Below are 57,183 nucleotides of genomic sequence, written 5' to 3'. Positions count from 1 at the left end.
AGTCCGCCGCAGCAGGCCGCCATCACGGCGGGCACGCCCGACACCGAGGCGTGGGGGCGATGGGCCGTGCCAAACGCGTCGTTGACGTAGACTTCGCCAAGCCGGGCCAGCTCGGCGGCGAAGGCCGGGTCGCCCTTGGTCTCGCCCTCGTGGAAGCGCAGGTTCTCAAGCAGGAGCACCTCACCGGACTTAAGCGCCTGGGCCATCTTCAGGACCTCGGGGCCGACGCAGTCCGGGGCGAAGGCCACTGGGCGGCCCAGAAGCTCCGAGAGCCTCTTGGCGGCCGGGGCCAGGGAGAACTTGGGATCCGGCGCGCCCTTGGCCTTGCCCAGGTGCGAGCACAGAACCAGCGACGCGCCCTTGGACAGGGCCAGTTCCAGAGTGGGGAGGCTCGCCTTGATGCGCGTGTCGTCGGTGATGGCCCCGTCCTTCATGGGGACGTTATAGTCCACCCTGACGAAGAGGCGCTTGCCATCGATATCCATCTCGTCCAAGAAACGCATGGGCATAGGGGACGCTCCTTAATCCTTGCGGATGATGCCGAAGGGACGTTCGTGTGAATACGGGATCGGGCGCGACGATACACGCCCTTGCCCTCGCGGGCTACAGCGAAGAATCCGCGCGACGACAGAGCCGTCCGGCGCGGGAAGCAAGGCGGGGTTTAGTCCGGCTGGGCCTGGGACACGTCGAGGTCCAGGCGCATGATGATGGCGTCTTCCCGGTTGTCGGGGTAATAGCGCCTGCGCACGCCGACCTCCTCGAAGCCGAAGCTCCTGTAGAGGCTCTGGGCCGGGATGTTGGACCGCCGCACTTCCAAATACCCGCGTTTTATGCCCATTTCGCGGCAAAGATGCAAGACGTGGGAGAGCATGCGCTGGGCGTGGCCCCGGCGGCGGTGGTCGGGATGGGTGGCGATGTTGAGGATTTCCATTTCCCAGGCCGCGGCGTAGAGAGTCAGGTAGCCCACCAGCCCGGCCCCTTCGCGGATGCCGAAAAGATGGAAGGGCTCATTGCCCAGCACGGTCTCGTACTGCTTGGCGGACCAGGGGACGGAAAAGCAGAGCTTCTCCAGGGCCACCAGGGCCGGGATGTCGGCCTTGCCCAGTTCCGCCGGCATGCCCGGAACAAACGCAACCGCCTGTTTCAGCGCGGCCCAGCCTGAAGAACGCGGCATATCCTGCTCCATGTCGTCGCCCCCCTGGGGGGCGTCGGAATTTTCCGGCAGGCTGGTCATAGCAAATATTTATCCATAGTAATTATTTCAGGACATTGGACGTGAACCAGGAAAAAAACACCCCACCGAGCGAATCCGAACCGGTGGAAGTCGTGGACGCCTCGGGCCGCACCCTGGCGGTCATGCCCGCCTCGGAAGCCCACCGCCAATCGCTGCCCCACCGGGCGGCGCTGGTACTTTTTTTCGACCGCCAGGGCAAGCTGCTGCTGGGCAGGCGGTTCAAGACATCCCAGGTCTTCCCCGGGCGCTGGGACCTCACGGCCCGGGGCCACGTCCATCCCCAGGAAGCGGCACTGGACGCGGCGTCCCGCCTGGCCGGCGCCGAATTCCCCGGCCTGGGAGGGCAGCTCACCCGCCACTGCGACATCGCGCCAAGCGAACACACCGGCTTCGAGGCCGTGGCCGTATTCCGCTACCCGGCCCATGGGGAACGCGGCCACTCCGGCCGGGAGATGCTGGCCGTGAGCGAGGAAGAACTCGCGGCCCTGATCCTGGATTTCCGAGAACTGATCTCGCCCACGGTGGTGCACGCCTACGAGACGGGCGTCCTGTTCGGCAAGCCCTGAGCCGGGCTGCCGGTTCGTTCGCGGCTCAACCGGCGGGCGGGCTCAGACGTCCGCCACCACCCGGTCGCGGCCGGCGTTCTTGGCCCTGTAGAGGGCCTCGTCCGCCGCCCGGAACATCTTCTCGAAATCCGGGTTGCGCTCTCCCAGGCTGGAAAGCCCCACGCTCACCGAAAGGCTCACCTCCCCCCCCGGAACGCGAAAGCCCACCTCCCGCACCGTGGCGCACAACCGCCGGGCCGCCTCCGCGCCTTCGTGCCCCCCCGTCTCCACCAGCAGCACGGCGAACTCCTCGCCGCCAAGCCTTGCGCAGACGTCGGCGTTCCTGCACGCCCCCCGCAGCACCTGGGCCACGTGCCGGAGCACCAGATCGCCCGCCCCATGCCCGAAGCGGTCGTTGATGGACTTGAAGTGGTCGATGTCGATCACCAGAAGGCTCAGCTCGTGGGAGAAGCGCCTGGCCCGCTCCACTTCCTGGGCTGCCCGGCCCAGGAAGCTGCGCCGGTTGGCGAGCCCCGTGAGCTCGTCCGTGGTGGCCTGAAATTCCAGCTCCCTCCGGGTGGCGTCGTAGAGGGCCATGGCCCGGTTGAGCTTCCAGACGATGGCGAAGACGCCCAGGGTGACCACGCAGAGTATCCCGAAGCGCATGGGCAGGCTTGCGGCCCAGGGCTTCAGCACGTCCTCCATGCCCGAGGTGACGGCCACCACCACCGGGTAGCCCGCGAGCCTCTGGAAGCTGACCAGGCGTTCCGTCCAGTCCGTCCGCACTCCCTGGCTCACGAACAGGCCGCGCTCGAATCTGCCCATATGCAGGATGTACCCGGGCGTATCAGCCAAGGAGCGCCCCAGGAGTTCCTCCTTGAAGGGCACCCGGCTCAGCACCACCCCGTCCGTGCGCATGAGCAGGATGGAGCCGCCGGGCTTGCGGCGCTGCGCCTCGTGCAGGAACATGAAATGCGCGAGATCGACCGCCCCGAACACAACCGAGACGCCCCCTCCGGCCATTTCCACCGGCATCGATATGGGCAGACCCCATTTGCCGGTAACCCTGCTCTTCACGGGCCCGGCTATGTACAGGCCGCGCGTGCGCGGGTCCTGCTGGGCCAGGAAGTAGTCCCGGTCCGAGGCGCTGGCCTTACGTTCCTGGCTGCCGGGGGGAACGTAGCAAATGTCCCCGGATTTGGTGACCAGCCGGATGTCGATCTCCCCCCGGGACACTCGCCGGAAGCTTTCCACCAGATCGATGAACTCGGGCGAGTTCGCGGGGTCCTCGTCCGGATGGGCGGCCATCCAGTGCCGCGCCGAGACCAGGGCCAGTTCCACCAGCCTGAAGAGTCCGTTCACGTTCTCGGCCACGGCCGCGTCCAGCTGGACGAGCTCGTCCTCTTCGTCGGCCAGAATGGCCGCCCGCTCGGTCACGGTCCAGTACGCCACCACCCCCCAGAGAAAGGCCACCAGGACGATGGGGGTCAGGACTATGGCGATGCGGGTTCTCATGCTCCTCCGTGGGCGCGGATTTCGGCCCTACTGGGGAGGATAACGGAAAAATCGATGCAGGGGCAAGCTTGGCGGAGGAAATCCTTCCGGAATCAACGCATCTCGCCAAGCAGGCCCGCCACGGGTTCGTGCAGCAGGCCGTTGGAGGCGAGGATGGAGCGCGAGCGCAAATGGTAGGGCTCGCGAGGATCGAAGCGGCTCACCCGGCCCCCGGCCTCCTCCACGAGGAGCCACCCGGCGGCGGTGTCCCAGGGCTTGAGCCCTATCTCGTAGAAGGCGTCGAAGCGTCCGGCCGCCGTGTAGGCCAAGTCGATGGAGGCCGCCCCGGGCCTGCGCACGCCCTGGGTGTGCAGGAGCATGTTCTCCAGGTCGGCCATGAGCCCCCGGATGTCCTCGCGCACGGTGTAGGGGAATCCGGTGGCCACGAGGGAGTCCTCCAGGGCGTCGACACTGGACACGCCGATGGGCGCGCCGTTCAAGTATGCCCCGCCGCCACGCACGGCGTGGAACATCTCTCCCATGACAGGGGCGTTCACGAATCCGAGGACGCTCCGGCCGCCGTGCCAGAGAGCCACGGAGGTGGCCACGAAGGGAAGGCGGTGGGCGAAGTTGGTGGTGCCGTCCACCGGGTCGATGATCCAGGTCAGCTCGCCCGGATCGAGGCTCTGGGCGGATTCCTCGGCCAGGAAGGTCGCTTCCGGCAGGATGCGCGACAGGCTCTGTTTGAGGGCGGCCTCGACCGCGAGATCGGTCTGGGTGACCAGGTCGATGCGGCCCTTGCGGGTGACGTCGCTGGGCTGGTCCCAGTGTTCGCGGATGATCTCCCCGGAGGCGGCCACGGCCTGACGGGCCTGCGCGGCCAATGCAGCCAGGTCTTTGGAGTCCAGGGTCATGGCTCGCGCGTCCTTTCCCGATCGGCCCGTGTCGTGCCGGAGCGGAAACCTAGTTGATGAACACCTGGTGGTAGTCGCCCCGGCGTTCGATGGTCTTGCCGGTGCCGCGCACCACGGTGGTGAGCGGGTCGTCGTCGAGCATGACGTGCAGCTGGGTCTCGTCGCCGATGAGCTTGTCCAGGCCTCGCAGGAGCGACCCGCCGCCCGCCAGCAGAAGCCCGCGCGAGGCGATGTCAGTGACCAGCTCGGGCGGGGTCTTCTCCAGGGCCTTGCGCACGGCTCCGACGATGATGGAGACCGGGTCCTTGATGGCCTCGCGGATGTGGCCGTCGTTTATCTCCACCGAGCCCGGAGTGCCCGTGACCATGTTCTTGCCAGCCACTTCCATGGTCAGGGGTTCGGGCAGGGGCACGGCGCTGCCGATCCTGATCTTGATCTGCTCGGCCATGTTCTCGCCGATGAGCAGCTGGAACTGGTCCTGCAGGTAGCGCTGGATGGCCTCGTTGAGCTCGTCACCGGCCACGCGCACGCTCTCGGCGTAGGCCACGGCGGAAAGGGAGATCACGGCCACTTCCGTGGTGCCGCCGCCGATGTCCACCACCATGTTGCCCACGGGCTCCTCGATGGGCAGGCCCGCGCCGATGGCCGCGGCCATGGGCTCCTCCACCAGGCGCACCTCGCGGGCTCCGGCCTGCAGGGCGCTCTCGATCACCGCGCGCTTCTCCACCTGGGTGATGCCGGTGGGCACGCAGATGACGATCTTGGGCTTCACCAGCCTGAAACCGGTGATCACCTTGCGGATGAAGAAGGCGATCATCTCCTTGGTGATCTCGAAGTCGGCGATGACGCCGTCCTTCATGGGGCGGATGGCCCGGATGCGCTCGGGGGTGCGGCCCAGGAACTCCTTGGCCTCCTTGCCCACGGCCACGAGCTGCCCGCTACGCGTTTCGATGGCCACAACCGAGGGTTCGTTGAGCACGATGCCTTCGGCCGGGGTGTAGAGCAGGGTGTTGGCGGTGCCCAGGTCCATGGCCAGGTCCTTGCCGAGAAAGCGGAAGAGTCTGTCGAATATCATGCGCGGCCCGTTCGGATTTATGGTTGGATTTTTGTCAAAATCGATCCTGTCTACGAGCTGGCCGAAAAAAAGTCTATGCCTTGCGCCGGGCCAGCCTTGCCTTAAGATGCAGATTTTCCAGGAACAGGGCCAGCTGGTCGGCCACGGCGGCGGCGAAATCCTTGTGGATTTCCCCGATCACCGCCTGCTCCTGGCTGGCCATCACCAGTACCGCCCGGGTACGCTTGGAGAAGTGCACCGGCTGGCAGATCACCGTCTTGAACACCGGGGAGCTGGCCTGGGCCCCGAACAGCCTGAGCGCGGAAGTGTCGGCGTCCTGGGCCAGGACCGGGGCGTCGTTCTTGAACACCCAGCCGATCATGCCCCCGCCCAGGGGGAAGCTGCCGGGGCTCGGATGGGCCGGGGAGAAGAGCACCTGGCTCACCCCCTCCACCGTGAACACGCAGGCCGCGTCGTCGCGCACCGCCAGGAAGCAGTGCTTGAAACCCACGGCGCGCGAGACAATCTCCAGAAGCTCGTCCAGGTAGGCGTTCCACTTGGGGTGGCGGCGGTGCAGGCCGGGCAGCTGGCGCAGGCACTGGCAGAGCCGGGCTTCTGCGTGGCCCTCGGCCAAAGAGTCGCGCTCAAGGAAAAGGGCCGAGACCAGCCGGGCGAATTCGGCCAGGATCTTCTGGTCCTTGTCGCCGAAGCTGTGCACCTTCTTGGAGTCCAGGCACAACGCCCCGGCCACGCCCTCCAGCGGCACCCCGAGGAAGGCGCGTATCTCGCTCTCGGCGTTGCCGGAATAGTAGCCGAGCACGCCGCGTTTCTGGTCGAAATTGCTCACGAGCAGAGGTTTTTTCTCGCGCACGATCCAGCCGGCAAGCCCCTGCCCGGGGGCCAGGGCCATGCCCTGGCGCACACCGTCGCCCAGGCTGAACGAGGCCGCCAGACGACAACCGTCGCCACCGGGCGCGGGCAGGAACAGCACGGCGGAATAGCTGTCGAAGACGTTGCAGACCAGCTGCAACACCCGCGAGAAGACGTCCGAGCGGGTCATGTCATCCTTGGCGGCAAGACATGAAGAACGCGATGGACCGGTCGTAGCTCTTTTCCTGTTCGGTGGAGAAGTAGCAGGCGGGGAGCTGATCCTTGGCCCGGTGGTGCCTCACGCACTGGCAGCAGTTCCCGTGGCGCGGACATCCGGGATAGGTGCAATTGCAGTCCGGGTTGCCGGATGCCTGGTTGGCGCAGACGTCGCTCATGCTCGTGGACTCCATGGAGCCCCTGTTCCGAGGGGATTCCTACCTTGACAGAACAGGGGAAATAATCTTTTGGTTGTGGACTTTGGGGGCGGGAATCCAGGTGCGTCAGACGCCGCCCGGCAATCCGCCCGGTCACTCTGGTAGCCCAAACCGTCCTGTTTGGAAAGCGGCCAGGACGCCCGGACCGGATGCCGCCGCCCGGGAACAATACGCACGTCTCATCCGGAGCCAGCCACATGTCCTTCACCTGGGAACACGCCTTCTCCAAAGCCGGGCCCAACGGCCTGGCCGGGCGCGTCCGGGCGCTCAAGGACGGCGGGCTCATGGCTCTCAAAGAGTACCTGGACCTGGTCCACGCCAAGCACGCCCTGCTTGGCCCCTATTTCGAGACACCGTCCTATCCCCTGGTGGAAAACCGCGAACTGCTGCCCTCCTTCGAGGTGGACCTCTTCGAATACAAGGAGCTGCCGGGCTTTTCCATGGTGGTGCTGCCCAGGCAGCTCTCCTACTTCCAGGAAATCTTCCAGTACGACATCCTGCACTCCCCCAAGGACGTCTCCCTCCAGCAGCGCAAGGCCAGCCCGGCCCTCACCGAGCGCATCCGGCAGAACAACCTGAACTCGCTGACCCTGCGCATCCCCAAGCAGAGCCAGGACCGGTTCCGCCAGCGTTTTTCCTCCTCGGACATCACCTCCCTGGACAACTACCCGGACCTTCTGCCCACGCTCCTGCACATGGAGCGCGCCCACGTGCTGGCCCACAACTCGCGCGGGAAGTTCCACCTGGCCGGGGTGTACGCCTCCTTCCCCTCGTACCTCGACACGGAGCTCAAGCAGTTCGGCCTGCGCATCGGCAAGTTCAGCTCCGGCGACGACGAGAAGTACGAGGTGAACCGCCTGTTCGTGTACCAGTTCCTCATGGAGCTCTACGGCTTCCCCATCGTCAGCGAGCGGCGCACCTCGTCGGCCATGTTCGCCAGGCGCCTTTTCCGCTCCGGCGAGGAGTTCATGGTGCGCGTGCTGGGCCAATCCGACCGCACCCTGACCACCATCTATTCCCACCCCGACGCCAAGCACTACCCCAGGGTGGAGAAGCTGGCCCTGGTGAGCGTGCACGAGCACTTCCGCGACACCGTGAAGACCCTGCGCGAAGGCGGCTATTTCGTGGACCCCGACCGCCGGGTGGCCCTTCTGCGGGTCATCTACAACCAGCACAAGTACGACCCCGACAACGTCCGGCAGGACCGCGCCCTGTCCGTGGTGCGCCAGGAGGTCATCCACCCCCTCACCGGCCAGGTCCTCTCCGGGGTCAACATCATCAAGGACTCGTACTCCATGTTCCTGCGCCTAAACGACATCGTGCGCGGGGAATACCACGGCCGCATCGTGTTCAAGCGCCACGAGATCGTGGAGGGCACCGAGTCCGACGACAAACGCCTCAAGTTCCTGCACAGCTGGCTCACCAAGCACCAGCGCAGGATCATCAGCTATTCCGATGATTTCTACGCCAACGTGGTCAAGGTGCTGGACGGCTACCTGCTCTCGCCCGACAACTACGAGCGCTTCACTCCCATGCGCTCGCTGCACCAGGAAGTCTGGAGCAAATACAGCTACATACAGCAGGCTCGCAAGCTCAAGACCCTGGAGGACCTGCTCAACCGCCAAGTCAAGGGGCAGAAGCTCTCCTACCTGTCCATGCTGACCTCCTTCACGGAGATCGTGGCCGATCTCAAGTTCGAGATGGTCAATTATTTCGATGAGCTGGTGGAGCGGGTCATCAAGATGACCGAAACCATCCTCCAGGATCGCTACCTGCACAAGAACTTCGTCAACCGCAAGGACGACGACCTGTCCGTGTACGGCCTGCAGATCAAGAAGATGTACGGGCGGCTCGTGTCGCTCTTCGACGAGTTCTCTCGCATCCGCAAGCTGCGCATGGAACAGCCCCGGACGCAAACGCTCATCACCCTCTAAAACCGCGGAGACGTTTCGTGGAAAAGCTCTTCATCACGCCGCTCAATGGCTGGCACAAGGCCAACGGGGCCAAGATGGTCCCCTTCGCCGGATGGGAAATGCCCGTGCAATATTCCGGCATCATCGCCGAACACCAGCACTGCCGCACCAAGGCCTGCATCTTCGACATCTGCCACATGGGCGAGTTCAGCCTCAAGGGCGCCGGAGCCAAGGACGCCCTGGCCCGCGCCGTCACCCAGAACCTGGAGACCCTGGCCCCGGGCAAATGCCGCTACGGCTTCCTGCTCAGCACCGAGGCCGGCGTGCTGGACGACCTCATCGTCTACCGCCTGGCCGAGGACGAGTTCATGCTGGTGGTGAACGGAGCCTGCATCGACTCCGACTTCGCGGCCATCAAGTCCCGCCTGCCCGGTACGCTCGCCTTCGAGAACATCTCCGACGCCACTGCCAAGATCGACCTGCAGGGCCCCAAGTCCTATGAGGTGCTGTGCCGCCTGCTGCCCGGGGACTGGTCCAAGCTCGGCTACTTCAGCTTCGTGAAGGCCGCATTCGAGGGCGCGGAAATCATCGTCAGCCGCACCGGCTACACCGGGGAGCTGGGCTACGAGTTCTACCTGCCCTCGGAAAAGGCCCAGGCCCTGTGGGAGAAGCTGGCCGCCGACCCCGAGGTGATCCCGGCCGGGCTCGGCGCGCGCGACACCCTGCGCCTGGAGATGGGCTACCCCCTCTACGGGCAGGACCTGGACACCAAGCACACCCCGGTCGAGGCCGGATACGAGGGCATGCTGACCTCCACCGCCGACTACGTGGGCAAGGACAAGGTCTTCACCGTGCGCGAGAAGCTGGTGGCCCTCTCCATCGAGGGACGCCGCAGCGCGCGGCACCACGACAAGGTCTGCCTGCCCGGCGGCGAGGAAGTGGGCGTGGTGACCAGCGGATCGTTCTCGCCCACGCTGGGGCATTCCATCGCCCTGGCGTTCGTGAAAGCCTCCGCCGCCGACTCGGCCGACTTCGTGGTCAAGGCGGCCAAGGCGGAACTGCCCGCGAAAAAGACCGAACTGCCCTTCTACAAGGGCGCCACGGCCAGGACCAAGCTGGCGTAGTTTTGTGCCTCTCCCCAGCAGGAGAGACGCATGAACACAGAGAAGAAGCAGGGCTCTGCCCTGCACCCGCCGGGGGGAGAAGCCTCCCCCCGGACCCCGGCCTTTCGCTTCGCGCCGATGCTCGTCCAGGTGGACGAGCATCGCGCCGCCGCGTCCCGGCGCGGGGGCCCCCCGCCCCCCCGCGAAGCTATAAGGGAGTCCAGAAGGCGTGAGCCCTTTGGCCGCCGGAGGCTCCCCTCCCCGACCCAACTTTCAACCCGCCCACTCCCATGGCCAGACTCGACTCCTTCTTTCTCCCGCCCGAATCCTGGGCCCCCCCCTTCCGCCTGGAAGGCGACGAGGCGCGCCATCTCGCCAAGGTGCTGCGCCTGGGCCCCGGCGCGCGGGTGCGCTGCTTCGACGGCCAAGGCCGCGAGGGTCTCTTCACCGTCGAATCGGTCAAGGGCGGCGTGACGCTCTGCCTCGAATCCGAATCCTTCGTCCCCGCCCCCACCCACGAGACCTGGCTGGCGCTCGGCTGGAACAAGTCCACGCGGCGCGGCTGGCTTCTGGAAAAGGCCGTGGAGCTTAACGCTACGGGCATCCAGTTCTTCGAGGCATCGCGCAGCCAGGGCGGCATGCCAAAGGCCCCCAAGGACACCTGGCTGGCCCAGATGGTTGCCGGGGCCAAGCAGTGCGGCAATTCCTGGCTGCCCCGGCTGGAGATGGTCCAGGGCGGCGCGGCGGGGGTCATTGAACGCACGGCGGATTTCGACTCGCGGATGCTCCTCTGGGAATCGCCGGACGTCCGGCGAGGACTCGCCCGGCGGGACTTGACCGCGCCGGGGCGGCGTGTTTTCCTTCTAGGCCCCGAAGGAGGGCTGACCAGCGCCGAAGCCTCCCTCTTCCAGGACGCCGGATTCACCGCCGTGACCCTGGGGCCCAGGCCTCTGCGCTGGGAAACGGCCGCCCTTCTGTGCCTGGGACTCAGCTGGTGGGGGGCGAACACCGAAAACGAGTGAGTACACCTCGATGAAAGCCTGGATTCTCGCCGCCGAAGCCTTCACGGTCTACGGCCTCGTGCTGTGGTCCCATTCCCTGCGCCACCGTTTCGGGCTGGCCTTCTTCTACGCGCTGCTTGGCAGCCTTACGGCCATCATGTCCTGGATAACGGACGCGGGCGTGGCGGTGCAGTTGGGGGACGTCACCTTCCTGGTTGGCTCCACGGTCTTCTACACCTCGCTTTTGCTCGGCGTGTTCGTGGTCTACGTGTTCGACGGCCCCCGGGCCACGCGGGTGGCCATCCTCACTGTGGTGGGGGTCTCGGCCCTGGTGCCGCTCATATCGCTCGTGCTGCACATGCAGACCCACCTTTCCAGCACCAAGCCCCTGGCCTACGTCCCCATACCCAGCCTGCGCATCAATCTGGCCAGCGTGGCCACCACCCTGGCGGACCTGCTCTTCCTGGCCGTGTGCTGGGAATACCTGCACGGCAGGTTGCGCTCCGTGCCGCTGATGGCCAAGGCGTTCCTGACGCTTCTGGGCGTGATGTGGCTGGACGTCATCCTGTTCAACTCCGGCGCGTTCCTGGGCGAGAGCTCCTACGTCTCCATCATGAGCGGCACGCTGGTGAGCCGGCTCATCATCTCCTGCTTCGCCGCGCCTATCCTGTGGGCGTACCTGGGCTGGCAGAACAGCATCGCGGGCGTGTACATGCCCCATCGCCCGGTGTTCGCCATCCTGCAGGAGCTCTCCGAGCTGCGTGTGGAGCTCCAGACCGCCCAGGAGGAGATCCAGCGCCGCAAGGAGGCCGAGATCTCCCTGGCGCGCAGCGAGAAGCGCTACCGGCAGCTCATCGTCAACGCCAGCGAACCCATCGCCGTCATCCAGAACGACCTCTACCTGCTGCACAACGCCCGATTGCTCGAGTTGACGGGCTTGAGCGACGACGACCTGCAGCGGGCCAGTTTCTCCGACTTCGTCCATCCGGGCGACCGTGACCGGGTCATGACCCTGGCCTACGCGGCCATCAAGCACGCGGGCAAGCCCCAGAGCGTCGAGTTCAGGGCGCTCACCGCCACCGGCCATCCCATGACCGTGCAGGCCAACCTGGTGGGCATCGACTGGGACGGGCACGGAGCGTTCCTGATGTTTTTGCACGACGTCACCGAGCGGCGCCAGACCGAACGCAGGCTCATGGCCGAGGCCACCCTGGACGAGCTGACCGGCGTGCTCAACCGCCGGGGATTCACCGAACGCTTCGAGGCCGCCGCCGACCGGCTCGCCCGCGACGGCAAGAGCTACTGCGTGCTCTACCTGGACGTGGACAACTTCAAGCCCTTCAACGACGAACACGGCCACGCCACCGGCGACGCCGTGCTCAAGGCCGTGGCCGGGGCCGTGACGACCCACGTGCGGGAGGAAGACCTGATCGGGCGCATGGGCGGGGACGAATTCACCGTGCTGCTCTCCGGGGCGGACGGCCGGGAAGCCGGGATCGTGGCGAGCCGCATCCTCGAATCCGTCCGGGCATCCTGCCTGGGGGTGGAGGACAAGCCCCTGAGCGTCACCGTGAGCATCGGCCACGCCCAGTACGACCCCGAACATCCGGTCTCGGCCTTCGAACTTCTCGACCAGGCGGACCAGGCCCTGCTCGAAGCCAAACGCCTGGGTGGCGATCAAGTCAGGCCGCAATGACAAACAGGACGTGACAACCGTCATGCAAAAGCGTAGATTTGGTTCATGCCACCTTTAGCCCACGCTATCCGGCCGGAGTCCTTCGAGGAATTCACCGGCCAGGGCCACGTCATCTCCAGGCTCACGACCATGCTCAAGGCCCCGCGCCTGCCGAGCATCCTGTTCTACGGCCCGCCGGGGTGCGGCAAGTCCACCCTGGCGATCCTCCTGGCCAAGACCAAGGGCAGCCCGTACGTCCGGGTCAGCGCCCCGGAGGCGGGGCTGGCCACCCTGCGCACCCTCATCGAGGGCAAGGAAATCCTCATCCTGGACGAGCTGCACCGCTTCTCCAAGGCCCAGCAGGACTTCTTCCTGCCGCTTCTGGAGAACGGCGACATCACCCTGCTGGCAACCACCACCGAGAATCCGTCCTTCTCAGTGACCAAACAGCTGCTCTCGCGCCTGCACGTCATGCGCCTGCGGGCGCTGTCCCACGGGGAGATGATGCTGGTGGCGCGGCGCGGCACGGAGGCCCTTAAGCTCGACCTGCCCCAGGAGAGCCTGGACATTTTGTCCTTCATGTCCGGCGGCGACGCCAGGACGTTTCTGAACCTGCTGGAATTCACGGCCCAGCTGCCGCCGGAAAAACGCGACCCCAAGGAACTCAAGCACAACCTGCCCGAGCAGGTCATGCGCGGCGACCGGGACGCGGACCAGCACTACGAGCTGGTCTCGGCCTTCATCAAATCAATCCGGGGCTCGGACCCGGACGCGGCCCTGTACTACCTGGCCTGCATGCTGGAATCCGGCGAGGACCCGCGCTTCGTGTGCCGCAGGCTGATCCTGTCCTCCTCCGAGGACATCGGCCTGGCCGACCCGCGCGCCCTGCCCCTGGCCGTGGCCTGCCAGCAGGCCGTGGAGATGGTGGGCATGCCCGAGGGGTTCATCCCCCTGGCCGAGACCACGGTGTACCTGGCCCTGGCTCCCAAGAGCAATTCCACCTACGCCGCCTACCTGGCCGCGCGCAAGGAAGTGACCACCCAGGGCATGCGGCCGGTGCCGCTGCACCTGCGCAACCCTTCGGCCAAGCTGCAGCGGCAGTGGGGCTTCGGCGAGGGCTACAAATACCCCCACGCCTACCCGGGCAGTTGGGTGGAGCAGGAATACCTCCCCGAGGGCCTCTCCGGGCTTCGCTTCTACCAGGACAAGGACCAGGGCGAGGAGCCCAAGCTGGCCGCCCGGCTCAAAGGGCTCAAAAAGAAATAGGATGACCACATGCAGGACCAAAAGACCTACCTGATGCTCTTCAAGGCCAAACGCGACGACTTCGTCAAGACCATGACCGCCGAGGAGAAGGCCCTCATGGAAGAGCATGCCGCCCATTGCCGAGGGCTGGCGGCCCGCGACAGGATCGTTCTCATGGGAGTCTGCCCGGACGGTGCGTACGGCGTCATGGTGTTCAGGGCGGACTCCGACGAGGAAGCCCGGCGGTTCTTCGACGAGGACCCGGCGGTAAAGGCCGGAGTGGTGCATCCCGAGCTGCATCCGTTCGTCACCGTGTTCCCCTTCCAGCACCAGGAGTAGACGCGGCCTGGCCCGCGGGTATCAGCCCCATGCGCACCTCCCGCCTCTACATTTTCGGTTCGCTCTTTCTCCTGGCATTGACCGGGGGCACCTTCGGCTTTCATCTCGTGGAGGGCGTGGGGCTCTTCGATTCCTTCTATTTCTCCATCATCACCATGAGCACCGTGGGCTACGGGGACATCCACCCCTGGACCACCGGCGGCAAGCTCATCGCCATATGCCTGGTGTTCGCGGGAGTGGGCACGTTCGTGGGCGTGGTGGAGTCCGTGGCCGAGTCGGTCTTTTCCGTGAAGGAGGAGCGCGCCAAGCGCGAGAAGCGCAACATGATCCGGGGGATCTTCTTCTCCGACGTGGGCCTGGACCTGCTCTCCCGCATCGTGCCCGCCGACCCGGCCCGGGACGGGCTCTACGGCAGGCTGGACGTGAACGCCTCCTGGGACAGGAAGCGCTTCAAGAAGGCCGCCAAGCTGCTGGACGCCCACGTCTTCACTTTGGACGCCTCGCAAGTTGACCTTCATGCCGTGCGCGCGCTTCTGCGCGAGAAGTCGGACCTTCTGCTGCGCCTGCTGGAAAATCCCAGCATCGGTGAGCACGAGGCGTTCTCCGACACTTTGCGGGCCATCTACCACCTGCGAGACGAGATCCTCTGCCGCCCCGAGGACCTCTCCACCCTGCCCGCAAGCGACCTCAAGCACCTGGGCGGGGACCTGTCGCGGGTCTACTCCTACATCAGCGGCCAGTGGCTGGCCTACGTGCGCTACCTCAAGGAGTCCTACCCCTACCTGTTCTACCTGGCGGTCAGGACGAATCCGTTCAACCCGGAGGCCAGCCCCATCGTGAAGGAATAAGCGCGCCTCCGGCCGCGGATGCATGAGTAAAATATACTCATCGCACCGGCGCCGGACCGCATAAAGCCGCACCAACGATGCAGAAGGACTGCCGCACCAGTTTGTGAAACCGTTATCAATCCTGCATTTGCCGTTCTACGCCCTTCCCTGGCACTCTCTTTCATGCTACCCGCCCCTTTCATCATGACCACCTTCGACGACTTCTTCACCGGCCCCGCCCGCGACTACCTCATCCGGGCCGTGGACCTGGCCCTGGAAGAGGACGGACCAGACCTGACCGCCAAGGCGGTCTTCGCCCGGGGCGACCGGCTCGCCGCGCGCATCGTCGCCAAGGAGGACTCCCTGGTGGCGGGCCTGCCCATCGCGGACATGGTGCTCGCCCGCATGGGCATCCTGGGCGTGACCGAATGCGAGTACCCGGCCAAGGACGGGGACGCGGTCCCAGCGGGCACGCTGGTGGGCCTGTTCACCGGCCCGGCCGTGGGGCTCCTCAAGGCCGAACGGGTTATCCTCAACTTCCTCTGCCACCTCTCGGGCATCGCCAACCTGACGGCCCGCTACGTCGCGGCTCTTTCGGGCTCGCGCACGCAGCTTTTGGACACGCGAAAGACCCTGCCGGGGCTGCGTTACCCGGAGAAGTACGCCGTGCTCGTGGGCGGCGGCCTGAACCACCGGCGCACCCTGGCCGAGATGCTCATGCTCAAGGACAACCACATCGACCGGGCCGGAGGCATCCCCCAGGCCGTGGCCGCCGTGCGCCGCGCCTATCCACAAGGCTCGCCCCCCCTCGAGGTGGAATGCCGCAGCCTTAACGAGGTGCGCCAGGCCGTGGAGCTTCGGCCCAACCGCATCATGCTCGACAACATGACCATGGACCAGATGCGCGAAGCCCTGGCGATGATCCCCCAAGGCATCGAGACCGAACTGAGCGGCGGCGTGAGCCTGGAGGCCCTGCCGGAACTCGGCGCGCTCGGGGCGGATTTCATATCGGTGGGGCGCGTCACCCATTCCGCGCCTTACGCCGATTTCAGCATGCAGATAGGTGTTGCGGCCCCCTCCGGGCCCGCGCCGTCCTCAAGAAACCGTTCCGCATAATACGGGAGTCCAGAGGGCGAAGCCCTCTGGCCACCGGAGGCATCCATGACGACCAATACCCGCGAGCACCAATTCATCGAGGACATGCGCCAGAAACTCGGCAAGCGCCTGGTGATCCTTGCGCACCACTACATGTCCGACGCCGTGGCTCGCCACGCCGACTACACGGGCGACTCCCTGGAGCTGTCGCGGCGCATCCCGGACCTGGACGCCGAATACATCGTGTTCTGCGGCGTGTTCTTCATGGCCGAAACCGCCGCCATCCTGGCCAAACCCGGCCAGAAGGTGTTCATCCCGGAGATGAACTCGCGCTGCGTCATGTCCGACATGGCCCCGGCCTGGCTTGCCGAGCGGGTGCTGGACACCCTGGCCGAGGGCGGGCTTTCCGTGACGCCGCTGACCTATGTGAACTCCTCGGCGGCTGTGAAGGCGCTGGTGGGCTCGCGTGGAGGCTCGGTGTGCACCTCGGCCAACGCCAAGACCATGCTGACCTGGGCGCTGGCCAAGGGTCCGCACACGCTCTTTCTCCCGGACTTCCGCCTGGGCTTCAACGCGGCGGACTGGATCGGCCTGCCCAAGGAGGACCGCCACATCGTGGACGTGCGCGAGCACGGCCGGGCGGTCAACCTGGACAAGGCCCGCCGGGCGAAGCTCCTGCTCTGGCCCGGGCAATGCGTCATCCATTCGCGATTCAAGCCTGAGACCATCCGCAAGGCGCGAGCCGAATCGCCCGGCTGCCTGGTTGTAGTGCACCCCGAGTGCCACCCCAACACCGTGGCCCTGGCCGACGCCTGCGGCTCCACGTCGTTCATCATCAAATTCGTGGCCGAGGCCCCCGAGGGTTCGGTGATCTACGTGGGCACGGAGTTCAACCTGGTGAACCGGCTGGCCGACAAGTACCGGGGCGTCAAGGATGTGCGGCCGCTGCTCTACTCCACCTGCTCCAACATGGAGAAGGTGACCGAGCCCAATCTGGCGAAGCTGCTGGCCGACCTGGACGAAGCCCCCACCGTGCAGGTGGACGAAGCCCTCAAGGACCCGGCCAAGCTGGCCCTCACCCGGATGCTGGAAGCGTGCGCCAGGTGAGCCACGATGAGTAAATCCGCAGCCATCCCGGCTACCGGAGCCACCCGATTTCTCAAGGAGAAGAAAGTGCCCTTCGAGGTCCGTCTGTACTCCTACGTGGACCACGGCGGCACGGAACGCGCGGCCGAGGAACTGGGCGTGGACGAACACGTGGTGGTGAAGACCCTGGTTTTCGAGGACGAGGCCAAGCGCCCCTTCCTGGTGCTCATGCACGGCGACAACGAGGTGTCCCTCAAGGAGCTGGCCCGTCAGCTCGGGGTGAAGACGGTGACGCCCTGCTCGCCGGATGCGGCGAACCGCCATACCGGCTACCAGGTGGGAGGCATCTCCCCCTTCGGGACGCGCAAGCAGTTGCCGGTTTACGCGCAAAAGAGCATCTTCGCCCTGCCGGAAATTCTCATAAACGCGGGCAAGCGCGGGGCCTTGGCGGCCCTGGACCCGAAACATCTGCGCGAGCTGCTGGACGCTTCCGAGGTGGACGCGGCCAGATAAAAGCCCGAGGAAGGGAGGAAGGGGCGTCATGTTCCATTACCGCATGAAGACCCAGGTGCTGGTGATCGGCTCCGGATCCGCCGGATGCGCCGCGGCGCTCACCCTGGCCGACAAGGGCCTGGAAGTGGTGCTCCTGTGCGCCGGGGACAAGCTCACCGACGGCAACTCCTCCCTGGCCCAGGGCGGCATCGTCTACACCAGCCCCGAGGACAGCCCCAAGCTCCTGGAGCGCGACATCCTCACCTGCGGCTGGAAGCACAACCACGTCACGGCCGTGCGCTTCCTGGCCCGCAAGGGGCCGGAGGTGGTCAAGAACCTGCTCATCGACAAGCTCAAGGTGCCCTTCGAGCGCGCCGAGGACGGCGATTTTCACCTCACCAAGGAGGGCGGGCACAGCCTGGCGCGCATCCTCCACTGCGCCGATTCCACCGGCTATTCCATCATGGCCCACATGGTCGCGGCGGTGGAAAACCATCCCAACATCAAGGTGCTCACCCGGCGCACCGCCGTGGACGTGCTCACCTCGCACCACCACGCGGCGCTGCTGGAATACAAGTACCACCTGGTGAACCAGTGCCTGGGAGCCTACGTGTTCAACGAGGTCTCGGGCGTGGTGGAGACCATCCTGTCCGACTACACCGTGCTGGCCACCGGCGGCGTGGGGCAGATCTACCTGCACACCACCAACACCCGGGCCTGCGTGGGCTCGGCCCTGGCCATGGCCTACCGCTGCGGCGCGCGCTTCATGAACATGGAGTTCATCCAGTTCCATCCCACGGCCCTGTTCCACCGGGCAGAGCGCCGCTTCCTCATCACCGAGGCCATGCGCGGCGAGGGGGCGCGGCTCATGAACTCCAAGGGCGAAGCCTTCATGGCCGGCTACGACTCGCGCGCCGACCTTGCCCCGCGCGACATCGTCACCCGGGCCATCATGGAGGAGCTGCTCAAGTCCGGCGAGGACTGCGTCTACCTGGACGCGGCCAACTTCGTGCCCGACGTGGCCCGGCGCTTCCCGGGCATCGCCAAGAAGTGCGCCGAGATCGGCATCAACATCGCAAGCGACCCCATTCCGGTGGTCCCGGCGGAGCACTACTCCTGCGGCGGCGTGCTGGTGGACGTGCACGGACGCACCACCGTGGACCGCCTCTACGCCGTGGGCGAGTGCAGCTGCACTGGCGTGCACGGGGCCAACCGCATGGCCTCCACCTCGCTCCTGGAATGCCTGGTGTGGGGCGTGAGCGCGGGCAGCTACATCGGCTCGCGCTTCGGGTCCAAGCCCGCCATCACCCGCAAGCTGGCCGATTCCGTGCCGGACTGGGTCTCCCCCGGCCAGGAGCGCAACGAGGACCCCGCGCTCATCAGCCAGGACTGGACCACCATAAAGCACACCATGTGGAACTACGTGGGCATCCACCGCACCGCGTCGCGCCTCAAGCGCGCCTTCGAGGACCTGCGGGACCTGAACGTCCACCTGCACGACTTCTACCGGGAAACGCCGCTCTCCAAGCCCATCGTGGACCTGTTCCACGGCTGCCAGGCGGCCTACATCATCACCCTCTCGGCCATGCGCAACACCAAAAGCCTGGGGTGCCATTACAGGGTGAATTGACCACGCCGGCGCGGCCATCACCGCAGGCCGCGGGTGCCTGACAGCCGACATCGAGGCCGGGACGCCGCCCAAACGTGCCCTCCCCCCAGGCGCGCCTTCCTGCGCGTCGTGCATTGACTCCGGCCACGTTTGCTGGTTTATGATGGGGTTTGCTGGTCTGTCCCAGCCACCCGCGCGCACGGCGCGTGGGCCTGCTCCGCCAGCCAACCTGCAACGGGGGGATCAACATGCGAAAGTATTCTGCCGTTCTCACCGCCTTGTGTGTTCTGGCTTGGGCCTTCGCGGCCATGGCCGTGACCCCGGAAAACCCGAAGATCATGCTCAAGGCGGGCGAGGAGGTCTACGCCTGCGCCTGCGGCAAGGACTGCCCCTGTCAGGCCCTGTCCAAGCAGGCGGCCAAGTGCCCCTGCGGCAAGGACATGGTCAAGTCGATGGTCATGAAGGTCGAGGGCGACACCGCCGTGATCAAGGTCAACGGCGCGGAACAGACCTTCCCCACCAAGGGCAAATTCGTCTGCGGCTGCGGAGAATCCTGCCCCTGCAACTTCGTGAGCCAGACCGCGGGCAAGTGCGCCTGCGACAAGGACCTCGTTCCGGCCAAGTGACGGCCGGGCCAAGCTGGACGCAAAAAGGGCGCTGTCCCCAGGCGAGGGGGCCGCGCCCTTTTCATGTGGACCGGGCTACGGATGCTTCACGAACGTCCCCTTGGCGTACTCCTCGAAGGCCGTGCGCAGCTCCTGCTGCGTGTTCATGACGATGGGGCCGTACCAGGCGATGGGCTCGCCAAGGGGCTTGCCGGTGAGGAGCACGAAGCGCAGGACGGAGTCCACGGCCGTGACCCCCACCTGAGCGCCCTCTCGCTCATAGAGCACCGTGGTCTCCGGGCCGCACAGGCAATCCCGGTCAACATCGAGCCATCCGGCCCCCACCATCTCCACGTCGAAGGCGTCGCGACGGGTGTCGAAGTAGCCGCGCCCGTCCAGGACATAGGCCACGGCGGTGTGCCCATCCTTCACGGCGTGGGTGAACATGCCGCCCGTGGGAACCGAGACGTCCAGGAGCTCCGGGTCGATGACGATGTCGCGCACCGGGCCCCGGACTCCGGCCACTTCCCCGCAGATGACCTTCACCCGCGCCCCCGATTCCAGCACGGCCTCGGGGATGGAGGCGGCCTTCACGTCGCGGTAGCGCGGGTCCATCATCTTCTGCCGGGCCGGCAGGTTGGCCCAGAACTGGAACCCCCACAGCATGCCGCTTGGCGTCTGCTTGGGCATCTCCTGGTGGATGATGCCGCTGCCCGCGGTCATCCACTGCACGTCGCCCGCGCCAATGACGCCCGTGTTGCCCATGCTGTCCCCGTGCTCCACCCTGCCCTCCAGCACGTAGGTGATGGTCTCGATGCCCCGGTGGGGGTGCCACGGGAAGCCCGGCAGGTACTCGGCCGGGTTGGCGGTATGGAAATCGTCGAGCATCAGGAACGGATCGAACTCGGGCACCTGCGAGTAGCCGAAGGCCCGCTTGAGGTGCACCCCCGCGCCCTCTATCGTGGGGCGGCTCTTGAATATCTTGGCGATGCGGCGTGTGACCATGTTGGCCTCCTTTCCCTGCGGCGGGCGATCCGGCCGCTGGAATGGGCCCCATGTAGCACGGGCGGGAGGTTCCTGTACACGGTCCGCTGATGCGGAACGAAACAAGGCGCGGTCAGGGCCGCGCCTTGTTTCGTGCGTCACCGGGCGAGGGCTCAAGCCGTCATGCGCCCTGTTTTACCACGCTGTTGCGAAGCACCCCCACCCCGTCGATCTCGATCTCGCAGACGTCGCCCTCCTTCATGAACACCGGGGGCTTGCGCGCGAATCCGACACCCGAGGGGGTGCCGGTGACGATCATGTCACCCGGCGAGAGGGTCATGGCTTCGCTCAGGATGGACACGAGCGACGCCACGTCGAACATCATATCGTCGGTGGAAGCCTCCTGCATGACCGCGCCGTTCAGGCGCGTCTGCAGCCTGAGCCCCTTGCAGCCGGGCGGCAGCTCGTCGGGCGTGACCAGATACGGCCCGAACGGGCCTGTGCCGTCGAAGTTCTTGCCGATGGTCCACTGCGGGGTCTTGAACTGGTAGTCGCGGATGGAAGCGTCGTTGAATATGGAATAGCCCGCCACATGGTCCAGGGCCGTCTCCTTGGGGATGGCCTTGCCGCCCTTGCCGACCACGGCCACGAGTTCGCCCTCATAGTCGAGCTGGTCCGATACCGCGGGGATCACCAGCGGCGCCTCGTGGCCGATGAGGGTGGAGGCGAAGCGGGCGAACAGGGTGGGGTAGGCTGGGACCTCGTAGCCGGTCTCGGCCGAATGCGCCGTGTAGTTGAGGCCCACGCACACGATCTTGCCGGGCCTGCGAAGCAGGGGCAAGAGCGCGGGCGAAGCGAGCCGCACCACGGGCGCGGCCTGAAGCCGCCTGCCGACCGCCTGGAGGTCGACCCCACGCGCCAGCAGCTCGTCCAGGTCGCCGGGATACTCCGGATGGTCCGAACACAGGCCGTTGAGCCTCTTCCCGTCGCTCACAGCAATGCCGGTGCGGCCGTCCCGTTCAAACATCGCGAAACGCATGAGATCCTCCCCGCGTTGACGGTTCCGGAAATGAAAAAGGGGCGCGGCCTAGGCCGCGCCCCTGATGAACCCGCATTTCAAAGGGCAGAGCCCGATGCAAGGCCGGGAACGCACCCGGACGGCCACCGAGCTAGATCGACAGCCTCGCCTCGGCGCTTTTGCCGCGCAACCACATGTCCATCAAGGTGTGGCTGACGAAGATGGCCGTGAACATGGAGGCCACGATGCCCAGCAGCAGGGTTACGGCGAAGCCCCGGATGGGGCCGGTGCCGAACTCGTAGAGCACCAGCGCCGCGATGGCCGTGGTCACGTTGGCGTCCAGGATGGTCAGCGAGCCGCGCGTGAAGCCCTCCTTGATGGAAGCGCGCGACGGCAGGCCGAGCCTGATCTCCTCGCGGATGCGCTCGAAGATGATGATGTTGGCGTCCACCGACAGGGCCATGGTCAGGATGATGCCCGCGATGCCCGGCAGGGTGAGGGTCGCGCCGAACATGGCCAGACCGGCCATGATGAGCACCACGTTGAACACCAGGGCCACGTTGGCGATCACGCCCGAGAAGCCGTAGTACACCAGCATAAAGAGCGCGATGGCCCCGCAGGCCACGCCGATGCTCAGCACGCCGTTGTCGATGGACTCCTGCCCGAGGGAGGGACCCACGGTGCGCTGCTCGAGCACGTTGACCGGGGCAGGCAGGGCGCCCGCGCGCAGCACCACGGCCAGGTCGCGGGCTTCGGTCTCGGAGTAGCGGCCGGTGATGGTGGCCTTGCCGCCGGCGATCTTGTCCTGGATGACCGGTGCGGAATACGCCTTGCCGTCCAGGATGATGGCCATGCGCTTCTTCAGGTTCTCGCCGGTGACGCGCTCGAAAATCTTGGCGCCGCGCGAGGTGAATGTCAGGCCAACGTAGGGCTGGTTGTTGTTCTGGTCGAAGTTGACCCGGGCGTCGGCGATGAGTTCGCCGGTCATGACCGCCTCGGACTTCACCACCAGGGGACGCTCGGTGTACTCGCCATTGGGGGCGGCGATGCGTTCCATGATGATCTCGCGGCCCGGGGGCAGAAGACCCTTGGCCACCTTGGCGGGATCGACCGAATCGTCCACGATCTTGAATTCCAGATGGGCGGTCTTGCCCACCAGGGCGATGGCCCGGTCGGGATCCTTGAGGCCGGGCAGCTGGATCTGGATGCGGTCCCCGGCCTGCTTGCGGATGTCGGGCTCGGCCACGCCGAACTGGTCGATGCGGTTCCGTATGGTCTTGACCGCCTGGTCAACGGTGAGGCCCTCGAGGTTCTTGGCGTACTCGGGGGTGAAGGCTAAGGAATACTTGATCTTGCCGTCGTCGACCACTTCGGATTTGAGGATCCGCATGCCGGAGAACTGCTTCTTGAACAACTCCTCGAAGGCGTCCTTCTTGTCCGGGGTGGCCAGGACGAACTCGAGGCGTTTGGGCTCCGGCATGTTCTGCCGGATGATGGTCATCTCCTTCTCCTGGGCGAAGGACTTGACGTCCTGCCCGGCCTGGGCCAGCGAGTTGGACAGGGCCTTCTCCACGTCGACGCCGAGCGTCAGGTGGATGCCGCCCTTGAGGTCCAGGCCGAGGCTGACCTGGTTGCCGGGGAGCACATGCCCCAGGGGGGACTGCCGCACGGATTCGATGGAAGGCAAGGTGAAAGCGAGGCCCAAAACGAGGGCGACCGCCACGACGATCAAGCGCCAGGACAGGCTGGACATGCACGCTCCTTCATGCGCGAAGAGGGGAAACCACCGGTTTCCCCCCTGCATAGAGTCAAAAGGTCAGGCAAGGCCGGATTTACTTCAATTCTTCCGGCTTGTCTTCCTTCTTTTCACCGTTCTTTCCACCCTTCTTGCCGTCCTTCTTGGGCGCCTCGGGCATGTCCGCGAGACCGGCCACGTAGCTGCGCATGACGGTGATGACGACGTTGGGGGCGATCTCGACATTCACTTTGTCGTCGGTGAGGGAATCGATGCGGCCGTAGATGCCGCCGCCGGTGAGGATCCTGTCGCCGCGCTTGAGGTTCTTGAGAAGCTCGCGCATTTCCTTCTGCTTCTTCTGCTGGGGACGGATAAGCAGGAAGTAGAAGATGACGAACATCAGGACGAGGGGCAGGAAAGACATCAGTCCGCCGCCCTGTCCACCATCGCCTCCGGCCCCGGCTCCGGGCATCTGGCCCATGGCATACGCCACGCTGGTCAGCAACATTGAATCCTCCAGGAGTTGTTTACGTGGTTCCCCACGCCTAGCAGGCCACGTACAAGTTGCCGTACGGGCGGTGCGAGAAGGGTTTCACGCGCTGGAAGGGTTCCGCCAAAATCGCCTGCAAGTCAACCCCGAATTCCTTGCTGAAGAGCTCGAGATTGGCCTTGATGAGGGCCATGTCCTCTTCGTCCACGGCCTCGGTCTTCAGGTGGGGTCCGAGCTGCTCCTGGGGCACTTCACCGCGCACGTAGATGGCGCCGCCGTGCATGCCGGTGCCCATGGACCGCCCGCAGATAGGCGCGTCGGGCTTGCCGGTGAACATGCCCAGCAGGATGATCGCCCCGCCGGCCATGTATTCGCCCAGGAAGTCGCCGGCCTTGCCGCCCACGACCAGGACGGGGAACTTCTCCTTGTAGGCCTTCATGTGGATGCCCACGCGGTAGCCCACGTCGCCCTTCACCAGAACCTTGCCGCCGCGCATGGCGTAGCCCACCACGTCGCCGGCCATGCCGTTGATGGCCACCAGGCCGTCGTCCATAGTGTTGGCCACGCCGTCCTGGGCGTTGCCCTCCACGCGGATGTAGGGCCCGCGCATGAAGGCGGCCATGTCCTGGCCGGGCACGCCGTGCACCAGGAACTTGAGGTCGCCGTCCAGGCCGTCGGCGATGTAGCGCTGGCCGCGCACGTTGATGATCTCGAACTCGGTTTCGCCCTTGGCGACGAGCTCGCGGATCTGCTTGTTCAATTCACGATAGTAGATGTTGTCGGCATCGAGCAGCATGTGGCGTCCTCTTAATCTTCCAGCTTCACGATGACGGGTTCGCCCGCCTTGGGGGCCCATACGGTGTCCAGTTCGCGGCAGACGTCGCGGATGGAGGACTCCTCGCTGGACATGAACACGTTGTTGCCGCGCTCGGCCACGATCAGGGGCCTGAGCTTGATGCGGTCGTTCAGGCCCATGAGGCAGGTGCCGTCCGAGACCAGGATGGCGAAGGGACCGTTGAGCAGGGCCGAGCCGTAGACCATGCGCAGGGCCTCGAAGGCTTTCCGCTGGTCCGCGGGCATGCGGTCGATCTCGTCCCAGAACGGCGGCGCGAACACCCAGGAGGCCATGCGCAGGGACAGGCCGTGCTTGCGCACCAGCATGTCCAGCTCGTAGGCCACGACCTCGGTGTCGGTCATGAGGGTGCACTCGTAGTCGTGCTCGCAGAGGTAGCGGCGGTTGATGCCGTAGGAGCTGATCTCGCCGTTGTGCACGATGGACCAGTCCAGCAGGGTGAACGGGTGCGCCCCGCCCCACCAGCCCGGGGTGTTGGTGGGGAAGCGGTTGTGCCCGGTCCAGATGTAGGCGCTGTATTCGTCCAGGCGGAAGAACTCGGCGATGTCCTCGGGGAAGCCGACGCCCTTGAAGGCGCCCATGTTCTTGCCCGAGGAGAAGACGAAGGCCGGGGTCTTCTTGTTGATGTGCATGATGACGTTGACGACGTAGTCCTTCTCGTCGTTGGTGCGCCACATGGGCCGATCCGCGCCCTGTTTGGCCGAGAGGAAGAAGCGCCAGACTATGGGCGGGTTCTTGATGGCCGGGGTGGGCTTGGTGGGGATGGGCTGGGACTCGTGGATGGTGAAGAACTTCTTGATGAGTTCCTCGGCCGCGTCGAGCCCGTCCTGGGTGTCGGCCATGACGTGGAAGGCGTACTTGTCGGCATGGTCGGGGTAGATGCCGTAAGCCGCGAAGCCGCCGCCCAGGCCGTTGCCGCGGTCATGCATGGTGCACATGGCCTGGATGGGCATGGAACCGGGGATCAGCTCGCGCTTGGTGTTGATGACGCCGAAGACGCCGCAGCCCGAGATGTCCTTTTCGAAGTCGTAATATCTTTCTGGAGCCTTCATTGGCTTTGCGTCTCCTTAAACGATCTCTTGGGCGCCGACAGGGTTGAACTTCTCGTCGAAGAAGCCTTCCGGCCACTGCAGGATGGAGGGCTGTCCCTTGATGAGCTTGTCCTTGGTCTCGGCGTCCAGGGGGAACTTGAAGCGGATGAACCCGGTGTAGATGCCCGCGATGTCGATCTCGCCCAGCAGCACATAGCCCACCAGCTTGCCGTCCTTGAAGACCAGCTTGCGGTAGGTGCCGTGCTCCTCGTCCAGGGTGTCGGCCACCTCGATGCCGGGCTCGCCCGGGGCGGGGTTGACCGTGCCCACGGACACCGTGGGCAGCCCGTAGAAGGCGATGGCGTTCATGGCCAGGCCGCCGGTGTAGGGGCTGTCGGCCCCGGCCATGTTCTTGCCCGCGTAGTAGCCCTGGTTGAATGCGTTGGGCCAGATGGGCACCACGCGGTTCTCGTCCAGAATCAGATCCTTGGCCTGGGCAACGTCGCCGGCGGCGTAGACGTCCGGATTCGAGGAAGCCATGGAGTCGTTCACGATGATGCCCCGGTCCACGGTGATTCCGGCGTCCTTGGCCAAGGCCGACGCGGGCACCACGCCGATGGCGATGACCACGGCCTGGCAGGGCAGGAAGGTGCCGTCCTTCAGGGTCACGCCCTGGACGTTGCCATCCGGGCCGCGCTTGATCTCGGTGGCCTGGGTGCCGCAGTGCACCGCGATGCCCACTTCCTCCAGGCGCTTGGCCACGAGGTTTCCGGCCTTGTCGTCGAAGGCGGCCGAGAGCACGCGGGGGGCCAGCTCCACGATGGAGATCTTCACTCCCCTGTCGTGCAGGGATTCGGCGGCCTTAAGCCCGATGAGCCCGCCGCCGATGACCACCACGTTCTTGCAGGTCTTGGCCACGTCGATGAGGGTCTCGGCGTGGGCCAGGGTGGTGAAGCTGTAGACCCCGGGGCCGTCCTTGCCGGGCAGCGGCGGGATGAAGGGCACGCCGCCGGTGGCCACCAGGAGTTTGTCGTAGGGATAGTTGTGTCCGTCCGCCGTGGCCACGGTCTTGGCCTTAGCGTCGATGCCGGTCACTTTCGCGCCCAGGATCATCTTCACCTTGTTCTTGTCGTAGAAGGTGACGGGACGCAGCTGCATGCGCTCGGGACCGATCTTCCCGGCCAGCAGGTAGGAGATGAGCGGACGGCCGTAAGTGGGGGTGCTCTCCTCGGAGATGACCATGATCTCTCCCTCGGAGTCCACCTTGCGGATGCCCTCGATGGCGCCCACGCTGGCAACGCCGTTGCCCACGATCACATATTTCATCGCATTTCTCCGCTTAGTCCTTGCCGCGATCTTCGTAGACCAGGCCAGCGTTGGGGCAGGCTTCCACGCAGGCGGGCATGTCGCGGCCCGCGCACATGTCGCACTTGACGATCTTTTCCTTGAACGGGTGCCTGCGGATGGAGCCGAAGGGACAGGCCATCAGGCAGGACCAGCAGCCCACGCACTGCTCTTCATTGTATTCGCAGCGCCCGGTCTCCGGGTTCTTGGTGAGCGCGCCCGAGATGCAGGCGGCCACGCACATGGGCTCCTCGCAGTGGCGGCAGGACAGGGCCACGCACACGGGGCCCTCCTGGACCACGCCGCGGCGCGGGGCCAGGCCGTCCCGGGCCTTCTCCACGTTGTGGGCCAGGATCACGTCCTTGGACTTGGAGTGCGCGGTCAGGCAGGCCACCTCGCAGAGGTGGCAGCCGATGCAGACTTCCTTGTTGGGGTATATCTTCTTCATGGCTTACCTCCCCGCCGCCTTGACGCCCAGGGTGTCCAGCTCGATCTGGCTCAGGCCCACGGCGCGCAGCTTGTCGCGGTTGCCGCGCAGGCTCTCGATGGAGTTGAGCCCCATGCCGCCAAGCATCTCCTCGATCTCATGCGACCAGGCCTTCATGAGGTTGGCCATCTTCTTGGCCGCGATATCGGGGTTCTGGCGCTTGGCCAGGTAGGGGTCGTTGGTGGCGATGCCCCAGGGGCATTTGCCGGTGTAGCAGCGCGCGCACAGGGTGCAGCCCACGGCCAGCAGGGCCGCGGTGGCGATGTAGACCGCGTCCGCGCCCAGGGCGATGGCCTTGACCACGTCGGCGGAGCAGCGGGTGCCGCCCGCGATGACGATGGAGGCGTCGTTGCGGATGCCCTCGTCGCGCAGGCGCTGGTCCACGGAGGCCAGGGCCAGCTCGATGGGGATGCCCACGTTGTCGCGGATCATGGCCGGTGCCGCGCCGGTGCCGCCGCGGATGCCGTCGATGGCCACGATGTCCGCTCCGGCGCGCACGATGCCCGAGACGATGGCGGCCACGTTGTGCACGGCAGCCACCTTGACCGACACGGGCACCTTGTAGTCGCTGGCTTCCTTGAGGGCGTAGATGAGCTGGTGCAGGTCCTCAATGGAGTAGATGTCGTGGTGCGGCGCAGGCGAGATGGCGTCGGACCCGAGCGGCACCATGCGGGTCTCGGAGACCATGGCGTTGATCTTCTCGCCGGGCAGGTGCCCGCCGATGCCGGGCTTGGCGCCCTGGCCGATCTTGATCTCGATGGCCGCGCCCGCGTTCAGGTAGTCGCGGTGCACGCCGAAGCGGCCGGACGCAACCTGCACGATGGTGTTCTTGCCGTATTTGTAGAGGCTCTGGTGCAGGCCGCCCTCGCCCGTGTTGTAGTAGGTCCCGACCTCGGTGGCGGCGCGGGCCATGGCCACGTGGAGGTTGAAGTTGATGGACCCGAAGCTCATGGCCGAGAACATGATGGGGATGTCGAGCTTGATATTGGGCTTGAGCTGGGTCTTGAGCTTGGGACCGTCGGCGGTCTCCTCGAACTCCAGGCGCGTGGGCTTGGACCCCAGGAAGGTCCTGAGCTCCATGGGCTCTCGCAGCGGGTCGATGGAGGGGTTGGTGACCTGGCTGGCGTCGAGCAGCAGCTTGTCCCAGTAGACGGGGATGTCCACCGGGGACCCCATGCCCGCCAGCAGCACGCCGCCGGAGTCGGCCTGCTTGTAGACGTTCTTGATGAACACCGGCCGCCAGAGAGCGTTGGGCTTGAAGTTGGAGGGCTTCTCCTGGATCAGGAGGGCCTGAGTGGGACAGTACGCCTCGCACCGGTGGCACCCGATGCACTTGGTATTGTCATGGCGCACGCACTGCCGGGCTTCATCCCAGTAGTGGACGCCGTATGAGCACTGGCGCACGCACACCTGGCAGTTGATGCAGGCGTCCTTGTCCCGGACGACGTAAAAGTCGTGGTAATTCTTGTTTATGGGAGCGAAGGCCAAGACGGTCACCTCTTTCGAATGTTTTGGAGGGGGTTCGGCGGACTCCGTTGGTGCGGTGTCCCCGGCCCGCTCCCCCTTCAAGGCGGCGGGCCGAGCAGCCCCTGCGGCATGGGTGGCCGGGGCGTAAATTGAAGTGGGAAGTGGAGAATGTGTATTATCGGCAAGTTCGTCAAGCGGAAAAAGGGATTAAAATACCCCCTTAATCCAGGCGAGGCAAGGAAATCCGGCCATTTTCGCGGGTTCAAGGGTATTTACAATATGGAAACTTTTTTTCGCGGTGTTCCGCTGAGCGTACCATTGTTGTCGTATGGGAGCATTGCTCGTCCGTGACGGAACTTCCCGGTAGAACTGGCGCGGGACGGCGGGTCGCAAGGGTGTGGAGGCCTGGAGAGGAAATGCGCTACATTTTTGTGGAATCAGCCTAGATACCATACCAAATCAGGATGCTTTCGATGCGACGGGATCACCTCTCCGCAGGCTCGGCACCCCTGACAGCCCACTATTTTTCAACTTTTTTCCACTCTCATGCGCCCCCTATGGATCGCATCGAGTTTTGCCGTGGCGATACCGCCCGGCCCACTGCAACATCCAGTTAACAGGCTATAATAAATATAAAAAGTGGCTCGCCCCCACTCTTCCATTCACTCTTTTCAGCCGGGTCACTTCGTCTCGCGCGGGTCATTTGGTAACACCCGCAAAAATCACCGGCCTACATTTTTGTAACACCTGAAACCTTATAACTCTTATGCCACCAGTGGCATAAATTGACAGTTTTTACCCACCTTTCTAATAAGAAAATAGGCAAGTGGTTGTTTGATCTCATACCGCATCACGCATTGCAAAACGCCACCAAGATCCACACAAACACACACTTGCCAGGATATAGTGCATGGACGCCGCAGCTGTCATCAGTGAAGAAGCGGATGATCCTTGCGGAACAGAACGGGGCCACATGTCAATTACGGCATAAGTCGTCCGTCGAGAGCAAGGCCGGGGCATTAAAAGGTTAAAACGGCAATCCGAGGGACCACGGGCAGGGCAAAGGCCGCGCTCCTTCCGCCCGGATGACGGTCCGGCGGGAACCGCCGCATATGTTCAAAAGCAGACTACCAAACCTTTTTAATACATAACGGAGGCTCAAATGGCTAAATTCATTCGGGTTGACATGGGATCAAAGACTGTGAAAACCGAGGAGTGCCCCGAAAAGTACGTCGGCGTCGCCGGTCGCGGCCTCACCTCCATTTTCGTGGCCGAGGAAGTGAAGCCGACGTGCCACCCCTTGGGGAAAAACAACAAGCTGATTTTTGCTCCCGGCTTTCTCACCGGCACCAGCGCGGCCAACTCCGGCAGGATTTCCTGCGGCGCCAAGAGTCCGCTGACCGGAGGCATCAAGGAAAGCAACTCCGGAGGCACCTTTGCCCAGAAGATGGCCAAGATGGACATCAAGGCCGTCGTGTTCGAGGGGCTTCCCACGGAAGACAAGTACTACGTCGTTAAAGTCGCCATGGACGGAGTGGCCATCGACGAAGCGCCGGCCGAGATCATCGGCATGGGCAACTACGACGCAATCAAGGTCCTGCAGACGAAGTACGGCCCCAAAGTCGGCGTGGCCATCATCGGAGCGGCAGGCGAGATGAAGCTCACTGCGGCCAACATTTCCTTCGCCGATCCCGACAGCAACATTCGCAGCGCCGGGCGGGGAGGCCTGGGAGCGGTCATGGGCTCCAAGAAAATAAAGGCGGTGGTCATAGACGACGCCGGAGCTCCAGGGGTCGCCGTGGCCAATCCGGAAGCGTTCAAGAGCGCGGCGAAGCGCTTCACCAGCGCCATCACCACCCATCCGGTCACCAGCCAGGGGCTGCCCAAGTACGGCACCGACATATTGATCAATATCCTGAACGAAGCCGGCGGACTGCCCACGGAAAACTTCCGCCGCGGCCGCAACGAATGGGCCAACAACGTCGGCGGCGAGACCATGACCGCCACCATCGAATCCCGCGGCGGCAAGGCGACACACGGCTGCCATCCCGGCTGCATCATCCGCTGCTCCCAGCACTACGTGGACAAGAAGGGAAAATACATCACCAGCGGTTTCGAGTATGAAACCATCTGGGCTCTGGGCGCCAACGCCGCCATCGACGACCTGGACACCATCGCCTACGCGGACCGCGAATTCGACGAGGTGGGCGTGGATTCCATCGAGACCTCCGTGGCCGTGGCCGTGGCCATGGATGCCGGCGTCATTCCCTGGGGCGACGCCAAGAAGGCTCTTGAGCTCATCAAGGAGATCCGCAAGGGGACTCCGCTCGGCAGGATACTCGGCTGCGGCGCCGCCGCGGTCGGCCAGATGTACGGCATCTCCAGGGTGCCCGTGGTGAAAAACCAGGCGATTCCGGCCTACGATCCTCGCGCGGTCAAGGGCGTCGGCCTGACCTACGCCACGACCCCCATGGGCGCGGACCACACGGCCGGGTATGCGGTCACCGCCAACATCCTGAAAGTCGGCGGCTTCGTGGATCCGCTCGGCAAGGCAGGCCAGGTGGAACTCTCGCGCAACCTGCAAATCGCCACCGCCGCCGTGGACAGCACCGGAATGTGCCTGTTCATCGCGTTCGCCATTTTGGACATCGCCGACGGCTTCAACGCATTGGTGGACATGATCAACGCCTGCTACAACCTCTCCCTGACCGCGGATGACGTTGTGGCCCTGGGCAAGACCATCCTCAAGGCCGAGCGCGGGTTCAACCAGCGGGCGGGCTTCACCAACGCCCACGACCGCCTGCCGGAGTTCTTCGAAGAGCCGTTCCCGCCGCACAATACCACCTGGGACTTCACGGACGAGGAAATCGACGAGGTGTTCAACTTCTAACGCGGGTCCGGACTGCTCGCGATCCTGCAGATTGATGAAGGCGGACGGCCATCGGCCGCCCGCCTTCATGCACGCTCACGAACCCTGGAAAAGCGGAAATGCCGGTTCGCTAGTGATTGACTCCCAAACAAAGCACTCTTAATTTCGACTTATGCATATAACAGTGAAGTGTTTTGCGACCCTGAACCAGTTTCAGCCCGCAAACGAGGAACATTTCCCGTTGCGTCCGGGCGAAACGGCGGGGGATGTCATCAGGCGCCTGGGCATTATGCCGGAAATGGTCGCGGTGCTGTTCGTCAATGGCGCTCACGCCCCGCAGGACAGGGTGTTGTCCGAGGGAGACCGGCTGAGCCTGTTCCCCGCTGTGGGCGGCGGTTGATCGCGCCACTGAGCCAGGCCACCCTATTTCGCGTTGATCCAGAAATGCTCGCGCCCTCTCAAACCACCGCCAGCCCGAGGGAGCTTGAAGCCACCCAAGGCGGCAACGCAAGCTGACGGAATCAACCTTGCCGCCGGAAGGGCGGCGAATCCGGCCGGAGGAACCGCACGTGCCGACGACCATCGAACTTCGCGCGTTCATGGACCTAGCCGAGCTGTTTCGGGAACGGGGTTGGAGCTTCCCGATGGATGTCGCTGTCCATGAAGGGATGTCCGGCGACGAGCTGCTCGAACTGCTCGATATCCCGCAGGAGAATGTCGAGGTCATCTTCGTCAACGGCAAGGCCAGCAAACCGTCCCAGGCGGTAGTGAACGGCGGGGACAGGGTCGCCCTGGCTCCTCCGGGGGTGCCGGGTCCGTACCGGGTGCTGCTGGGCTTCAAGAAAATGGGGTGACAGAGGCCGAAATGCCCTCGACAATCGAGCAATTGGCCCAGGACGGGTCCCTTCCCGACGGGACCCCTGTCCGCATCCTCACGCACCGCTCCGTACGCAGCGCCGCCCACCTCATGGGCGTGGGCTTCCGCCAGGCCGAGATCGATGCCCTGGAACAGGGCGTCATCCCCGAGCGCTACCTGCGAAACTTCAAGACCCTGGACTGCGCTGCCCAAGCGCGCCTTTTGCGCTCGAAAATATCCCTGGTGGGCCTCGGCGGGCTCGGCGGGCCGATCCTGGAGGGGCTGGCCCGGCTGGGTTTCGGGGTCATCTCCGCCGCGGATCACGACGTGTTCGAGCCCACCAACCTGAACCGCCAACTCCTGGCCACCGAGGAGACCCTGGGCGTGGCCAAGGCCTGTGCGGCCAAGGCCCGCGTTGAGCAGGTCAATCCGGCGGTGGAACTCTCCGTGCGTCAGCTGTTCGTCGAACCCGAGGCATTCGCGGAGTTCTTCGCGGGCGCGGATATCGCCATCGACGCCCTGGGTGGCATGGCCTGCCGCCCGGCCGCCGAGCGGGGCGCGGCCCTGGCCGGCGTGCCCCTGGTGACGGCCAGCGTGGCGGGATGGACGGTCACGGCGGCAACCGTGCTGCCTGGCGGGCAGGGACCGGCCAGCCTGTTCTGTCCTGAAGGCGCTGCCCCGGGGCCGTCCGCCGAGGATACGCTGGGGTGCCTGACGCCAGCCATAAACGTGGCGGCGGGGCTGGTGCTGGCCGAGACCGTCCGGCTGGCCCTGGGCCGCCAACCGGAGCTTGGCGGCCCGTGCGGGCGCATGGCCGTGGTCGACCTGGAGCGGATGAGCCTGGACCGGTTCTCGCTCTGCGGCTAGCGGCGTGTCCTCAGCCGCGATCCTCGCTACATTCCCGCGCCCTGCCTGGCCGCGCGGCGGCCCTTCACGAAAGCCTGCCACTCCGCGACGGTCAGCTTGCCGTCTCCGTTCACGTCGGCCTGCTTGAACATCTCGTCGGTGAACTTGGGGAAGCGCGCCTGGACTTCGTCCTTGGTGAGGAAGCCGTCCTTGTTGGCGTCCATCTTGTCGAAGAAGGGGTGCCTGTCGGGGGTCTGGGCGAAGGCGCTCGTGGCCGCGAGGCCGAGCATGAGCATCAGGGCGGAAGCGAAAAGGCGGTGTCGCATCGAATTCCTCCAGGGTGTGGGGCCAGGCGAGCCCGGCCGGTTCACAAGGAGGTCGGCGGGCGCGGAGTGGGAGTTACATGACGCGCGGACACGGCCTTGTCGGAAGAGCGACTGGGCGCTATCACTTTCGCGGAGTCGAGGCGCTGCGCAAGCTGGGGGACGGTTCATGAGCGACGAAAAAAGCCGACCGTCGGTTTCTACCACGAGCCGGACCCGGAGATGGTGAAGGAGTACGCCACCTGGCCGCTGGAACGCAGGGCAGCGTGGCTGTTCGCCGGGCTCAAGATGCGGATGCTTCCTCCGAAAGACGTTCGGGATTTGCAGGACCAGTTTCGGAGAGGGGAGCGGTAGCCTGTCTCACATTGAAAAACAAAGCGCCGGGCGGCGACACCGCCCGGCGCTTTCATTTCGGGATTCCAAAGGGCGATAGCCCTTTGGCCGCCGGAGGCTTCTCCCTCCCGTCGGCCCAGCTCGCGTGGCTCATCCCCGCAGTGCGCCTCCGCAGCCGCCGGTCACGCCTGCTCGTAGGCAAGCCTGAGCTGGGCGAGGTCCAGCTTGACCATCCCCATCATGGCCCGCATGACGCTGTCGGCCTTTTTGGCGTCCTTGTCCTGAAGCATGGCAGGCAGAATCCTGGGGAATATCTGCCACGACACGCCGAATTTGTCCGTAAGCCAGCCGCACTGCACGGGCGCGCCGCCCTCGAGGAAGCGCGTCCAATAGTGGTCGATCTCCTCCTGGGTATCGCAGGGCACCATGAACGACACCGCCGGGGTGAAGTGATACTCCGGGCCGCCATTCAGGGCGACGAACTGCTGCCCGTTCAGGGAGAACGTGACGGTCAGAACGGAGCCCTTCTCGCCCGGGCCCGCCTCACCGTAGAGCAGAACCTCCTCGATTTTCGATTTTTTGAAGACCGACGTGTAGAAATGCGCAGCCTCCTCGGCTTGGCCGTCGAACCACAGACAGGGGGTGATGTTTTGAATGTTTTGCATGCCGCCTCCTTCCCCGGGTATCTCCAACCGGCTCTCCCGGGGATTACCCTCTTAGCCCACAGGCAGGAACAATCATAGCGTATGCAAACAAAAAGCGCCGGGCGGTGACACCGCCCGGCGCTTTCATTTCGGGATTCCAAAGGGGCTCGCCCCTTTGGCCGCCGGAGGCATCTCCCCCTGCGGCCTAACTCTCTAGAGCCTAGCTTTCGTAGTAGCTCCTCAAGTGCTGGCTCCTCACCGGGTGCCTGAGCTTCCTGAGCGCCTTGGCCTCAATCTGGCGGATACGCTCGCGGGTGACGTTGAACAGCTTGCCCACCTCTTCCAGGGTGTGGTCGCTCTTCTCGCCGATGCCGAAGCGCTTTCTGAGCACCTGCTCCTCCCTGGGCGTCAAATCCGACAGCACCCGGGCGATCTGCTCCATGAGCTTGGTGTTGACCACCTCTTCGGCCGGAGCCAGGGCCTTCTTGTCCTCGATGAAATCGCCCAGGCTCGAATCCTCTTCGTCGCCGATGGGCGTTTCAAGCGAAATGGGCTCCTTGGCGATCTTCAGGACCTTCTTCACTTTCTCGAGCGGATAATCCATGCGCTCGGCGATCTCTTCCGGGGTGGGGTCGCGGCCGAGCTCCTGCACCAGGTAGCGCGAGGTGCGGATCAGCTTGTTGATGGTCTCGATCATGTGCACGGGGATGCGGATGGTGCGGGCCTGGTCCGCGATGGCGCGGGTGATGGCCTGCCTGATCCACCAGGTGGCGTAGGTGGAGAACTTGTAGCCCCGCTGGTATTCGAACTTGTCCACGGCCTTCATCAGGCCGATGTTGCCTTCCTGGATGAGGTCCAGGAACTGCAGGCCGCGGTTGGTGTACTTCTTGGCGATGGACACCACCAGGCGCAGGTTGGCGCGGATGAGCTCCTGCTTGGCGCGCGAGGCGGCGTTGTTGCCGCGCTTGATGCGCCAGAGCACTTCCTCCAGGTCGGAGACGTGGTGGCAGCACTTGTCCTGCAGGCGGTGCAGGATTTCCATCTTGGCCAGGATCATTTCCTTGAAGGAGAATATCTCCTCCACGGTCATGGAAAGAGATTCCGCGGCCACCATGGGGTTGATGTCGCGGGCTTCGAGCTGCTGGAACAGGGTCTGGATCTCCACCTGGGTCTTGCCGGTGGAGAGGATGTAGGCCGAGAGGTCGCGCTGGCAGTTGTGCATCTGGCGCACGTAGTCCTCGACGGTCTCGATGACGCGGTCGATGAGGGTCTTTTCCAGCTTGATGTCGCGCAGGCGGTTGACCACCTCGTCCTTGAAGGCGATGATTTCCTTCTGCACGCCGGCCACGCGGCGCTCCAGGCAGGCGCAGGAGTCGAGCTTGGAGTAGACCTTGCGGCGCTTCTTGAAGATGGCCTTGAGTTCGTCGAGCAGGAGGATGACTCGCGAACGCTGGTTCATCTCGTCTTCGGAGGGGTCGTCTTCCTCGATGGTCTTGACCACGTCCTTCAGCTTGATGCGGCCCTGCTTGAGGTCCTCGCCCACCTGGATGAGCTCTTCCAGGGCCACGGGCACTTCCACCAGGGCGTAGAGCACGTCCATCTCGCCGTTTTCGATCTTCTTGGCGATGGTCACCTCGCCGTCGCGGTCGAGAAGCGGCACCGCGCCCATCTCGCGCAAGTACATGCGCACGGGGTCGGTGGAACGCGCGGAGTAGTCCAGCGCGTCCTCGCTCTCGGTGAGCTCCAGGGCCTGCTCTTCGGGGGCTTCCTCGCCTTCGGCGGGCATGACCTCGATCTTGCGCATCTCCTTTTCCGAGTCCACGATGGCGATGTCCATGGAATCGAAGATGGAGATGACTTCCTCAATCTGATCCGGATTGGCGGACAGTTCCGTGGGCAAGGCCTTGTTGACTTCCTCGAAGGTGAGAAAGCCCTTTTCCTTGCCCTTGGCGATGAGGGTTTTGATCTGCTGGATATCCTTGATGTTGCTCACTGATTCCTCCCCACAAGCTCGCTGAATGCCGCCATGAGGCGTTTCTCCTCGACGGAGTCGCCCTGTTCCCGCGCCAAGCGCATGGCTTCAATAAGTTCGCGCTTGCGTCCATCGGCCCACACGCGTCCGGCGTGGGCCGTTATGTCCTCCCACCAGCTTCTCGCCTCGTCCTCGGACAGAGGGTCCTTGCTGGCGCACTGTCCCCAGAAGCTCTTCTGGCGTTCGTCCAGGTAGGGCAGCACGTCGTACTGTCCGAACCGGGCGAGGAGACGCCAAAAGGCCCTGGCCCGTTCCGTGGCCAGGGTCTCGAAAATGTTCACCTTCTCCAGCTCAGGGATGTACCCCGGGCAACGGATGGCGAACTCCAGAACCTGCGCGTCCTTCTTGGCCTCGATGCTCGCTGGTTTCGCTCTTGATGGCGCGGGGCTCGCGGCACGAAAGCCGGAATGCCCCTTGGCGCGAGTGGCGGCCAGGCTGCGCAGTTCATGCTCCCCCACCCCGAGCCCGTGGGCCAGCCGGGTGAGCATGACGGCCTTGACCCCATCGGAGTCCAGACCGTCCAAAAATTCAAGCGCCCAGTCCACCACCTCTTTCGAGGAGCGCGCGCGGCGCACGGCGGACAGGCAGAAATCGAGTCCCTCGCGGGAGGCGTCCAGGAATCCCTGGAATGCCTCGTGACCGCCGGACTTCAGGATGCTGTCGGCATCCTCGCCCTGGGGCAAAAGCACCACCCGGCACTCGGCCCCCTGGGAGAGAAGCATCTGGGCGCTCCTGAGCGCCGCCTTCTCTCCGGCGGCGTCGCCGTCGAACACCAGGGTCACCTGCCGGGTGAAGCCGGTCAGGCGCTTCACCTGCTGCGGGGTGAGCGCCGTGCCCAGCACCCCGACGGCTTCGGTGAAGCCGTGCTGGTGCAAGGCGATCACGTCCAGGTAGCCCTCGGTGATGAGCGCCCTGCCCGCGCGCGCCAGGTTGGCCCGCGCCTGGTGCAGCCCGAAAAGGTGTTCTCCCTTCTTGTAGACCACCGAATCGGAGCTGTTCAAATATTTGGGCTCGCCCTCGCCCATGACCCGCCCGCCGAAGGCCACCACCTTGCCGGAGACCTCGTGGATGGGGAACATCAGCCGTCCCCGGAAGCGGTCCCACACGCGCCCGTCGTCGCCCTGGACCAGGAGCCCGGCGGCCACGGCGTCGAAGGACTTGAACCCCTTCGAGCCCAGATAACGCTCCAGGCCGTGAAAATCGTCAGGGGCGTATCCCAGTTGGAAACGCTCAGCCATCTCAGGGGTTACGCCGCGCCGGTCCAGGTAGGCGCGAGCCTTGGCTCCCGCGTTTCCCCTCAGGCAGTCCCGGAAAAAATCCCGGGCCAGGGTGTGCATGTCCGCGGCCGCCTGGCGCTGCCGGCGCCGTTTGTCCTCCTGGGGATCGGGCTTGAATTCGGCCAGGGCGATACCTGCCTCACGAGCCAATTGCTCCAAACCCTCTCGAAAGTCCAGGCCATTGATACGGCAGTAGAAGTCTATCACATCACCGGAGGCCTGACACCCGAAACAATAGAAGACCCCCTTTTCGGGACTGACGCTAAACGATCCGGTCTTCTCGTTATGAAACGGACACAGGCCCACGAGCCGCGCTCCGGCGGGCTTGAGCGCAAGATAGCGCTTCACCACGTCGGCGATGTTCAGCCGGGACTTGAGGGCCTGTATGGCCCTGGGATCGTTCTTCATGATCCGCCAGGGTTCGGGTTGCGCTCAAGTTAAGTCCGCATTCGCCGGGGGCAAGCCCCGGCGGCCCGATTTATTTCAATTCGACCATGGTCATGCCGTCTCCGCCCCGGTCCTCGGGGGCCAGCTCGAACGAGGCCACGGAGGGAAAATCCTTCAGGAAGGCGTGCACCTCGCGCCGAAGCGCCCCGGTGCCGCGCCCGTGCACGATCTCCAGGCTGGAGACGCCGCGCAGGATGGCCTTGTCCAGGAAGCTGGCCAGATCGGCCAGGGCCGCGTCGGCGCGCATGCCCCGCAGGTCCAGCACCATGGACGGCCCCAAGGGGGCGCTGGCGGCGGACGCAGATGCGGCTACGGATACACCGTGCCTGCCCGAAGCCGCGCCCGAAAGTGAGGATGCGCCAGAGGCCTTGGCCGGGGAGGCGCCCGCCCCGAAGGCCGGGGCCACATCCTCGAAGGCGGCCCAGAGGCTGACGCCCCCCATGTCCACCTTGAGGGAGCGGCGCTTCTCGTCCTTCTCCAGCACGGTTCCGGCCTTGTCCCAGCCCTTGAGGCGCACGCGCCCGCCGGCCTTCAGGTCTTCCCAGGAGAAGGCCGGAGCCTGGGGCGCCTCGGGGGCGGTTTCCGGCCCGAGCTTCTCAACCGACTTGCGCGTCTCGGCCAGTTCCTTGAGGGCCTGCTTGCGCCCGATCTTCTCCTGCTCGGCCTGGCGCAGGATGGTGCGCGCCTTGGCGGCCAGGTCGTCCAGGAGCTTCTTGCGCTCCTTTTCGAAGCTCTCGGCCAGCTTGCGGCGACGCTCCTCCAGCTTGAGCTTTTCCTTGGCCAGCTCGCGAAGCTCCAGCTCACGCTCGAGCGCAAGCTCGTTTAAGCGCTCGAACAGCCGGGCCGAGTCCTCGCCGCCCATGAGCAGGTACTTCTGGGCTTGGTCCAGCACTTCTTCGGCCAGACCGCAATCACGGGCCACGTCCAAGGCGACGGACGCGCCCACCTGGTCGTAGGCCAGCACGTAGAGCGGCTTCTTGGACCTGGGGTCGAAGAGCATGGAGGCCGAGCGCGCCCCGGGCTTGGTGAGGCCGTATGCCTTGAGCGCCGGGAAGTGCGTGGCCGCGGCCGCGAACACGCCCTTCTCCAGAAGCTTGTCCACCACGGCCTGGGCCAGGGCCGCGCCCTGGGCCGGGTCGGTGCCCGCGCCGAACTCGTCCAGGAGCACCAGGCAGTGCGGCCCGAGCTTGCCCCAGACGCCGCTTAAGTGGCTGATCTGGGCGGTGAAGGTGGAGAGGTGGTCCTCCAGGCTCTGCTCGTCGCCCATGAAAACGTAGACGTCCTTCCAGAAGGGCAGGCGGCTGCCTTCGCGCGCGGCCACGGGCAGTCCGGCCAGGGCCATGACCGCCGTGAGCCCAAGCGTCTTCAGGCACACGGTCTTGCCTGCGGCGTTGGCCCCGCTGATGATCAGCGCCCGCTGGTCAGGTTTCAGAAGCACGTCCACCGGGCGGGCCTTGCCGGGCTCGGACAGGGCCAGCAGGGGATGACGGGCCGCGAAGAGTTCCACGGAGCCCTCCCCGCCCACGTCCGGCACGTACCCCTCCAACAGTCCGGCCAGGGAAGCCTTGGCCAGGAGCACGTCGGTGTCCACCATGAGATGGTAGGCGCCGCGCAGGGCGTCCTCCTCGTCCCGGGCCAGACCCGTGAGGTACTTGAGGACCTTGAGTTCTTCCTCGCGCTCCTCGCGTTTGAGTTCCTGCAGGCGGTTGTTGACCTCCACCAGGAACATGGGCTCCACGTAGCAGGTCTCGCCGGTCTGGGAGTAGTCGTGGATGATGCCCTGGATGCGCCCCTTGAAGTTGGTCTTGAGGGGCAGCACGTAGCGGTCCGAGGAGATGGTCATGTAGTCGTCCTGGAGGAAGGCCGCGAGGCCCTCCTTGGCGACGAAATCCTTCACCTGCGAGGTGCAGCGCTGGTGGATGCGGCGGATCTCCTGGCGCACCGAGAAGAGCTCAGGGCTCGATTCGTCCCGCAGCCCGCCGTCCTTGGCCAGGCAACGCTTGAGGGCCGGGAACAGGCGCTCGGGCCAGGGGCAGCCCATGACCGATTCGGCCAGCAAGGGCCAACGGCTGGTCTCGCTTCCCTCGAAATGTTCGCGCAGGGTACGCGCGGCCTCGAGCACCTCGCGCACGGCCCACAGGCCATCGGCGTCCAGGGTGCGCTGGGCCTGGGCAAGGTAGTGGAACACCCCCTCGAGACCGGGGAAGGCGACAATGCGCAGTCCCGTGTCCGAAACGCAGGCCACGGCCTGACGCAGGAGCTCCTGGGCGCGGGCCAGGAGCGCGGCGCTCTCCATGGGTGCCACCGCCAGGCATGCCTCGGCTCCGGGTTCGCTTGCGGCGAGTCTGGACAGATGGGCCAGCACCTTGGGAAACTCAAGCTGGACAAGGGCGCGGGAATGCATGGCTGGCCTTAGGGGCGCGCTTTGCGCGCGCAAGCTGAATTGCGGGAAGCGGTTGCGGGAAAGATTGGTCCGGGAGCCATGCCACGATCGCGACGTTCAGGAGACGTTTCAGAGCGGCTTTTTCGCCCAAGCGACGGGCGCGCGGCCCCCGGAAGGAGAAAGAAACCGGCACGGGAGCAGCAAAAGCCTCGCGGCCCGGCAACTCCCCGCGAACCGGTGAACGGTCCGCCCGCCGGGAACACTAGCCGAGCCTCTGCCTGACCAGCTCGTTGACGACCTTGCCGTCGATGCGGCCCTTGTGCTTGGCCATGACCGCCTGCATCACCTTGCCCATCTCCTTGGCAGAGGAGGCTCCGGTTTCCGCGATGGCGGCGTCCACGGCGGCGGCGGTTTCCTCGGGCGAGAGTTGCGTGGGGAGATAGCCCTTGAGCACGGCCATTTCGGCCGCCTCGCGGTCGGCCATCTCGCCCCGGCCCGCTAGGCGGAATTGTTCGATGGACTCCTGGCGCTGCTTGACCTGCCGGGCGATGACCTCAAGTACCTCCTCGTCGGCGAGAGGGCGCAAAAGCTCCACCTGGCGGTTCTTGGCGGCCGTCTTGAGCATTCTCAAGACGGCCACCCGAACCTCTTCCTTGGCCTTGTAGGCGACCAGAAAGTCTTTTTCGATCTGTTCTTGGAGTGTCATTACATCTGATTGATTTTGCGCATTTTCTTGAGCAGACGCTTGCGAGCCGCAGCCTTCTTCTTCTTGCGCATGACGCTCGGCTTCTCGTAGTGCTGACGCTTCTTCAGCTCAGAGAGAACACCGGCCTTCTCAACCTGCTTCTTGAAACGACGCAGGGAGATGTCGAAGTTGTCGGATTCTTCAAGGTAAACACCGGGCAAAGAGATCACCCCCTCTTCCGGTCCGGCCGCTTGAGCCGGACGCCCGAAAAAATTTCTCGCTGGCGAAAAGAAAGTTCTGATAGCCCGAGTGACGAACGGGTTCAAGAACTATTTTCCCCGGCGGGCAAAAAAAAAGACCGCCCGGCTCAGGCCGGGCGGTCTTCAACGATCCTGCTTCCGTGAGTTTGCTCGCCTGTGATCCGTGCAGGCTGGTTCCCGCAGCCTCCGCGCCAGGCACACCCTGGACCGGACAGACAAAACGCTCTTGTTGAAGCAGAGGAGGAGATCACACCGCGCAAGGCGGCATGGAGAGTCCTCCCGAAACTACTTTACGGAGTCCTTCAGCAGCTTGCCGGGGCGGAACTTCACCACCTTGGAGGCGGGAATCTTGATTTCAGCGCCGGTGCGGGGATTGCGGCCGGTGCGGGCCTGGCGCTCTTCCACCAGGAAGGTGCCGAAGCCGGTCAGGGTCAGCTTGCCGTCGGAAACCAGGGTACCCTCAACAGCCTCCAGGAAGGCGTTCAGGGCGCGTTCGGCGTTGGCCTTGGTGATACCGGCCTTCTCAGCAATTTTAACAACCAGGTCAGCCTTCGTCATCTGTCCTCTCCTCCTCGGGTTCTGTTGCGATGCGCCCACGGCGCATCGAGACTTGCTCGCTCGAAATTAACTCGTAAAACCACAAACGTACGCGCCCGATGATCCCATGAGCACATACTTCGCGGAAGTCGGCTCACGCTTATAGCAATCAAAGGCCAATGTCTAGCGGGAACGCCCTATTTTTGCGGACTCCGAGGATTTTTCCAGTTTTCGGCACCTGCGCCGCAATCCGGCCGCATGACGTTTTAAACAAAATATTTCAAAAGTTTATACATAACATCAGGACGGAGTTCCTCCGGGCGGCTGGACGCCCCCAGATTTTCACTTTCCAGATACCGCCTTGCGTCATCCGATAAATCCGGACCCAGTATGCGCCCCAGCTGCTTGCGGCGCATGCCGAAGAGGCGCTTGATCAGCCGTGCGAACCGTTCCGGCTGGACGGGCCGCTCGGAAATCGGCTTGGGCGTAAACGACACCACCGCCGAATCCACCTTGGGCCTGGGCGTGAACACCTGCGGCCCCACCTTGAAGAGCTTCTCGGCCGTGACGAAACTCTGCAACCAGACGCTTAAGCCCCCGTAGTCCTTGGTGCGGGGCACGGCCACGATGCGTTCGGCCACCTCCAGCTGCACCATGAACACCGCCCGGGCGAACCCGGTGCTGAGCGAGGCGATGTCCCACATGAGCGGGGAGGCCACGTTGTAAGGCAGGTTGCCCACGACGCGCACGCGGGGAAGCCGGTCCAGGCGCCCCCAGGGAAACGCCAGGGCGTCCGCGTTGACCACGGCCAGGCCGGGGAAGCGCCGGGGAAGCTCCGGGGCCAGCTCCGAGTCCTTCTCCAGGGCGATCACCCGCCCGGCCCCGGACTCCATCAGATGCTCGGTGAGCGCGCCCCGGCCGGGGCCGATCTCCACCACCGTGTCCCCTGGCTCGATGCGTAGCGCCGCGACGATCTTGCGGGCCACGTTGGGGTCGGTGAGGAAGTTCTGTCCGAGGCTGCGCTTGGGCCTGCCCGCAAAGCCGCCCCCCGGGCCCGTTTCGGGTCCGGAGCGCGCCTGAGGGGGCCGTTGGTGCCTGCCGGCGCGATCCTCCCTCACGCCTGGCTCGCGGCGAGGGCCTGGTCCAGGTCCGCGATGATGTCCTCGGCAGTCTCCAGGCCCACGGAGATGCGTACCAGGTCGGGCGTGACCCCGGCGTCCATTTGCTCCTGCGGGGTCAGCTGGGAGTGGGTGGTGGAGGCCGGGTGGATCACCAGGGTCTTGGCGTCCAGGATGTTGGCCAGGTGCGAGCAGAGCTTCACCGCGTCGATGAACTTCCTGCCCGCCTCGAGCCCGCCCTTGACCCCGAAGCCGAACACCGCGCCCGGGCCCAGGGGGAAGTAGCGCTTGGCCCGATCAAAGTCCTTGTGGCCGGGAAGCGCGGCGTAGTTCACGAACGTGACCGCCGGGTGCGTGCTCAGGTACGAGGCCACCTTCATGGCGTTGTCGCAGTGGGCTCTTGCCCGAAGCGGCAGGGTTTCCACGCCCTGCAGGATGAGGAAGGAGTTGAGCGGAGCCAGACACGCGCCGGTGTCGCGCAGAAGTCCGCAGCGCACCTTGAGCAGGTAGGCCATGCATTTGAGCTGGTCGCCCTCCAGGCCGCAAAAGCTCTTGTAGAAGTTCACCCCGTGGTAGGTGGGGTCGGGCTCGGTGATCTCGGGATACCTGCCCTGCGCCCCCCAGTCGAAGGTGCCCTTTTCCACGATGGCTCCGCCGATGGAGGTGCCGTGCCCCCCGGTGATCTTGGTGAGCGAATACACGCAGATGTCCGCCCCCATGTCGAAGGGGTTCAGGATGGGCGGCGGGGACACGGTGTTGTCCACGATGAGCGGCAGGCCGTGGTCGTGGGCAACCTTGGCGATCCCCTCCATGTCGTCCACATTGCAGCGCGGGTTGCCGATGGACTCGGTGAACAGCAGACGGGTGTTCTCGTCGATGGCCTTGGCGAAGTTGGCCGGATCGGACGAGTCCACGAAGCGCACCTCAATGCCGAAGCGCTTGAGCGTGTGGGCGAACAGAGTCACTGTTCCGCCGTAGAGGTTGGAGCCTGAAACGATATTCTGCCCGGCCTGGGTGATGGCCGCCACGGCGTAGAAGATGGCCGCCATGCCGGACGCCGTGACCAGGCCGGCCGAGCCGCCGTGCATGGCCGCCAGGCGGTTCTCCAGGACGTCGTTGGTGGGGTTCATGATCCGCGAGTAGATGTAGCCGAACTCCTTCAAGGCGAAGAGGTTGGCGGCGTGCTCGGTATCACGGAAGGCGTAGGACGTGGTCTGGTAGATGGGCACGGCCCGGGAACCGGTCTGGCTGTCCGGGGTCTGGCCGGCATGCAGGGCCAGGGTTTCGATGCCTTGCTTCTTGGCGGTCATGATGGGCTCCTTGGCTTAGGGTCCTCGATTCTCTACCCGCGCGCGGGCGAAAAGAAAAGGGAGTTGAGAAAACGCCCCTGAAAAGTGTAAGCTGGAAACACTCATGAACTTCTTCAGGAACCTTTTTGCAAAGGACGCGAAGGCACCCGGCATGTCCGAAAAAGCCAAGGAACACCAGTGGTATCTGCCCGAAAAAAGCCGGGAACAGCTGCGCGAGCTCTTCAAGGAGCTTGTGCATCCCGTCAACCTGCACCTCTTCACCCTGAAGGGGACCAACGATCTCTTCAACGAGTTCCTGTCGCGCTTCGTGGACGACCTGGCCTTCCTCGAGCCCCGCATCAAGGTCCACCGCCACACCGTGGGCGACGACGCGTCGCGCAGCCACAAGGTCACGTACTCCCCCACCGTACTCGTGGAGCCTGAGCGCTACCACATCCGGTTCGTGGGCGCGCCCATGGGCGAAGAGGGACGTTCCTTCCTGGAGGCCCTGCTCCTCACCTCCAAGCGCGCCTCGGGGCTGTCCGACGAGTCGAAATCCGTACTGGAGACGCTTGAGGAGGAACGCGAGGTCAAGGTTTTCGTCAGCCCTACCTGCCCCTACTGCCCGGCCCAGGCGGTCAACGCCTTCCGCGCCGCCGTGGAGCGCCCGGACAAGGTGCGCGCCTGGTGCGTGGAGATCGGCCAGATGCACGAGCTGGCCGACCGCTACGGCGTGGGCAGCGTTCCCCAGACCAACTTCAACGAAAAGTTGAACATCCTGGGGCTCGAGCCCGAGCTGCGCTTCGTGGGCGAACTGGTGCTGCTCAAAGACATGCAGGCCATGCTGGAAGCGCCCCGCCACAAGCCCGGCGAGACCGTGGAGGTCGACTGCCTGATCCTCGGCGCCGGCCCGGCCGGGCTCACGGCGGGCATCTACGCGGGCCGGGCGGGACTCAAGACCATCATCCTGGAGAAGGCCACCATCGGCGGCCAGGTGGCCCTGACACCCGTGGTTGAGAACTATCCCGGCTTCGCCAACATCCCGGGCATCACCCTCATGGAGGTCATGGCCGCCCAGGCCAGGCAGTACTGCGAGATCATCCAGGAGGAGCCCGTGAGCCTAAGCGCCACGAAGGACGCGATCGAGGCCCGGACCGCCTCCCTCGCGGTCAAGGCCAAGGCCCTTCTCATCACCACCGGGGCCACCTGGAAGAAGCTTGATGCGCCGGGCGAGGCCGAATACTTCGGGCACGGGGTGAACTACTGCGCCACCTGCGACGGCTACCTCTACAAGGGCCGCACGGTGCTGGTGGTGGGCGGGGGCAACACGGCGCTGACCGACGCCCTCTACCTCAAGAACCTGGGAGTGGACGTCTCCATCGTGCACCGGCGGGGCGAGTTCAGGGCCGAGCGCTACCTGTCGGACACCGTTGGCCGCGAAAAGATTCCCACCTACATGAACAGTGTCGTGGAAGCCATCCTGGGCGACGTGAAGGTCAACGCCGTGGCCCTGCGCGACACAGTGACAGGCGGGACCAAGAAGGTGAAAACGGACGGGGTGTTCGTGGCCATCGGCGAGACGCCCAACTCAGAACCGGCCGCACGCCTGGGCTGCCGCCTGACCGAAGAGGGCAACATCGTGGTGGATAGCCGCATGCGCACCAATGTGCCCCGCGTCTACGCGGCCGGGGACGTGACCGGCGGCGTGCGCCAGATCATCACCGCCGTGGGCCAGGGCGGCACGGCGGCGCTGAGCATCTTCGAGGATCTTGCAGCCAGCGAGCACTCCTGACGCGGCCGGCGTGGCGCGCACGCGGCGGCCTCGGGGAGTGTTCCCGAAGCCCGCCCACGGAAATCGGTGCGCCACCCGGCCCAGGCGATCCTACGCAGCCTGACGCCGCCCGGCCAAGACGTCCGAGGCCCGCAAAAAGGCCAACAGGCCCCAGCAGACGGCCACGGCGAACACGGCGCAGATTTTATCGAGCGTTCCTTCCATGGGAATCTCCTTCCCCCGGCATTGCCGAACGAGGCCGGGACGACATCACTGCGTGTCGGTCTTCTTCTTTTCCCAGCTCCTGGTTTTTCCATTGGACCCGGTGGACAGGCTTCCCAGGGCCAAGGCGGCGAGGACGGCCATGGCGCCCAGGCAGGCGAATGTACGGACAGGGCTGAGCATGTTCGGGCTCTGATGTTCCTTGGTCCGAGCCGGGAAAGCCCGCCCATGCCATGGAGTCCGGGCACGCGTTCCAGCGGTTACAACCATTTGCCTCGGAACAGGGAAAACAGGCGGGAGCGCATCATTCTTATCATGTTTTCAAGAAAAAGAACAATTTTTGTAAAAAAACTTCCTGCGTGGTTGTGGCGGGTTGAGGCCACGCATCCCAAGGGCGGTTACCTGTGACGAAGCACAGGGCGGGCATTCTCCCCACCGGCCTCAGCCCTTGGAGATGCCTAGCTTTTTCAGGCGGGAATCGAAGGTGGACCTGTTCACCCCGGCGTGTTTGGCGGCCCGGGTGACGTTCCAGCGGTATTTCTCGAGGATGTCCAGGGTGTAGCGGCGCTCCAGCTCGTCCCAGGTCATGGCGCACAGTTCGGATGCGTCCTGCCCGACTCCCTCTCCCCCCCGCGCGGCCGATCCCGCATCACCCGTGATGTGGCCCGGCAGATCGCGCTCCTCGATGAGTTCGCCCTCGACCACCGTGAGGATGTACTTCACCAGGTTTTCCATCTCGCGGATGTTGCCCCGCCAGGAGTATCCGGACAGCCGGGCCGAGGCCTGCGCCGAGAGCCGCTTGGCCCCAAGCCCCAGGCGCAGGCAGTCGCGCTTGATGAAGTAGTCCAGCAGCTCGGGCACGTCCTCGCTGCGCTCGCGCAGGGGCGGCAGGGCAAGCGGGAGGACGTTCAGGCGGTAGAACAGGTCCTCGCGGAACTCGCCGTCCTCGATGGCCTTGGGCAGGTCCTTGTTGGTGGCGGAAATGATGCGCACGTCCACGGTGCGGGTGGCTGCCCCGCCAAGGGGCTTGACCTCGCTGTTCTGGATCAGGCGCAGAATCTTGGCCTGCAGCGGCGGTGCCATGTCGCCGATCTCGTCCAGGAACACCGTGCCGCCCTCGGCGGCCTCGAACAGGCCGGTCTTGTCGCGGTCCGCGCCGGTGAAGGCCCCCTTGCGGTAGCCGAAGAGCTCGCTCTCCAGGAGCGTCTCCGGGATGGCCGAGCAGTTCTGCACGAAGAACGGCTTGTCCTTGCGCGGGCTGGCCTGATGGATGGCCTGGGCGAAGAGCTCCTTGCCGGTGCCGGACTCGCCGGTGATGAGCACGGGGAAATCAGTACGGGCGTAGGAGTAGACCTTCTTCATGGCCTCGCGCACGGCCGAAGAGTGCCCGACGATGGGCGGCTGGCCTTTGAAGCGCTCCAGGGCGTTCTTGAGCCCCCGGCACTCGCGCTCTTTGCTCTCGAAGGCCAGGGCCTGGCCCAAGGCCACGGAGCCCACGGCCACCAGGTATTCCAGAAGCTCCAGGTAGTCCTTGCGCAGGTTGAGCCGCCCGCCCCGGGCCGCAGTGTCGATGAGCTCCACCGCGCCGTAGACGGTGCCGTCGCGCAGAATGAGCGGATAGCACAGGATGAGCGTGCTCTTGGCGGCAAGCCCGTCCTCCATGGCCTTGTAGTGACGCGGGTCCTTGCCGGGCTCGGCGATGGTCATGCGGGCGTTGTCCATGACCCAGCCCACGACGCTGGGCTTGTCCGCGGGGAGTTCCACGCCCAGGATGCGTTCGCTTTCCTCGCCAGCGGCCTCGATGCAGGCGATGACTCCGTTTCGCCTGACCCAGAGCGAGCCGCGCTCTACATTTTGGATGGCCAGCAGGCCGTCCAGGAATCGGCGCTGGAAGGTTTTGGGGTCGAGGTCCTCGAAGAGGGCGCGGGTGAAGGCCAGGACTGTTTCGAGCATGCACGGCTCCGGCTGGATGTTCGGCTTCCCCTAACCCGCCTTGAGGGTGAAACGCCAGGAGCAAAACTCGCCCTCGCCCAGGGGACCTGGCGGGCAGGCCAGACAGGCGGTGTCGATGCGCGGGTCCACGCCCCGGGCGAACCCTTCGAACTCGGCCACCCCGGCGGACTTGCAGGGATAGTCCGCAAGCCCTTTGCGGCGGCGGGCGGACTGCACCCGGCAGTTCACGTAGCGAAGCGTCAGGGATTCTGCGTCCCTGTCGATTGCAACCTCGTTGATGCGGCTCGAAAAACGGTGCCTGAAGGCCGCCTCCAAGGCGTCGAGCCCGCCCTCCTCCGGCAGGCCGAGCACGGCCTTGATGCGCCTGGCTTCCAGAGGGGCGAAGCGGGTCCAGCAGGCGTCGTTGACGGCCTTGGCCCCGTCCATGCCCTGTTGGGCCTCCACTGCCTGGAACCAGACGCCGTCCATGGCCAGCCAGAGCTTGCCGAGCGCGTCCAGGAGGTTTTCCAGCTCCTCGCCGGACATCTTCTCGAAGGGATTTCCATCCTGCCCCAGGCGCTTGAGCGCCAGGGAGGTGGCCAGGTCCCCCGCCCTTCCCTCAGCCACCAGGGCCTTCTCGAGCCCCAGACGGTCGACGGCCGTGGCCAGCCACAGGCCGTAATGGGAGGCTATGAGGCGGATGGACTCCAACACCGAGGCGGCCAGGACGGCTTTGTCTTCTGACACGGCATCCCCCCCTTGAAAGAAGAAGGGCCCGGAGCGTGCTCCAGGCCCTCATTGTCGCGATCTTAAGCCCGCGAGAACTTCCGGTACTTGATCCTATGGGGCTGGTCGGCCTCGTGGCCGAGCCTGGCCTTCCGGTCGGCCTCGTATTCCGAGTAGTTGCCGTCGAACCACACGGCCTTGGAGTCGCCCTCGAAGGCCAGGATGTGGGTGGCCACGCGGTCCAGGAACCAGCGGTCGTGGCTGATGACCAGGGCGCAGCCCGCGAAGTTGACCAGCGCGTCTTCCAGGGCGCGCATGGTGTTCACGTCCAGGTCGTTGGTGGGTTCGTCCAGAAGGATGACGTTGGCGCCGCTTTTGAGCATGCGGGCCAGGAACACGCGGTTCCTTTCGCCGCCGGAGAGCAGGCTGACCTTTTTCTGCTGGTCGGGACCGGTCATGCCGAAGCGGGCCACGTAGGCGCGCGCGTTCACCTCGCGCCTGCCCAGGAGAATAGCGTCCTGGCCTTCGCTGATGGCGTCGAAAACGGTCATGTCGTCCTTCAGGGCCTCGCGGGATTGGTCCACGTGGGCCAGCACCACGGTGTCGCCGAGTTTGAGGCTGCCGCAGTCGGGCTTTTCCACGCCGGTGATCATGCGGAACAGGGTGGACTTGCCCGCGCCGTTGGGGCCGATGATGCCGACGATGGCTCCCGGGGGGATCATGAAGTTGAGGTCGTCCACCAGCATGTTGTCGCCGAAGGCCTTGCACACGTGCTCGGCCTCGATGACCTTGTTGCCCAGGCGCGGGCCTGCGGGGATGAAGATTTCCAGGTCCTTGGCCACCTTGTCGGCGTCCTGGGAGGCCAGTGCCTCGTAGGCGCTGACGCGGGCCTTGCTCTTGGCGTGGCGGCCCTTGGGATTCATCCTGATCCATTCGAGCTCGCGCTCCAGGGTCTTGCGGCGTTCGTCCTCGGCCTTCTCTTCATTCTTCAGGCGGTCCTGCTTCTGTTCGAGCCAGGAGGAGTAGTTGCCCTTCCAGGGGATGCCCCGGCCGCGATCCAGCTCCAGAATCCATCCGGCCACGTTGTCCAAGAAGTAGCGGTCGTGGGTCACGGCGATGATGGTGCCGGGGTAGGTGTGCAGGTGGTGTTCGAGCCAGGCCACGGTCTCGGCGTCCAGGTGGTTGGTGGGCTCGTCCAGAAGCAGGATGTCGGGCTGCTTGAGCAGCAGGCGGCACAGGGCCACGCGGCGCTTCTCGCCGCCGGAGATGACCTTCACCAGGGTGTCGGGCGGGGGGCAGCGCAGGGCGTCCATGGCCATGTCCAGGCGGGAGTCGATGTCCCAGGCGCCCGCTGCGTCGAGCTTCTCCTGCACCTGGCCCTGGCGCTCGATGAGGGCGTTCATCTCGTCGTCGTCCATGGGCTCGGCGAACTTGGCGTTGATCTCCTCGAACTCGCGGACCAGGGCCATGGTCTCGGCCACGCCCTCCTCCACGATCTCGCGGACGGTCTTGGTTTCGTCGAGCATCGGCTCCTGCTCCAGGTAGCCGATGGTGTAGCCGGGCGCGAGCACGGTCTCGCCCTGGAAGTCCTTGTCGACGCCAGCCAGGATCTTGAGGAGCGTGGACTTGCCCGAGCCGTTCATGCCCAGGACGCCGATCTTGGCCCCGTAGAAGTAGGACAGGGAAATGTTCTGCAGGATGGGTTTCTTGTCGTGGAACTTCGAAACCTTGATCATGGAATAGATAATCTTGTTGGGCTCGTTGCTCATATGCACCTTTCGCGGGACGGACTGGTTTGGTTCAATGCCCGAGGTGTCTATTGGCTGGAGGGGCGAATGTCAAACCGCGGTCAGAAGCGCCGCAGCAAGTCCGGGCGCAGCACCGGAGCGCGGCCGTAGGCCACCGCGGACCCGACAGGAGACTCCGGCGAGAGACGCACCGGGCAGGACGGCGGGAGCGGAGGGGACGCGCCGCAGAAGACGTCCAGGCGCATGGGATAATCGGGCGAGGACCACAGTTGCGCGCCGTCGCCAGAAAGCTCGAATCGAAGCGTGAGCGTGTGCGCCGCCTTGGGGAAACCGGTGGCGGCCACCCTGGGGACACCCAGGCCCTCCCAGCTTCCCGAGGCGCTGCCGCCAAAGGAACTCACCGGTAGGAAAGGTCCTCCGTCCAGGGAATACCACGCCTTCACCCAGTTGGAGAACCGCCAGTTGGCGGAGACGCGGGGGTAGAATTCCAGCCGCATGCCCTCCATGGGCAGGGCTGAGGCATAGGTGTACTCGATGGAGCAGGGCGCGGCGTCCCGGCAGCTCAGGCAGGGCTCGCCGGTCTTCTTGAGCAGGGTTGTGGACTGCGCGGCGTTGCCGTTCAAGGCGAACGACTCATCGTAGAGAGGCGAATGCGCCAGCCGGGCGGAGCCGGAGGCTTCGAGCACTACCGACGCCTGGGGCGGCAGCGACACGCCAAGAACGGCGCGGCGATCGCCAAGGAGCAGGCCGTCCACGCGCGGGGCGGTCACGCGCAGGCCCTGAAGTCCCGGCGGGACGCAGGCGATTTCCATCGTCCTGCCCTGATCGAGTGCGAAACCGGGCCGGACCAGGCCGGGATCGAAATACCGGGCGAGGATTTCGTCACCGCCGCCCTTGGCCGTATACACCGGTTCGACCGGTCCGGCCTGCAAAGGGGCGTCCGTGAATATCCCCGCGCCAAGGACGCGCAGATCATCCTGCCACTTTCGCGCGTCGATCCTGCCGGACAGGTCAGCGATCTGCCGCGCAAGCCAGGCCTCGTCATCCGCCCGGGAGCGGCCAGGAGCGCCAGGGAGCGCCAGGGAGAGGCTTGTGACGGCCATCCGCCCATAGTCGCGCGTGTCGTCGATGACAAGGCGCAGTTCGAAATCCCGGGAGCCGCATACTTCGGGCGGCAGGTCGAACGTCCGCCCGAACCCGCTGCCGACGCCGTTCTCAGGGCGGGGCGCATCGGTGCTCCACAGCACTCCGGCGTCGCGGAACGGTCCCTGCCCCGCGCGGACCTGCACGGTGACGGAGGCGTCGGACTTCCCGTTGACCGAGGGCGTAAACGCCGCCGTGAGCGTGACGCCGCCCCCCCCGGACTTTCCGACGCCCTGGCCCACGTCCGGACGAACGAACCGGAAGGTCACCTCGCCGGGCGACTCCTTCACGGCGGCGACCAGCCCGCCGTCCTCCTGGCGGACGTTGGCGGCGCGGGCGACATCGGAAAAGACCTCCGGCGAGGACATCCCTATCCGGTATTTCGCCGCGCCCTCCTCGTCGGGAAGCAGCGGCACCGGGGAGCGGTTGACGAGACCCGCGACGTAAATGTCCATTCCCCTGAAACGCCTCACCAAATGCGCGGAGCCGTATTTCACCGGGTCCAGCTTGGCATCGGGAGGGACCAACACCGCCACCCGCCGGTAAGGCCGGTAAGGGAAGTTATCCCCGTCGCCCAGGGAGCCGAAGCGCCCGGGCAGATACCAGGACAGGGCCCGGCTGGTGAGGGCCGGGCTCCAGAGCGGATTTCCGGGAGCCACGGCCAGGGCGTCCGGCTGTGCGTCTAGGCCGTCGAGCACCAGGGCCAGGTCCTTGAGGCCGTCGTTGGGACGCCGGTAGAAATAGGAATACGCCGGCCAGTTGACCAGATTGGCGGCCGCGAGGATGACGATCCCCAGGACGAAGAACGTCCGACGCCCCGGCCTGGCCAGAAGGGAGGCCGCGTATTCGACGCCCACCCCGGCGAACACGGCCAGGGAGGCGTACAGCCCGGTCAGGTAGCGTACGCGGACGTGGTGAGCGTCCGTTTCCCGAAGCACCATGACCAGAAGCGGCAGGACCATCCAGCAAGCCAGGAAGGCAAGCGACGCCCTGCGCCGGACCAGCGCCGCCAGGAGCCCCAGGCCGATCAATGCGAGAAAAGGGACGGCCCCCCCGTGCAGGGACAGATACTCGTTGTAGTAGGCGAAGAACTCCCGGCTGGCGTCCCACAACAGGCGACCGACCTCGTGGCTCACCACGCCGGTCCCCCCCGAGAGCACCGACCGGGCCGACGCTGAGGCGAGAAGCCACGGCAAAAAACCCGCGCCGCACAGGGCGAGCGCGCCCAGTGCGCGCACCAGCGCCGGCCGAGCGGCGGCCCTGTTCCGGCAGGACAGGTGACGCCCCACCAGCCACGCGCCCTGGCACATGACGTTGAGCAGGCCCAGATAGGTGGTGAAGCACATGGCCAGGCTCACCAGCACGTACCCGGCCAGATCGGCTTTCCAGGGCAAACCCTCCCGGTCCGGCGCCGCCAGCCGGTGGAAAAGCCACATGGACAGGATCGAAAGGGTCAGGAACAGGGCGTACGGGCGCACCTGCTGGGAGTATTCGATCTGGTACAAGGACATGGCCAGCACCAGGCAGGAGAACAGGGCCGATTCCCGGGAGAACAGCCGCCGCGCCAGGAGGTACATGGCCGGCACCGCCAGCGTCCCGGCCAGGACAGCCGGAAGGCGGACCGCCAAATCCGTGCGGGCCACCTTGAGGACGAAGTGGATCAGAAGCGGATACAGGGGGGGCTGGAAATCGACGAAGGGCTGCTGCTGCCCGAGCAGCTGCCTGATGACCGCGCCCGGGCCCGACTGGTCGGCGATGGCCAGGGAGATGAAGTCGTCCCACAGCTTGAGGGGCGGCCCGTCGACGCCGAACAGGCGCAAGGCGAGAGCCAGCAGCGTAACCGCCGGCAGCGCCACCCTCCAGTACCGTGGGGATGTCCGTTGATTCATGAACGCTCGGGGAAAGCCAGTTTCGCTGCGGCAAGATCCAGAGCAGCGCAGCCGACGCCCTTGTAGAGCACGGGACCTTGCGGCGCAAGATGCGCGGCACCGGGCTCACCGGTGCGTTCGAGCGGCGTGACCGCGCTCCAGTCGATCCCGGCCAGGATGAGGTCCCCGGCCTCGGTGCGCGCCGCGTCGAGATCGTCCACATAGAGGTGGCAGCGGCGCACAAGTTCTGCCGGTATCTCGGCCCGGTCGGGATGGAACGACCCCACGGCCGCGATGAAGGCGTCCGGCCGCACCCCGGCGGGAATCACCGGCGCGGGGCTGTTGGTGGCCGTGATGATGAGCGGCGTGCGGTCGAGGACATCCTCGGGACGTTCCACCGCGCAGGCCCGCACGCCCACCGAACGCAGGCGCCCGGCCAGGGTCTCGGCCTTCTCGCGGGAACGCGAGCACACGTTGACCTCTCCCACCCCGAGCCCCGAACAGAAGGCCATGGCGTGGGACATGGCCTGCACCCCGGCCCCCATCACCAGGAGCGGCCCGTCCGGGTTCGGAGCCAAGCGCTGCGCCGCCAGGAGCGACGCGGCCGCGGTGCGCCGCGCCGTAACCTCAGGGCCGTCCAGGAGCCCTAAGCGCTCGCCCGTGGACGCGCGCATGGCCACCACCTCGCCGATGATGAGCGGCAGGCCCTTTTCGGGATTGGCCGGGCACACGGTGATGAGCTTGGCCACGGCCAGACTGTCGTCGCTGGCGGGCATGAGCAGCAGCACCCCGCCATCCGGCAGGGGCAGGCTCAGGCGCGGCGGGCACCGCACGAGCCCCCGGGCCTTGCGGGCCAGGGTCTTGCCCACGGACTCGGCCAGGGGAGCGTACGGGAGAACGGCGGCCGTGGCTTCGGCGTCGAGGAGCCGCGTCATGCCCTACTCCTCGCCCTTGCCGTAGCGCCGCCGCATCCAGCCCTGCAGCTGGTCCAGGTACGTGTACACCACGGGGGTCAGGTAGAGCGTCACCACCTGGGAGATGGCCAGGCCCCCGGCCACGGACAGTCCCAGGGGCTGGCGGGCGTGGCCGCCCGAGCCGTAGGCCATGGCGATGGGCATGATGCCCGCCACGGCGGCCACAGTGGTCATCATGATGGGGCGGAAACGGGTGATGCATCCCTCAAACACCGCGTCGAAAGCGGACTTGCCGCTCTTTTCCGACTCGATGGCGAAGTCGATGACCATGATGGCGTTCTTCTTCACGATGCCGATGAGCATGATGATGCCCACGAAGCCGTACAGGTCAAGCTCCCGCCCGAAGATGAGAAGCGTCAAGAGGCCCCCCAGCGCCGCCGAGGGAAGGCCCGCCAGGATGGTCACGGGGTGGACGAAGCTCTCGTAGAGGACACCCAGGATGATGTAGATGACCACGATGGCCAAAAGCAGCAGGAAGGGCACGCTGGCCGCGGATTCGCGGAAGGCGGTGGCCTGGCCCTCGAAGGTGCGGCTCACGTCGCCGGGCAGCTCCTTGGCGGCCAGCGCCTCGATGGCGGCCACGGCGTGACTCAGGGAGTAGCCCGCGGCGGTGTTGAAGGAGATGGTCACGGAGGTGAGCTGTCCGGTGTGGTTCACGGTGATGGGGCCCACGCCCTCCTCCACCTGGACGAGGTTGCTCAGGGGGACCAGTTTGTCCTTGTTCTTGTCCTTGTTGTCCTCGAGGTCGGGCTGGACGTAGAGCTTGGAGAGCAGTTCCGGCCTGCGCTGGTATTCGGGCTGCACCTCGATGACCACGCGGTAGGTGTCGGTGGTGGCGTAGATGTTGGATATCTGGCGCGCGCCGTAAGCGGACCACAGGGCCGTCTCGATGGCCTTGGCCGAAATGCCCAGGCTCGTGGCCTTGTCGCGGTCGATGCGCAGGAGCAGCTGGGGGCCGTCGATCTGCATGTCGGAGTTGACGTCGCGAAGCTCCGGCAGGGCGCGCATCTTGGTTTCGAGCTTGCGCGCGGCCTCGTAGAGCTTGTCCACCTCGGGCGAAAGCAGGGTGAACTGGTAGAGGGCGCGGGTGGAACGGCCGCCGATCTGGATGGCGGGCGGGTTGAACATGAACAGGCGCATGTCGCTCACCCCGCCGGTCCTGGCCCGCAGCTTGGCGAGCACGGCGTCGATGTCGTCCTTGCGGTCGTGCGCGGGCTTGACCAGGGTGAAGAAGGCGGCGTTGTTCATGGAGGTGTTGGGTCCGCCCACGCCAACGATTCCCACCACCTTGTGCACGTTGGGATCGGGCGAGATGAGCCCGGAGACGTTCAGCAGGCGCTTCTTCATGGTGTCGAAGGAGGCGCTCTGCTCGGCCATGGCGTAGCCGTAGATGAAACCCGAGTCCGTGGTGGGGATGAACCCGGAGGGCACCTTGGTGAAGAGCCACATGGTCAGCGCAAGGATGCCGAAGCTGGCCAGCAGCGTCACGAAGCGGTGCCGGAGCACCACGTGCAGCGAGCGTTCGTAGAGCTTCTCGATGGTGGTGAAGAAGCGCCCGGAATGCCCCACCGAGGCGTGGCGCAGAAACTGGCTGCAGAGCATGGGCGTGAACGACAGGGTGACAAATCCCGACACCAGAACGGCGATGGTGATGGTCACGGCCAGCTCGTTCAGGATGCGCCCCAGGATGCCCGCCATGAACATGATGGGCACGAACACCACGGCCAGCGACAGGGTCATGGAGACGATGGTGAAGCCGATCTGGCGCGCCCCGTCCAGTGAGGCCAGCATGGGCGGCTTGCCCATCTCCATGTGCCGGACGATGTTCTCGAGCATGACGATGGCGTCGTCCACGATGAAGCCCACCGCCAGGGTCAGGGCCATGAGCGAGAGGTTGTCCAGGGAGAAGCCCATCATCTTCATGACGGCGAAGGTGCCGATGAGCGCGGCGGGCAG

51 protein-coding genes (2 of these 51 running past the window's edge) are annotated in these 57,183 nt (G+C 65.4%); 18 read left to right on the top strand and 33 right to left on the bottom strand.

Annotated features, from left to right (window positions below; translation table 11 throughout):
* Nucleotides 1-509 carry the 5' end (the start) of a phosphoglycerate kinase gene (locus ML540_RS06430; RefSeq protein WP_243359446.1) on the bottom strand. 694 nt of this gene lie to the left of the window's left edge, so only the first 509 of its 1,203 coding nucleotides appear in the window; it begins with the start codon at nt 507-509; the stop codon falls past the left edge of the window.
* Between the two features lie 152 nt (nt 510-661).
* Complete coding sequence (gene rimI, locus ML540_RS06425) at nt 662-1,234, bottom strand: ribosomal protein S18-alanine N-acetyltransferase (protein ID WP_243359444.1); 573 nt, start codon at nt 1,232-1,234, stop codon at nt 662-664.
* A 41-nt stretch (nt 1,235-1,275) separates the two neighbouring features.
* Between rimI and ML540_RS06420 the strand changes: the two genes are divergently transcribed.
* Nucleotides 1,276-1,800 carry an NUDIX domain-containing protein gene (locus tag ML540_RS06420; RefSeq protein WP_243359442.1) on the top strand — a complete coding sequence of 175 codons (525 nt, stop codon included), beginning with the start codon at nt 1,276-1,278 and terminating at the stop codon, nt 1,798-1,800.
* Between the two features lie 42 nt (nt 1,801-1,842).
* On the opposite strand, the gene ML540_RS06415 is transcribed toward ML540_RS06420, so the two are convergent.
* From ML540_RS06415 to ML540_RS06395, 5 genes are all read right to left on the bottom strand, one after another.
* Nucleotides 1,843-3,294, bottom strand: a complete 1,452-nt coding sequence (locus ML540_RS06415) for a sensor domain-containing diguanylate cyclase (protein WP_243359441.1) — start codon at nt 3,292-3,294, stop codon at nt 1,843-1,845.
* A 92-nt stretch (nt 3,295-3,386) separates the two neighbouring features.
* A complete protein-coding gene (locus ML540_RS06410; RefSeq protein ID WP_423747884.1) occupies nt 3,387-4,181 on the bottom strand; it encodes an inositol monophosphatase family protein in 795 nt (264 codons plus the stop codon).
* Nucleotides 4,182-4,236: 55 nt separating this feature from the next.
* Nucleotides 4,237-5,262 carry a rod shape-determining protein gene (mreB, locus tag ML540_RS06405; RefSeq protein WP_243359439.1) on the bottom strand — a complete coding sequence of 342 codons (1,026 nt, stop codon included), beginning with the start codon at nt 5,260-5,262 and terminating at the stop codon, nt 4,237-4,239.
* 73 nt (nt 5,263-5,335) lie between these two features.
* Complete coding sequence (locus tag ML540_RS06400) at nt 5,336-6,301, bottom strand: GAF domain-containing protein (protein WP_243359438.1); 966 nt, start codon at nt 6,299-6,301, stop codon at nt 5,336-5,338.
* 1 nt (nt 6,302) lies between these two features.
* Nucleotides 6,303-6,506, bottom strand: coding sequence for a DUF6485 family protein (locus ML540_RS06395; RefSeq protein ID WP_243359437.1), 204 nt, complete (start codon nt 6,504-6,506; stop codon nt 6,303-6,305).
* Between the two features lie 236 nt (nt 6,507-6,742).
* On the opposite strand from ML540_RS06395, the gene ML540_RS06390 reads away from it, so the two are divergent.
* The 12 genes from ML540_RS06390 (at nt 6,743) to ML540_RS06335 (ending at nt 19,556) form a co-directional block, all read left to right on the top strand.
* The gene (locus tag ML540_RS06390; RefSeq protein WP_243359436.1) at nt 6,743-8,479 is read left to right on the top strand and encodes a hypothetical protein; all 1,737 of its coding nucleotides are present in this window, start codon (nt 6,743-6,745) and stop codon (nt 8,477-8,479) included.
* 17 nt (nt 8,480-8,496) lie between these two features.
* Entirely contained in the window at nt 8,497-9,582 is a 1,086-nt protein-coding gene (gcvT, locus tag ML540_RS06385; RefSeq protein WP_243359435.1) for a glycine cleavage system aminomethyltransferase GcvT, read from the top strand.
* Between the two features lie 269 nt (nt 9,583-9,851).
* Complete coding sequence (locus ML540_RS06380) at nt 9,852-10,583, top strand: 16S rRNA (uracil(1498)-N(3))-methyltransferase (protein WP_243359434.1); 732 nt, start codon at nt 9,852-9,854, stop codon at nt 10,581-10,583.
* A 10-nt stretch (nt 10,584-10,593) separates the two neighbouring features.
* On the top strand, nt 10,594-12,258 hold the full coding sequence (locus tag ML540_RS06375) for a diguanylate cyclase (RefSeq protein ID WP_243359433.1): 1,665 nt from the start codon (nt 10,594-10,596) through the stop codon (nt 12,256-12,258).
* 45 nt (nt 12,259-12,303) lie between these two features.
* Nucleotides 12,304-13,503 carry a replication-associated recombination protein A gene (locus ML540_RS06370; RefSeq protein WP_243359432.1) on the top strand — a complete coding sequence of 400 codons (1,200 nt, stop codon included), beginning with the start codon at nt 12,304-12,306 and terminating at the stop codon, nt 13,501-13,503.
* Nucleotides 13,504-13,512: 9 nt separating this feature from the next.
* Nucleotides 13,513-13,821 carry a YciI family protein gene (locus tag ML540_RS06365; protein ID WP_243359431.1) on the top strand — a complete coding sequence of 103 codons (309 nt, stop codon included), beginning with the start codon at nt 13,513-13,515 and terminating at the stop codon, nt 13,819-13,821.
* A 29-nt stretch (nt 13,822-13,850) separates the two neighbouring features.
* Nucleotides 13,851-14,669: a potassium channel family protein gene (locus ML540_RS06360; protein ID WP_243359430.1), complete on the top strand. Its 819-nt coding sequence runs from the start codon at nt 13,851-13,853 to the stop codon at nt 14,667-14,669.
* Nucleotides 14,670-14,831: 162 nt separating this feature from the next.
* On the top strand, nt 14,832-15,764 hold the full coding sequence (gene nadC / locus ML540_RS06355) for a carboxylating nicotinate-nucleotide diphosphorylase (protein WP_243359428.1): 933 nt from the start codon (nt 14,832-14,834) through the stop codon (nt 15,762-15,764).
* A 45-nt stretch (nt 15,765-15,809) separates the two neighbouring features.
* Entirely contained in the window at nt 15,810-16,850 is a 1,041-nt protein-coding gene (gene nadA / locus ML540_RS06350) for a quinolinate synthase NadA (RefSeq protein ID WP_243359426.1), read from the top strand.
* Nucleotides 16,851-16,856: 6 nt separating this feature from the next.
* Nucleotides 16,857-17,342: an aminoacyl-tRNA deacylase gene (locus ML540_RS06345; protein ID WP_243359424.1), complete on the top strand. Its 486-nt coding sequence runs from the start codon at nt 16,857-16,859 to the stop codon at nt 17,340-17,342.
* 28 nt (nt 17,343-17,370) lie between these two features.
* Entirely contained in the window at nt 17,371-18,951 is a 1,581-nt protein-coding gene (gene nadB, locus ML540_RS06340) for an L-aspartate oxidase (protein ID WP_243359422.1), read from the top strand.
* 227 nt (nt 18,952-19,178) lie between these two features.
* Nucleotides 19,179-19,556 (top strand): hypothetical protein, encoded by a 378-nt coding sequence (locus tag ML540_RS06335; RefSeq protein WP_243359420.1) that lies wholly within the window; start codon nt 19,179-19,181, stop codon nt 19,554-19,556.
* A 75-nt stretch (nt 19,557-19,631) separates the two neighbouring features.
* Here the strand turns inward: ML540_RS06335 and ML540_RS06330 are convergent, their stop codons facing one another.
* From ML540_RS06330 to ML540_RS06290, 9 genes are all read right to left on the bottom strand, one after another.
* Nucleotides 19,632-20,540 carry a pirin family protein gene (locus tag ML540_RS06330; RefSeq protein WP_243359418.1) on the bottom strand — a complete coding sequence of 303 codons (909 nt, stop codon included), beginning with the start codon at nt 20,538-20,540 and terminating at the stop codon, nt 19,632-19,634.
* A gap of 160 nt (nt 20,541-20,700) precedes the next feature.
* On the bottom strand, nt 20,701-21,558 hold the full coding sequence (locus tag ML540_RS06325) for a fumarylacetoacetate hydrolase family protein (protein ID WP_243359417.1): 858 nt from the start codon (nt 21,556-21,558) through the stop codon (nt 20,701-20,703).
* A gap of 130 nt (nt 21,559-21,688) precedes the next feature.
* Nucleotides 21,689-23,290: a protein translocase subunit SecD gene (gene secD / locus ML540_RS06320; protein ID WP_243359416.1), complete on the bottom strand. Its 1,602-nt coding sequence runs from the start codon at nt 23,288-23,290 to the stop codon at nt 21,689-21,691.
* A gap of 79 nt (nt 23,291-23,369) precedes the next feature.
* Nucleotides 23,370-23,780, bottom strand: a complete 411-nt coding sequence (gene yajC, locus ML540_RS06315) for a preprotein translocase subunit YajC (RefSeq protein WP_243359415.1) — start codon at nt 23,778-23,780, stop codon at nt 23,370-23,372.
* 37 nt (nt 23,781-23,817) lie between these two features.
* Nucleotides 23,818-24,558 carry a GltB/FmdC/FwdC-like GXGXG domain-containing protein gene (locus tag ML540_RS06310; protein ID WP_243359414.1) on the bottom strand — a complete coding sequence of 247 codons (741 nt, stop codon included), beginning with the start codon at nt 24,556-24,558 and terminating at the stop codon, nt 23,818-23,820.
* Nucleotides 24,559-24,569: 11 nt separating this feature from the next.
* Nucleotides 24,570-25,667 carry a class II glutamine amidotransferase gene (locus ML540_RS06305; protein WP_243359413.1) on the bottom strand — a complete coding sequence of 366 codons (1,098 nt, stop codon included), beginning with the start codon at nt 25,665-25,667 and terminating at the stop codon, nt 24,570-24,572.
* A gap of 15 nt (nt 25,668-25,682) precedes the next feature.
* Nucleotides 25,683-26,972 carry an NAD(P)/FAD-dependent oxidoreductase gene (locus ML540_RS06300; protein WP_243359412.1) on the bottom strand — a complete coding sequence of 430 codons (1,290 nt, stop codon included), beginning with the start codon at nt 26,970-26,972 and terminating at the stop codon, nt 25,683-25,685.
* A gap of 13 nt (nt 26,973-26,985) precedes the next feature.
* Entirely contained in the window at nt 26,986-27,438 is a 453-nt protein-coding gene (locus ML540_RS06295; RefSeq protein WP_243359411.1) for a 4Fe-4S dicluster domain-containing protein, read from the bottom strand.
* A 3-nt stretch (nt 27,439-27,441) separates the two neighbouring features.
* On the bottom strand, nt 27,442-28,965 hold the full coding sequence (locus tag ML540_RS06290) for a glutamate synthase-related protein (RefSeq protein WP_243359409.1): 1,524 nt from the start codon (nt 28,963-28,965) through the stop codon (nt 27,442-27,444).
* Nucleotides 28,966-30,106: 1,141 nt separating this feature from the next.
* Here ML540_RS06290 and ML540_RS06285 point away from each other — a divergent pair.
* The 4 genes from ML540_RS06285 (at nt 30,107) to ML540_RS06270 (ending at nt 33,536) form a co-directional block, all read left to right on the top strand.
* On the top strand, nt 30,107-31,834 hold the full coding sequence (locus ML540_RS06285; protein WP_243359407.1) for an aldehyde ferredoxin oxidoreductase C-terminal domain-containing protein: 1,728 nt from the start codon (nt 30,107-30,109) through the stop codon (nt 31,832-31,834).
* A 151-nt stretch (nt 31,835-31,985) separates the two neighbouring features.
* A complete protein-coding gene (locus ML540_RS06280) occupies nt 31,986-32,213 on the top strand; it encodes a MoaD/ThiS family protein (protein ID WP_243359405.1) in 228 nt (75 codons plus the stop codon).
* Between the two features lie 169 nt (nt 32,214-32,382).
* A complete protein-coding gene (locus tag ML540_RS06275; RefSeq protein WP_243359403.1) occupies nt 32,383-32,667 on the top strand; it encodes a MoaD/ThiS family protein in 285 nt (94 codons plus the stop codon).
* 11 nt (nt 32,668-32,678) lie between these two features.
* A complete protein-coding gene (locus ML540_RS06270; RefSeq protein ID WP_243359401.1) occupies nt 32,679-33,536 on the top strand; it encodes a HesA/MoeB/ThiF family protein in 858 nt (285 codons plus the stop codon).
* A 26-nt stretch (nt 33,537-33,562) separates the two neighbouring features.
* On the opposite strand, the gene ML540_RS06265 is transcribed toward ML540_RS06270, so the two are convergent.
* The 10 genes from ML540_RS06265 to ML540_RS06220 all read right to left on the bottom strand — a co-directional run bounded on the left by ML540_RS06265 (nt 33,563) and on the right by ML540_RS06220 (nt 44,864).
* Nucleotides 33,563-33,841 carry an EF-hand domain-containing protein gene (locus ML540_RS06265; protein ID WP_243359400.1) on the bottom strand — a complete coding sequence of 93 codons (279 nt, stop codon included), beginning with the start codon at nt 33,839-33,841 and terminating at the stop codon, nt 33,563-33,565.
* Nucleotides 33,842-34,353: 512 nt separating this feature from the next.
* Entirely contained in the window at nt 34,354-34,836 is a 483-nt protein-coding gene (locus ML540_RS06260; RefSeq protein ID WP_243359398.1) for a VOC family protein, read from the bottom strand.
* 199 nt (nt 34,837-35,035) lie between these two features.
* A complete protein-coding gene (gene rpoD, locus ML540_RS06255; RefSeq protein ID WP_243359397.1) occupies nt 35,036-36,808 on the bottom strand; it encodes an RNA polymerase sigma factor RpoD in 1,773 nt (590 codons plus the stop codon).
* A complete protein-coding gene (gene dnaG / locus ML540_RS06250) occupies nt 36,805-38,532 on the bottom strand; it encodes a DNA primase (protein ID WP_243359396.1) in 1,728 nt (575 codons plus the stop codon). Before dnaG ends, rpoD begins: the two co-directional genes overlap by 4 nt.
* Nucleotides 38,533-38,602: 70 nt before the next feature.
* On the bottom strand, nt 38,603-40,975 hold the full coding sequence (locus ML540_RS06245) for an endonuclease MutS2 (protein WP_243359395.1): 2,373 nt from the start codon (nt 40,973-40,975) through the stop codon (nt 38,603-38,605).
* A 241-nt stretch (nt 40,976-41,216) separates the two neighbouring features.
* Complete coding sequence (locus tag ML540_RS06240; protein WP_243359394.1) at nt 41,217-41,660, bottom strand: GatB/YqeY domain-containing protein; 444 nt, start codon at nt 41,658-41,660, stop codon at nt 41,217-41,219.
* The gene (gene rpsU / locus ML540_RS06235) at nt 41,660-41,860 is read right to left on the bottom strand and encodes a 30S ribosomal protein S21 (protein WP_027190899.1); all 201 of its coding nucleotides are present in this window, start codon (nt 41,858-41,860) and stop codon (nt 41,660-41,662) included. The genes ML540_RS06240 and rpsU overlap by 1 nt, the downstream gene beginning before the upstream one ends.
* 324 nt (nt 41,861-42,184) lie before the next feature.
* A complete protein-coding gene (locus ML540_RS06230; protein ID WP_243359393.1) occupies nt 42,185-42,457 on the bottom strand; it encodes an HU family DNA-binding protein in 273 nt (90 codons plus the stop codon).
* A gap of 245 nt (nt 42,458-42,702) precedes the next feature.
* Nucleotides 42,703-43,554 carry a 16S rRNA (adenine(1518)-N(6)/adenine(1519)-N(6))-dimethyltransferase RsmA gene (rsmA, locus tag ML540_RS06225; RefSeq protein WP_243359392.1) on the bottom strand — a complete coding sequence of 284 codons (852 nt, stop codon included), beginning with the start codon at nt 43,552-43,554 and terminating at the stop codon, nt 42,703-42,705.
* Nucleotides 43,551-44,864 (bottom strand): O-acetylhomoserine aminocarboxypropyltransferase/cysteine synthase family protein, encoded by a 1,314-nt coding sequence (locus ML540_RS06220; RefSeq protein ID WP_243359391.1) that lies wholly within the window; start codon nt 44,862-44,864, stop codon nt 43,551-43,553. Before ML540_RS06220 ends, rsmA begins: the two co-directional genes overlap by 4 nt.
* A gap of 151 nt (nt 44,865-45,015) precedes the next feature.
* On the opposite strand from ML540_RS06220, the gene ML540_RS06215 reads away from it, so the two are divergent.
* Nucleotides 45,016-46,635, top strand: coding sequence for an FAD-dependent oxidoreductase (locus tag ML540_RS06215; protein ID WP_243359386.1), 1,620 nt, complete (start codon nt 45,016-45,018; stop codon nt 46,633-46,635).
* 249 nt (nt 46,636-46,884) lie between these two features.
* Here the strand turns inward: ML540_RS06215 and ML540_RS17765 are convergent, their stop codons facing one another.
* From ML540_RS17765 to ML540_RS06185, 7 genes are all read right to left on the bottom strand, one after another.
* Nucleotides 46,885-47,019: a hypothetical protein gene (locus ML540_RS17765; RefSeq protein WP_279343230.1), complete on the bottom strand. Its 135-nt coding sequence runs from the start codon at nt 47,017-47,019 to the stop codon at nt 46,885-46,887.
* A gap of 258 nt (nt 47,020-47,277) precedes the next feature.
* Complete coding sequence (locus ML540_RS06210) at nt 47,278-48,789, bottom strand: sigma-54-dependent Fis family transcriptional regulator (protein WP_243359384.1); 1,512 nt, start codon at nt 48,787-48,789, stop codon at nt 47,278-47,280.
* A 30-nt stretch (nt 48,790-48,819) separates the two neighbouring features.
* Nucleotides 48,820-49,515: a DUF6125 family protein gene (locus ML540_RS06205; protein ID WP_243359383.1), complete on the bottom strand. Its 696-nt coding sequence runs from the start codon at nt 49,513-49,515 to the stop codon at nt 48,820-48,822.
* Between the two features lie 62 nt (nt 49,516-49,577).
* The gene (gene ettA / locus ML540_RS06200; RefSeq protein WP_243359381.1) at nt 49,578-51,263 is read right to left on the bottom strand and encodes an energy-dependent translational throttle protein EttA; all 1,686 of its coding nucleotides are present in this window, start codon (nt 51,261-51,263) and stop codon (nt 49,578-49,580) included.
* An 80-nt stretch (nt 51,264-51,343) separates the two neighbouring features.
* A complete protein-coding gene (locus ML540_RS06195; RefSeq protein WP_243359379.1) occupies nt 51,344-54,274 on the bottom strand; it encodes a glycosyltransferase family 39 protein in 2,931 nt (976 codons plus the stop codon).
* Nucleotides 54,271-55,188, bottom strand: a complete 918-nt coding sequence (locus ML540_RS06190) for a delta(1)-pyrroline-2-carboxylate reductase family protein (protein ID WP_243359377.1) — start codon at nt 55,186-55,188, stop codon at nt 54,271-54,273. Before ML540_RS06190 ends, ML540_RS06195 begins: the two co-directional genes overlap by 4 nt.
* A gap of 3 nt (nt 55,189-55,191) precedes the next feature.
* A protein-coding gene (locus tag ML540_RS06185; protein WP_243359376.1) for an efflux RND transporter permease subunit crosses the window boundary here: on the bottom strand, nt 55,192-57,183 show its 3' portion. Its footprint extends 1,089 nt past the window's final position; only the last 1,992 of its 3,081 coding nucleotides appear in the window; its start codon lies off the right edge, out of view; its stop codon occupies nt 55,192-55,194.

Source organism: Fundidesulfovibrio terrae (assembly GCF_022808915.1).
Lineage (GTDB): Bacteria > Desulfobacterota > Desulfovibrionia > Desulfovibrionales > Desulfovibrionaceae > Fundidesulfovibrio > Fundidesulfovibrio terrae.
The sequence above is the reverse complement of the archived record's forward strand: the minus strand, read 5'-3'. Positions and strand labels throughout refer to the sequence as shown.

Excerpts from the sequence above, each read along its gene's own strand:
- rimI (WP_243359444.1), bottom strand. The coding sequence starts at position 1,234 with ATGACCAGCCTGCCGGAAAATTCCGACGCCCCCCAGGGGGGCGACGAC.
- ML540_RS06415 (WP_243359441.1), bottom strand. The coding sequence starts at position 3,294 with ATGAGAACCCGCATCGCCATAGTCCTGACCCCCATCGTCCTGGTGGCC.
- mreB (WP_243359439.1), bottom strand. The coding sequence starts at position 5,262 with ATGATATTCGACAGACTCTTCCGCTTTCTCGGCAAGGACCTGGCCATG.
- ML540_RS06400 (WP_243359438.1), bottom strand. The coding sequence starts at position 6,301 with ATGACCCGCTCGGACGTCTTCTCGCGGGTGTTGCAGCTGGTCTGCAAC.
- ML540_RS06395 (WP_243359437.1), bottom strand. The coding sequence starts at position 6,506 with ATGAGCGACGTCTGCGCCAACCAGGCATCCGGCAACCCGGACTGCAAT.
- ML540_RS06390 (WP_243359436.1), top strand. The coding sequence starts at position 6,743 with ATGTCCTTCACCTGGGAACACGCCTTCTCCAAAGCCGGGCCCAACGGC.
- ML540_RS06380 (WP_243359434.1), top strand. The coding sequence starts at position 9,852 with ATGGCCAGACTCGACTCCTTCTTTCTCCCGCCCGAATCCTGGGCCCCC.
- ML540_RS06375 (WP_243359433.1), top strand. The coding sequence starts at position 10,594 with ATGAAAGCCTGGATTCTCGCCGCCGAAGCCTTCACGGTCTACGGCCTC.
- ML540_RS06370 (WP_243359432.1), top strand. The coding sequence starts at position 12,304 with ATGCCACCTTTAGCCCACGCTATCCGGCCGGAGTCCTTCGAGGAATTC.
- ML540_RS06365 (WP_243359431.1), top strand. The coding sequence starts at position 13,513 with ATGCAGGACCAAAAGACCTACCTGATGCTCTTCAAGGCCAAACGCGAC.
- ML540_RS06360 (WP_243359430.1), top strand. The coding sequence starts at position 13,851 with ATGCGCACCTCCCGCCTCTACATTTTCGGTTCGCTCTTTCTCCTGGCA.
- nadC (WP_243359428.1), top strand. The coding sequence starts at position 14,832 with ATGCTACCCGCCCCTTTCATCATGACCACCTTCGACGACTTCTTCACC.
- nadA (WP_243359426.1), top strand. The coding sequence starts at position 15,810 with ATGACGACCAATACCCGCGAGCACCAATTCATCGAGGACATGCGCCAG.
- ML540_RS06345 (WP_243359424.1), top strand. The coding sequence starts at position 16,857 with ATGAGTAAATCCGCAGCCATCCCGGCTACCGGAGCCACCCGATTTCTC.
- nadB (WP_243359422.1), top strand. The coding sequence starts at position 17,371 with ATGTTCCATTACCGCATGAAGACCCAGGTGCTGGTGATCGGCTCCGGA.
- ML540_RS06335 (WP_243359420.1), top strand. The coding sequence starts at position 19,179 with ATGCGAAAGTATTCTGCCGTTCTCACCGCCTTGTGTGTTCTGGCTTGG.
- ML540_RS06330 (WP_243359418.1), bottom strand. The coding sequence starts at position 20,540 with ATGGTCACACGCCGCATCGCCAAGATATTCAAGAGCCGCCCCACGATA.
- ML540_RS06325 (WP_243359417.1), bottom strand. The coding sequence starts at position 21,558 with ATGCGTTTCGCGATGTTTGAACGGGACGGCCGCACCGGCATTGCTGTG.
- secD (WP_243359416.1), bottom strand. The coding sequence starts at position 23,290 with ATGTCCAGCCTGTCCTGGCGCTTGATCGTCGTGGCGGTCGCCCTCGTT.
- yajC (WP_243359415.1), bottom strand. The coding sequence starts at position 23,780 with ATGTTGCTGACCAGCGTGGCGTATGCCATGGGCCAGATGCCCGGAGCC.
- ML540_RS06310 (WP_243359414.1), bottom strand. The coding sequence starts at position 24,558 with ATGCTGCTCGATGCCGACAACATCTACTATCGTGAATTGAACAAGCAG.
- ML540_RS06305 (WP_243359413.1), bottom strand. The coding sequence starts at position 25,667 with ATGAAGGCTCCAGAAAGATATTACGACTTCGAAAAGGACATCTCGGGC.
- ML540_RS06300 (WP_243359412.1), bottom strand. The coding sequence starts at position 26,972 with ATGAAATATGTGATCGTGGGCAACGGCGTTGCCAGCGTGGGCGCCATC.
- ML540_RS06295 (WP_243359411.1), bottom strand. The coding sequence starts at position 27,438 with ATGAAGAAGATATACCCCAACAAGGAAGTCTGCATCGGCTGCCACCTC.
- ML540_RS06285 (WP_243359407.1), top strand. The coding sequence starts at position 30,107 with ATGGCTAAATTCATTCGGGTTGACATGGGATCAAAGACTGTGAAAACC.
- ML540_RS06280 (WP_243359405.1), top strand. The coding sequence starts at position 31,986 with ATGCATATAACAGTGAAGTGTTTTGCGACCCTGAACCAGTTTCAGCCC.
- ML540_RS06270 (WP_243359401.1), top strand. The coding sequence starts at position 32,679 with ATGCCCTCGACAATCGAGCAATTGGCCCAGGACGGGTCCCTTCCCGAC.
- ML540_RS06265 (WP_243359400.1), bottom strand. The coding sequence starts at position 33,841 with ATGCGACACCGCCTTTTCGCTTCCGCCCTGATGCTCATGCTCGGCCTC.
- ML540_RS06260 (WP_243359398.1), bottom strand. The coding sequence starts at position 34,836 with ATGCAAAACATTCAAAACATCACCCCCTGTCTGTGGTTCGACGGCCAA.
- dnaG (WP_243359396.1), bottom strand. The coding sequence starts at position 38,532 with ATGAAGAACGATCCCAGGGCCATACAGGCCCTCAAGTCCCGGCTGAAC.
- ML540_RS06245 (WP_243359395.1), bottom strand. The coding sequence starts at position 40,975 with ATGCATTCCCGCGCCCTTGTCCAGCTTGAGTTTCCCAAGGTGCTGGCC.
- ML540_RS06240 (WP_243359394.1), bottom strand. The coding sequence starts at position 41,660 with ATGACACTCCAAGAACAGATCGAAAAAGACTTTCTGGTCGCCTACAAG.
- ML540_RS06230 (WP_243359393.1), bottom strand. The coding sequence starts at position 42,457 with ATGACGAAGGCTGACCTGGTTGTTAAAATTGCTGAGAAGGCCGGTATC.
- ML540_RS06220 (WP_243359391.1), bottom strand. The coding sequence starts at position 44,864 with ATGACCGCCAAGAAGCAAGGCATCGAAACCCTGGCCCTGCATGCCGGC.
- ML540_RS06215 (WP_243359386.1), top strand. The coding sequence starts at position 45,016 with ATGTCCGAAAAAGCCAAGGAACACCAGTGGTATCTGCCCGAAAAAAGC.
- ML540_RS17765 (WP_279343230.1), bottom strand. The coding sequence starts at position 47,019 with ATGCTCAGCCCTGTCCGTACATTCGCCTGCCTGGGCGCCATGGCCGTC.
- ML540_RS06210 (WP_243359384.1), bottom strand. The coding sequence starts at position 48,789 with ATGCTCGAAACAGTCCTGGCCTTCACCCGCGCCCTCTTCGAGGACCTC.
- ettA (WP_243359381.1), bottom strand. The coding sequence starts at position 51,263 with ATGAGCAACGAGCCCAACAAGATTATCTATTCCATGATCAAGGTTTCG.
- ML540_RS06195 (WP_243359379.1), bottom strand. The coding sequence starts at position 54,274 with ATGAATCAACGGACATCCCCACGGTACTGGAGGGTGGCGCTGCCGGCG.
- ML540_RS06190 (WP_243359377.1), bottom strand. The coding sequence starts at position 55,188 with ATGACGCGGCTCCTCGACGCCGAAGCCACGGCCGCCGTTCTCCCGTAC.